This window comes from Kosakonia sp. MUSA4 (assembly GCF_013085925.1).
Lineage (GTDB): Bacteria > Pseudomonadota > Gammaproteobacteria > Enterobacterales > Enterobacteriaceae > Kosakonia > Kosakonia sacchari_B.
Genome location: NZ_CP025697.1, coordinates 1557611 through 1604865 on the forward strand (window position 1 = coordinate 1557611; position 47255 = coordinate 1604865).

A 47255-nucleotide genomic window follows, 5' to 3' on the forward strand; every position below is an offset into this window, starting at 1 on the left:
ATTTCCGTGGACTCTTCCATATTGGTCGAGAGCAGAGCGAGCAGCGTATTGAAGTTCGGCGCGCCGTAGGCCTGGCCAAACGGGAAATAACACGCTGCCACCAGAGAGATAATACCGACAAACACCTTCTGCGCGCGCGGCGCATGACGCCACAGTACAATCAGGGCACAGGTAAGGACAACGGCATACAGCACGCTAAATTCGTAACCAAGAGCAAAATTAATCAACATCGACTGGAGAAAATAGAAACCCGTCCACGGATTGACGGTCTGGCTGCGAAACGCAGCGGATTCTTTCAGAATTAGGCTCATTGATGACTATCGCGAAACCGCCATGTGCTCACCCTGGCGTAAGGGTCAAAACCTGCCGGACAGTGCGTGGAGAGGGGATGTGGTCCGCTTCTGCGAGCCGCAATTTGTGCAGGGCAGCGCAAAGATAGAGCGAGGCGCAACGAAGGTCAACACCGGCTAAGCGGTTGTTTTGAGAGGGTGATTGCAAATCCAGCAAAAATGCGCGAATTTTTAGACGAAACGTTCAGTATGACGGGGGATTGTGACAGAAAAATGAAGCGGCGTACCGCGACGCCGCATTAGTTGGAAGGTTTGTCCGGGGTCTGCTGCGGTTTGCCGTTGATGATATCGCACAGCATATTCAGCAGCATTAAACGGACTTTAAAGGGAGAGTGACTAAACACAAGCATGCACCTCTTGAACTCATTCATCGGAACCTCCTTACGCTTTCGTGGCCCTTCGTTCCATGAAGGGTGAACGCATTACATACAGATATAGCACAGGCTATATTTTATAGCTATGGCTAATACGTTAATTTTTTGTGCTGGTTCACGAATGGTTTACAATGGCGCTCTCTTATATGATGTAGCACCGCGTCACACTGTCAGAGGAAGCACAATGAACCGTCGCACAGCGAATCCAACAATAAAAAAAGTGACGCTGGTAAATGTTGAAGAGCACGTCGAAGGCTTTCGCCAGGTACGCGAAGCGCATCGTCGTGAACTGATTGACGACTACGTTGAACTGATTTCCGATTTAATTCGCGAAGTGGGCGAAGCCCGCCAGGTTGATATGGCGGCGCGTCTTGGCGTTTCGCAGCCTACCGTGGCAAAAATGCTGAAAAAGCTGGCGACCGTCGGGTTGATTGAGCAGATCCCGTGGCGCGGTGTTTTTCTGACGCCGGAAGGGGAGAAGCTGGCGCAGGAGAGCCGCGAGCGCCATCAAATCGTGGAAAGTTTTCTGCTGGTACTTGGCGTTAGCCCGGAGATTGCCCGCCGCGATGCGGAAGGGATGGAGCACCACGTCAGCCAGGAAACCCTAGACTGTTTCCGCCGTTTTACCCTGCAACACGGGCTTCCTTCCGAATGAGCATACCGCTGTTTCGCGCACTGGCGCGCGACCATTTCCTCCATCTACTATTGATCGTTGGCGTTGCGCTCTGTTTCTTCGTCCCGTTCGCGCCTGCGCGCTGGCCAGGGGCGATTGACTGGCACACCATTATCACCCTGAGCGGGCTGATGCTGCTGACCAAGGGCGTTGAGCTGAGCGGCTATTTCGATGTGCTCGGGCGACGCATGGTGCGTCGTTTTCACAATGAACGCCGCCTGGCGATGTTTATGGTGCTGGCGGCGGCGCTGCTCTCCACCTTTTTAACCAACGATGTGGCGCTGTTTATTGTGGTGCCGCTGACCATTACGCTAAAGAAGCTGTGTGAAATCCCGGTCAACCGGCTGATCATCTTCGAAGCGCTGGCGGTCAATGCTGGTTCGTTGCTGACGCCAATTGGCAACCCGCAAAACATCTTATTATGGGGGCGCTCCGGTCTCTCATTCCCGGCGTTTATCTGGCAGATGACGCCGCTGGCGCTGGCGATGATGGCAACATTGCTGGCGCTGTGCTGGTTTTGTTTTCCGAATAAAGCCCTCAACTACCACAGCGGCTCGCAGACTGCCGACTGGCAACCGCGTCTGGTATGGAGCTGCCTCGGGTTTTACCTGGTCTTTATTACTGCGCTGGAGCTAAAGCAGGAGCTGTGGGGGCTGGCGCTGATCGCGGCCGGTTTTCTGCTGCTGGCGCGTCGCGTGGTGCTGAGCGTTGACTGGACATTGCTGCTGGTCTTTATTGCCATGTTTATCGATGTGCATCTGCTGATCCAGCTTCCGGCGCTGCACAGCGTGCTGACCAGCACCAGCCAGCTTTCACCTTCGGGCCTGTGGCTTGCGGCCATTGGTTTGTCGCAATTTATCAGTAACGTACCCGCCACCATTTTGCTGCTCAACTATGTTCCGCCGGATACCTTGCTGGCCTGGGCGGTAAACGTTGGCGGTTTTGGTTTATTGCCCGGATCGCTGGCCAACCTTATTGCGCTACGCATGGCGAACAATCGCCGTATCTGGTGGCGCTTTCACCTCTATTCCCTGCCGATGTTGCTGTGGGCTGCGGCCGTCGGATACGGATTACTCTTATTCAGATAGTGCTGATTTGTCAGTTTATCCTGGAAAATGTATAGCAACCGCCTAACTTTAGGTAACGGTGCATCCCTGGCGCCGTTACCTGACAGGACCGTTGCGATACTATGGCAGAAAACACAACCTCTCCTGACGATGTTCAGGAAAATAATAATGACGACACCCGTAAACGCCCCGGAAAGAAACCGCTGATTATCCTCGCCATTGTGGTCGGCGTGATGGTGATCGTCGCGCTGGTATGGTGGTTTTTAACCCGTAACGAAGAGAGTACCGATGACGCCTTCACCGATGGCGATGCGGTTACTATTGCGCCGAAAGTCGCAGGTTACGTTACCGGGTTGCGGGTCAAAGATAACCAGCGGGTGAAGAAGGGTGACTTGCTGGTGGTGATCGATCCCCGCGATACCACCGCGCAGCGCGATCAGGCACAGGCGCAGTTAGGGCTGGCAACGGCGCAACTGCACCAGGCGCAGGCGCAACTCGAACTCTCGAAAGTGCAGTATCCCGCACAGCGCGATGAAGCGAAGGCGCAGGTACTGAAAGCGCAGGCGGATCTGGCGAATGCTGAAGCCGCTTACCGCCGTCAGCGCGGTGTCGATCCCCGTGCGACCACGCAGCAAAATATCGACAGCGCCAACGCCCAGTTACGCAGCGCGCAGGCGCAGCTTGCCAGCGCCCGCGCCCAGCTGGAAGTGGCGGAGCAGGTGCAACTGCAAATTCGTCAGCAGGAAACCAACGTTGAGGCTCGCCAGCAGCAGGTCGCGCAGGCGAAAGCGCAACTGGAAACGGCGGAACTGAATCTCTCGTGGACGGAAGTCCGCGCGCCGTTCGATGGCTTCGTCACCAAACGTAACGTCCAGAACGGTACGCTGGTGCAGGCCGGCACGGCGCTGTTCTCGTTGGTGTCGCCGGAAATCTGGGTGGTGGCTAATTTCAAAGAGTCGCAGCTTGAGCGGATGCGTCCGGGCAATAAAGTGAGCATCAAAGTCGATGCCTGGCCGGATCTGCAACTGGAAGGGCACATCGACAGTATCCAGCAGGGCAGCGGTTCGAAATTTGCCGCTTTCCCGTCAGAAAATGCCACCGGTAACTTTGTCAAAATCGTGCAGCGCGTGCCGGTGAAAATCGTCATTGATAAAGGGCTGGATGCGAATAAGCCATTGCCGCTGGGTCTCTCCGTCGAACCGAAGGTAACGCTGGAATGACCGATCACAGCCACGAAAACTGGCGACCCGCCAGCAACCCGTGGGCCGTGGCATGGGTGGTTACGCTCGCGGTGTTTATGGAGATCCTCGACACCACGATTGTTAACGTGGCGCTGCCGCACGTTGCCGGTTCGCTGTCGGCCAGCTACGACGAATCGACATGGGTTCTGACCAGCTACCTGGTGGCAAACGGGATTGTGCTGCCGATTTCGGCCTTTCTCAGCCGGACGTTTGGCCGCAAACAGTTTTTCCTTATCTGCATTGTGATGTTCACCGTCTGCTCATTTCTCTGCGGCATTGCGACTGAGCTGTGGCAAATCATCCTGTTTCGTATTTTGCAGGGCTTTTTTGGCGGCGGCCTGCAGCCGACACAGCAGTCGGTGTTACTGGATTACTTTAAGCCGGAGGATCGCGGCAAAGCGTTTGGCTTGTCGTCGATTGCCATCATTGTCGCGCCGGTAATGGGGCCGACGCTGGGCGGCTGGATCACCGATAACTACTCCTGGCGCTGGGTGTTCTTCATCAATATTCCGGTGGGCATTATCACCGTGCTGGCGATCTACCAGTTGCTGGAAGATCCGCCGTGGGAGCGGAAATCGAAGCAAAAACTGGCCATCGACTGGCCGGGGATTGGGCTGATTGCGCTGGGGTTGGGCTGCCTGCAAGTGATGCTCGATCGCGGTGAAGATGAGGACTGGTTCGCGTCAGATTTTACCCGCATTTTCGCGGTGCTTACGGCGGTGGGGATTGTCGGCGCCATCTACTGGCTGCTGTACGCCAAAAAACCGGTGGTGGATTTGCGTTGCATGGCGGACAAAAACTTTACCGTCTCCAGCCTGCTGATGGCGGGCATGGCGATGATTCTGTATGGCAGCTCGGTGGTGATCCCGCAACTGGCGCAGCAGGATCTCGGCTATACCGCCACCTGGTCCGGGCTGGTGCTGTCGCCCGGCGCGGTGCTGATTGTGATGACCATTCCGCTGGTACTGAAGCTGATGCCGATAGTGCAGACGCGCTGGATTATCGCCTTCGGCTTTTTCTGCCTAGCCGCTTCGTTCTGGTGGTCGCGTACGCTGACGCCGGATATCGATTTCGAAACGTTGGTGCTTTTTCGCAGCGCGCAATCCATCGGGCTGGGCTTCCTGTTCGTGCCGCTCACCACTATTGCTTTTATCTCCACGCCGCGCGAACTCAATGCGGATGCCGCCGCGTTGTTTACCATGTTCCGTAATGTGGCGGGCTCGATCGGCATTTCGCTCTCCACGGCGGCCATCACAGAGCGCTCGCAGGCGCATATGTCGCCTTTGGCGGAACACACCTCCCCGTTTAATGAGCAATTCCAGCTGGCGTTGCGCCAGACTGCCGAGGCGATTCGCAATTTCACCACTCTGTTGGGCGATCCGCTTTCCAGCGCCAGCGGACAGATGTACAAAGCGATGGTCGCCCAGTCGCGTTTTCTGGCGTACATCGATGTTTTCACGATTTTGAGCGTAGTTGCGCTGTTATTGATTCCATTTTGTCTGTTGCTTTCGCCGATCAAAAGCGAAGGCAGCGCAGGAGCACATTAATATGAGGTGGCGTCGTTTTCCCGTAATCCTGTTATCGCTGTGGCTGGCAGGCTGTGCCGTGGGGCCGGATTACCGGCCGCCGCAACCGCAAACGCCTGCGCGCTGGAACGACCCGGGAGACCGTGCGGTGAAGTCACAGGTTTCCACGCAGGCGCTTAACCCGCGCTGGTGGACCACGTTTCAGTCGCCGCAGCTCAACAGCCTGATTGAACGGGCGATTGCCGGTAACCTGTCGCTGCAACAAACTGTGATGCGAATTGCCGGGGCGCGCGAGCAAATCAATCAGGCTGGCGGCGCGTTTCTGCCATCGGTCAACGGTTCGCTGAAAGCCACGCGTCAGCAGCTTGGTATTGAAGGTGAGCTGAAATCCCATGATGTGTACGGGCAACTGGATAATGCCGATCCGGCCATCAGCGGTGCGCTGGGCGCGTTAACCCAGCCGGTGAATCTCTACCAGGGGAGCTTTGATGCGCAGTGGGAGCTGGATCTGTGGGGGAAAGTGCGCCGTCAGGTAGAAGCCGCCTCCGCGCAGCAACAGCAGGCAATAGAACAACGTAATGACGCGCTGGTGTCGCTGGAAGCTGAAGTGGCGCGCGCCTGGCTGCAACTGCGAGGCGCGCAGGGCATTATCGCTACGCTGAATACGCAAATCGACAGCGCGCAGCAGACTTTTACTCTGACGGAGAATCGCCAGAAAGGCGGGTTATCGCCGCAGATGGATGTGGAAAATGCCCGCGCGCAGGTCGGTAATCTTGAGGCGCAACTGCCGCAGTACCAGGCGCAGGAGCGCCAGGCGATGAACGCGCTGGCTATCCTGCTGGGGAAACCGCCGGGCGCACTCGATGGTGAACTGCGTAACGCACAGCCGCTTCCGGCTTTGCCGGAAATTGTGCCGACCGGTATTCCTTCGACGCTGGCGCGTCGTCGCCCGGACGTGCGCGAAGCCGAAGCCAGCCTGCATGCTGCCACGGCGCAGATTGGCGTTTCGGTTGCTGAGTTATTCCCGAGCTTGTCGCTGAGCGGTCAGTTCGGCCTGCGCAACAGTGAAACCAACTGGCTGACCGACTGGAGCAGCCACTTCTACAGCTTTGGCCCGCAGGTTTCGATTCCCATCTTCCAGGGCGGTCGGCTGGTGTCGAGCGTTAAGCTGGCACGTGCGCAGCAGGGCGCGGCGGTGCTCAATTATCGCCAGACGGTACTGAGCGCATTAGGCGATGTGGAAAATGCGCTGGTCAGCTATCGCGCCGATCAGCAGCGGGAAGCGGGGCTGGACAAAACAATAAGCGCCCTGCAAAGCGCTTTTGACCTTGCCAGCGACAGCTACCGCAAAGGGATCGCCAGCTTTATTGACGTGCTGGATGCGCAGCGTCAGCTGGCGCAGGCCAGCCAGCAGCGTGAGCAGGCGCGCGTGCAGAGTAGCCTTGACCTTGTGGCGCTGTACAAGGCGCTCGGCGGCGGCTGGGAACCGTATCAAAATGTGCAACTGCCTGATTACAAAGTCTTTGGTGATGCGCCTCTCGGATAATCAGAGAATTGGGCAAGAAACAGGCAGGATCCTCACATTCATCCTGCCAAAAGATTCCGTATAACTGTTGCGTCAACTAAACCGATGAGGAGACGCCATCATGCGCTATCAAAAATTGGGTAATACCGGACTGTTTGTTTCTGAGTTATGCCTCGGCACCATGACCTTCGGCGGCGAAGGCGGAATGTGGGGCAAAATCGGCCAGCTACAGCAGGCGCAGGCGGAGCAGTTGATTGGCCGCGCGCTTGATGCGGGCATTAACTTTATCGACACCGCCAATGTTTACTCGGAAGGGCGCTCGGAAGAGATCACCGGCCAGGCGCTGAAGAACCTGAAAGTCCCGCGCGAAAACGTGGTTGTCGCGACCAAAGTGTTTGGTGAAACCGGCACCGCCGGAGTGAACTCGCGCGGCAGTTCGCGCTATCACATTATCAACAGCGTGAAAGAGAGCCTGCGTCGCTTGCAGCTCGATCATATCGATCTCTATCAACTGCACGGTTTTGATCCGGCAACGCCGATCGAAGAGACGCTCTACGCGCTGGATAATCTGGTGCAGCACGGGCATGTGCGCTATATCGGCGTCTCTAACTGGGCGGCGTGGCAGATTACCAAAGCGCTGGGGATCTCCGAACGGCTTGGGCTGGCGCGTTTTGCCTCCTTGCAGGCCTACTACACCATTGCCGGTCGCGATCTGGAACGCGAACTGGTGCCGATGATGCAGAGCGAAGGCGTCGGGTTGATGGTCTGGAGCCCGTTGGCTGGCGGTTTGCTGAGTGGTAAATACGATCGCGATGGCAATGGAGAAGCGGGCGGTCGTCGGCTGGAGTTTGATTTCCCGCCGGTGAATAAAGATCGCGCCTTTGACTGCGTGGATGTGATGCGCACGATTGCCGACAGCAAAGGCGTTTCGGTAGCGCAAATCGCGCTGGCCTGGCTGCTGCATCAGCCGGTGGTGAGCAGCGTGATCATTGGCGCTAAACGGCAGGAACAGCTGGATGATAACCTTGCCGCCACCGCGATTCGCTTAAGTGAAGATGAGCTAAAACAGCTTGACGCCGTAAGCGCGCTGCCGCGCGAGTATCCTGGCTGGATGCTGGAACGTCAGGGCGAGTATCGTCGTAACCAGTTAAAACAGCAGTAATTTAAATCCTTTCACCACACCCCGTAGGCCGGATAAGCGTTAGCGTCATCCGGCAACCGTGGCGCCACTGGCCAAAAAACGCCGGATGGCGGCTGCGCCTTATTCGGCCTACTTATGCTGTTATCCGGTAAATCTTTCGAAAACCATCACAAATCTGCACATCTCTCTTTGCCCATTTTTTCGTCATTATCTATATGACTAGTCATATTCATTAAATGACTAGTCATGGAGAAAGCGCGATGAGCAAAACGTTACCGGCCGGCTTCTTGTGGGGGAATTCCGTTTCCAGCATGCAGACTGAAGGGGCATGGAATGAGGGCGGAAAAGGGATGTCGGTGTATGACATCCGTGAAGCCAGCGAATTTGCCTCAGACTGGAAAGTCGCCACCGATTCTTACCACCGCTACCGCGAAGATTTCGATCTAATGCAGGATTTGGGCATGAACTGCTACCGCTTCCAGATAGCCTGGAGCCGCGTCTGCCCGCAGGGCGACGGCGAGTTCAACGAAGAGGGGATCGCGTTTTACGACCGCTTTATTGACGATCTGCTGGCGCGCGGCATCGAACCGATGGTGTGTCTCTACCACTTTGATATGCCGCTGGCACTGGCGCAGCAGTACAACGGTTTTGCCGATCGACATGTGCAGGACGCCTTTGTGCGCTACGGCAAAAAAATGATCGATTGCTTCGGCAGCCGGGTGAAGTTCTGGCTTACCTTCAATGAGCAAAACATTTACCACATGCCGGGCGCGTTCCAGGTGGGCGGCTATCTCAACGGCGAGAAAACCCTGCGCGAGCTGTACCAGATCCAGCATCACGTGATGATGTCGCATGTGCTGCTCACCCACTATCTGCACGAGACGCAACCGGGACGCCTGATGGGCGGCATGCTGGCGCATCAACTGATTTATCCGGCGACCTGCAAGCCGCGCGATGTTTTTTACGCGACCCAGTATGACGAGTTTCTCAACCAGAATTTGCTGCGGGTGTTTGCCGGGCAGGGCTACAGCCCGGAAGTGCTGGCGGTCGTTGATCGCGAAGGTTTCCGCGATATCTATCGCGATGAGGATCTGGCACAAATCGCCCGCGTGAAAAACGACTTTATGGCGTTCAGCTATTACGCCAGTAAAACCCTCGATAGCGACGCCATCTCGCCAGAAACGCCGGTCAACTACTACCTGCAACAGGGCGATAAAACCAACCCGTACCTTGATGCCACCGAATGGGGCTGGCAGATCGACCCCCTCGGTTTTCGCGCCATTATCACCCGTTACTACAACGACTGGCGCTTGCCGGTGTTCCCGATTGAAAACGGTATTGGTGTGATTGAGGAGTGGGACGGCGTAAATCCCATCGATGACGACTACCGCATTGCCTACCACCGCGACCATATCCAGGCGATGCAGGATGCCATTTTCATTGATGGCGCGCAGGTGATGGGCTATCTCGGCTGGGGCTTAATCGACATTCTCAGTTCACAGGGCGATATGCGTAAGCGCTACGGCGTGGTGTATGTGAACCGGGAAAACCACGATCTGAAAGATATGAAACGCGTACCGAAGAAGAGTTATCGCTGGTTGCAACAGGTGATCCGCAGTAACGGGCGCGACATGTAACGCATTGATTGAGAGGACAGCGCTATGTCTGAAACTAAAATCACGCCGAATATGCAGTCATTCGTCGATAAGTTCGTCGATTTTTCCGCCCGCCTGGCAAACCAGGTGCATCTGCGTTCCCTGCGCGACGCCTTTGCGGCAGTGATGCCGATTTTTATCCTTGCCGGGTTGGCGGTGCTGATCAACAACGTCATTTTCCCCTGGGTGCTGGAAGGGGAGACACTGGCGCGTTTTAAAGTGTGGGGCGAAGCGGTGATCAACGGAACGCTGAATATTGCCGCGCTACTGATCGCGCCGATGACGGCCTGGTCACTGGCGCGCAATAAGAACTTCGGCAACCCGGTGTCGGCGGTGGTCATTGCGCTGTCCAGTTTTATTATCATGATGCCGATGCAACTTGAGGTGGTGCCGGTCGGTGCGAAAGCCACGGTCAGCGTGACGCAGATGCTGGCTTTCACTAACATCGGCTCGACCGGTATTTTTGCCGGGGTGATTATCGGGCTGCTCTCCACCGAGCTATTTATTCGTGTCGCCAGCGTGAAACGGTTTTCAATTTCGCTGGGCGAGAATGTGCCTGCGGCGGTGGGGCAATCTTTCTCCTCGCTGATCCCGGCCATTATTACCCTGTCGCTGTTTGCCATCGTTGCCGCGCTGCTGGCGAACCTGCTGCACACCGATTTGATCCACCTGATCACCACGCTTATCCAGCAACCGCTACGGCAGATCAACACCAGCCTGCCGGGCACGCTGTTTATCTATAGCTTTGGTAACTTCCTGTTTACGCTGGGCATCCACCAGACGGTGGTCAACGGCGTGATCCTCGAGACGCTTTTGCTGATCAACACCAACGAAAATATGTTGGCTTTCGCCAACGGGCAGCCGATCCCGCATATCATCAACAGCATCTTTGTACCGACTTTTGGCATGATCGGCGGCACTGGCAGTACCATTTCCTTGCTGATCGCCATCTTTCTCTTTGCGAAACAGCAATCGGCGAAGCAGGTGGCGCGCCTCGCCATTTCGCCGGGGCTGTTCAATATCAACGAGCCGGTGATTTTCGGCTTGCCGATCGTGTTCAACCTGCCGCTGATGATCCCGTTTGTGCTGCTGCCCGCGCTTGGCATCTGGTTTGCCTGGCTCTGTACAACGCTGGGCTGGATGTCGCGCTGCGTGGTGATGATCCCCTGGACAACACCGCCGATTCTCAGCGCCTGGCTGGCGACGGCAGGCGACTGGCGGGCGGTGGTGGTGCAGTTGATCATCATTGTCTTTGGTGTATTCTTTTACCTGCCTTTCCTCAAAATTGCCGAGCGAGTGGCCTTGAAAAACAATGGGATACAATAATTTCAGAGAAGGGCTATGGCGGCAAAATACATCATGATTGCGCGCGAGATTAAGCGTCGCATTCTCAGCCAGCACTACGCGGCCAGCGCACCGTTACCGGATCAGTTTGCGCTGGCGGCGGAGTTTAATTCCAGCCGGATGACGATCCAGCAGGCGATGCGCCAGCTGATTGTGGAGGGGCTGGTCTATACCCGCCAGGGTCAGGGCACGTTCATCCGCAAAAATTTTCTTCAGTTGTCGCGCTGGGATCTGCCCGGCAGCGACTATTTTGGCGCCACCAAAACCTGGGAGAGCGTTGGCGAAGTGACGAGTAAAATCATCCGCTTCGAACTGCGTTTTCCCAGTGAGAAAGAGCAGGCATCGCTGCTGGTGGGGCCGGACGATCCGGTATACGACTTTATCCGTTTGCGCATGCTGGAAGGCGAACCGGTGTCACTGGAGTTCACGCTGATGCCGGTCAATCTGGTGCCAGGGCTGAATCGCGGGCATCTGGAAAGCTCCGTTTTTCGTTATGTGCAGGAAGAGCTGGCGCTGAAGATCATGGGGTCGTATCGCATTGTGCGCGCGCTGAAACCGTGGGCGGAGGATAAACAGTATTTGAACTGTGAAGAGACCGATCCGGTGCTGGAAGTGGAGCAGGTGATTTATCTGGAAGACGGCACGCCGCTGGAGTACGCCCATTGCCATTATCGCTACGATCACGGCGGGGTAATTGTGGTCAATAACGGCTGATTTTTTGGCCGGATGGCGGCTGATGCCTTATCCGGCCTGTGGGTTTGTAAGCCCGGTAAGCGTCGCGTCACCGGGCATTAAACCGCTGATTAGTTCAGACGTACCGGCATACCGGAACGGTTCTGCACTGCCTGATCGACAACGTTCGAATCCACATCAGACTGGCTGGTGACGGCCTGTACCGCTTTGCTCAGCGCGATCGGCACAATTTCGCCGCCGGTGAACTGCGCTTCCGTGGTGGACAGCGGGTTGTGAACTTCAATGTAGCGGCTGCCATCCGGCTCGGTGGTCGCTTTTACTGGCTCATCAATGAACTGTACGCGGGTGCCGACCGGCACGTTTTCGAACAGGAATTTGATGTCGTCGTTACGCAGACGCACACAGCCGTGGCTTACGCGCAGGCCGATACCGAAGTTGGCGTTGGTGCCGTGGATCGCATACAGACGGCCGATATAGAGCGCATACAGGCCCATCGGGTTGTCCGGGCCAGCCGGAACCACTGCCGGCAGCGGTTGACCTGCTGCAATATATTCCTCGTGCATTTTCGCGGTCGGCGTCCATGTCGGGCCTGCTTTCTTACGTTCAACTTTGGTGGTCCAGGCGATCGGGGTATCTTTCCCGAGCTGGCCGATACCGATAGGCAGCACGATCACTGTGTTGGTGCCTTTCGGGTAGTAGTAGAGACGCATTTCTGCACTGTTGATGACAATGCCTTCGTGCACGGTATCCGGCAGGATCAGTTGCTGCGGAACGTTCATTACCGTGCCGCCTTTCGGCAGGTAGGCATCAATGCCCGGGTTGGCTTCCAGCATGTTGGACAGGCCCATCTGATATTCAGCGGCGTAATATTCCAGAGGCTGAGTATTGCCTTCCGGGATAGTGACAACCTGGTTCTGACCAATCAATCGGCTACCGTCTGTCGGCAGCGGATAAGTAACAGCAGACGCATTATTGCAAAATCCCACGACAGCCAAAGCCGCCGCGAAAAGGGTTTTTATTTTCATGTTCATTTTGTGCGAGATTTTTGCCACACAGGCCGTTGGGTTAGGAATGCAGGAAGCGCATTATATGTGCATTCCGGCGCTCAGGGAATTCAGATGTGTACGAAATCACACTTTTTTCCTTTTGCTTGCAGTTTAGCGTTCTGACAGCGGGCAGGAATCTAATTCGGAATTGTGGCATAATAGGGTGTTTGTCACATATTTCAGGATACCTCTGTGTTAGTCACCAGCAACGTCACCATGCAGTTCGGCAGCAAGCCGCTGTTCGAAAACATTTCCGTCAAATTCGGCGGCGGCAACCGTTATGGCCTGATCGGCGCTAACGGGAGCGGAAAATCCACCTTTATGAAGATCCTCGGCGGTGATTTAGAACCGACGCTGGGGAACGTCTCTCTCGATCCGAACGAGCGTATCGGTAAGCTGCGCCAGGATCAGTTTGCCTTTGAAGAGTTCAGCGTGCTCGACACGGTGATCATGGGCCACGCCGAACTGTGGGAAGTGAAACAGGAACGCGATCGCATCTACGGCCTGGCTGAGATGAGCGAAGAAGATGGCTATAAAGTGGCCGATCTTGAAGTGCAGTACGGCGAAATGGACGGTTACTCCGCCGAAGCGCGCGCGGGCGAACTGCTGCTCGGCGTTGGCATTCCGGTGGAACAACACTACGGCCCGATGAGCGAAGTGGCGCCAGGCTGGAAGCTGCGTGTGCTGCTGGCGCAGGCGCTGTTCGCTAACCCGGACATTCTGCTGCTCGATGAACCGACCAACAACCTGGACATCGATACCATTCGCTGGCTGGAGCAGGTGCTGAACGATCGTGACAGCACCATGATCATCATTTCGCACGACCGTCACTTCCTCAACATGGTGTGCACCCACATGGCGGATCTCGACTACGGCGAGCTGCGCGTTTACCCGGGTAACTATGATGAGTACATGACGGCGGCAACGCAGGTGCGCGAACGCCTGCTGGCGGATAACGCCAAGAAGAAAGCGCAAATCGCCGAGCTGCAATCCTTTGTCAGCCGCTTTAGCGCCAACGCCTCGAAATCTCGCCAGGCAACTTCCCGCGCCCGTCAGATTGATAAAATCAAGCTGGATGAGGTGAAAGCCTCCAGCCGTCAGAACCCGTTTATCCGCTTCGAGCAGGACAAGAAACTGTTCCGTAATGCGCTGGAAGTGGAGCAACTGACGAAAGGTTTTGATAACGGCCCGCTGTTTAAAAACTTCAACCTGCTGCTGGAAGTGGGCGAGAAGGTGGCGGTGCTCGGTACTAACGGCGTGGGTAAATCTACCCTGCTGAAAACGCTGGTCGGCGATCTGCAGCCGGATAACGGAACGGTGAAATGGTCGGAAAATGCCAGCATCGGTTATTACGCGCAGGATCATGCCGCAGACTTTGATAACGATCTGACCGTGTTCGACTGGATGAGCCAGTGGAAACAGGAAGGCGATGACGAGCAGGCGGTGCGCAGTATTCTCGGTCGTTTGCTGTTCAGTCAGGACGATATCAAGAAACCGGCGAAGGTGCTTTCCGGTGGTGAGAAGGGCCGCATGCTGTTCGGTAAGTTGATGATGGAAAAACCGAATATCCTGGTGATGGATGAACCGACCAACCACCTCGATATGGAATCCATCGAGTCGCTGAACATGGCACTGGAGATGTATCAGGGCACGCTGATCTTCGTTTCTCACGACCGTGAATTCGTCAGCTCGCTGGCAACCCGCGTGATTGAGATTACGCCGCAGCGCGTGGTGGATTTCACCGGGAACTACGAAGATTATCTGCGTAGCCAGGGTATCGAATAAATTTACCGTCGTCTTTCACGTTGCAGGTGTGTTGGCTGCACCTTCGTACCCCGGTCACTTACTTATGTAAGCTCCCGGGGATACTCAGCTTTGACGTAGGTGGAATTGTTCCGTTCACCAGATGTACGGTGGTCATATCAACGCGGTATCACGTGAACGGGAAAAGGGGAAGCCACCGCGCTTCCCCTTTTCAATCCCCCGCGGCCCCGCGGGAAATCGGTGCTACGCACTGCGCTCACCTCCCGCCCATCTGCCTGCGGTCGGCTCGACTCGTGATTACTCGTCCCATCCATGGGACTCGCCCCTTCGGGGCCAGCGCAAGCGCTGTTCAAAATTGCTCCCGGCAATTTTGTCCTGCTCGACTCGCCTCTGGCCGCCGTCCCTGGCGTCCAGACCTTGTCATCTGCGCTTCGGTTCACCGATTTCAGCGGGGAACATCACCCCATCGCGGCAAGACAGGTGTTAGCAAAAACGGTCTCATCGCTGAAAGGGCGCTGTAGGCCGGATAAGCGCCAGCGCCATCCGGCATCGGCGTTACGCAAACATCCACTCGTCTGTTTTAACACCATTGATCAGCAACTGGCGTTTATCTCCCGCAGGCAGCGTCATTTTCAGCGCCTGCCAGGCCGGGCGATAATCACCACGGGTGCGCACCTGTAAATCCACGGTGCTGCCGCTGCAAACCATTTCCCACTCCAGCCACAGCGCATTGCCGTGTTGATATCCCCAGGACTCGCCATCATCTTCGAACAGCAGACCGCGGGAACACCCCGTACCTTTTAGCGGGAAGAGTTTCAGCTCGCGGGTGTTATCCGCTTTGGCATCCACATGGCGAATGCGTTCGCTCATCGGCAATCCGGCACCGGCACGAACCAGCAGCGGCAGAGTTTCCAGCGGTGCATCCAGCGTTATCCACTGGCCTGGCGCATACCAGGCGCCACTGTAAAAGTCATACCAGCCGCTATCATTGGCCGGTAACCACACGCGGCGTTCGCGCTGGCCGGGTTCAACCACGCTGGCGACCAGAATATCGCGGCCAAGCAGGAAGTCGTCGCACTCTTCAAACGTCTGTTGGTCATGCTCGTGATCGAGGAACGTCGGGCGCAGCATCGGTTCATCGTCGGCATGCGCCTGCCACAGCAGCGTGTAGAGATAGGGCAACAGGCGGTAGCGCAACTCAATAGCGCTGCGGATCGCCGGCGTAATTGCCGGGTACATCCACGGTTCGTTGACCGTGCGATCGTCGTTCCAGGAGTGGATGGTAAAGCGCGGATGCATCACGCCGTTCTGCACCCAACGAACGAACAGTTCCGCATCCGGTTTATCGCCGGAGAAACCGCCAACATCGTGGCCGACGTTATACAACCCGGAAAGGCTCATGCCGACGCCCATCCGCGTGTTATAACGCAGCGTATCCCAGTTGGTGCGGTTATCGCCGCTCCAGGTCTGCACATAGCGCTGCATCCCGGCGCAGCCGGAACGGGAGATCAGATACGGGCGCTTCTGCGGCGCAAAACGCTGCTGTGCTTCCATTGAGGCGCGCATCATCAGCAGCGGCATCACCGGGCGAATATGTTTGATGGCAATTTCGCGGCCAAAACCCTGGCAACGCGCTTCGCCGTCCCACACTTCAAACTCGTTGTTATCGTTCCAGGTGGAATCAATCCCCATCTCCAGCAGTTGCGTAGTCACGCCTTCCTGCCACCAGGCAACGGTCTGCGGGTTGGTAAAATCGAGGTTGGAACCTTCATCATCCCAGAAGCTTGAACGCTCCGGTGCGTCACTTTCCGAATCGCGAATAAACAGCCCTTTCTCCGCCACTTCGTTATAGCGCGGGTGATCCTGCAACAGGCAGGGTTTGATATTCGCCGCCAGCTTCAGCCCGGCATCGTGAAACGCCTGGCTCATCACTTTCGGCTGCGGCACTTTGTCGTAGTTCCAGTTAAAGACGTAGCGCTTACCGTTAATCGAGGTATAGCCGGACGAGAGCTGGAACGAATCGCACGGAATCGCATGTTCGTCGCACAGGCGAATAAAGTTCATCAGCTGATTTTGCGCATCCGGCGCATCGGTGTAATGCATGGTCGAGCCGCTGTAACCGAGGCTCCATTTCGGCCCGAACAGCGTTTTCCCGGTCAGGCGGACAAACGCTTTAGTCACATCCAGTGCGCGCGCGCCGGTAAAAATGTAGTAATCGATATCACCGGCTTCGGCCTGCCAGCGGCGGTAAGCGGTGTGATAGTTGTCGATTTCATTGCCCAGATCCAGCCAGCAACTGCTGAGGTTGTCATAAAACAGGCCGTAGCTGATATCGTCCCGGCGCGTCAGGGTAAAGGGAATGTGTTTGTACAGCGGATCGGTGCTGACGGCGTTATAGCCCATCGCATCAAGGTTGCGCATTTCATAGCGTTGGCCGTTACGTTGCAGGTTGCCCGCTTTTTCACCAAGACCGTAAAAGCGCTCCTCTTTTTTACGGCTGAGGTAATGCGCCACGCCGTCACCGTGCGCGTTCACCAGATAGGCGCTGGTGGGGCGATCGCCCGCCAGCCATTGCCACTCGCCCGCCGCATTGCGGTAGTGCCACTCCAGCCACAGCGGCTGATGAACCGTCACGCGTAGCTGCGCGCTTTCCATCACCAGCGTGTCGGTCTGCTGCGTCAGCGTCCAGCCGGGCAGAGTAAAGCCCGACACATCTTCGCGTGAGCGGCCTTCCCACGGCACATCTTCACGCGGCGCGATACTCCAGGTTCTGTCCAGCGCCAGCTCGCCCTTGCGTTTTAGCAGCACGCGGAACAGATGCTCTTCCAGCACATACAGGCACAAGGTGTGTTGCCCGTCCACCAGCAACTCAACGTGATGAGCCGCCTGTTTTTGTAACGTCCAGTTCTTCAGCATTTTCATTTCAACGATCCACAATCAGGCGCGTTTAGCGCGACGTTCAGCAATAAATGCCACCAGGAACAGAGCGCCAATCAGGTCAAAGAAACCCATGGCAATAAACAGCGGATTGAAGCCAATCTTGTCGGCGGTCACGCCGATCAGCAGTGAAAAAAGGAAGCTGGCGATCCACGCTGCCGAGCCGCGCATGCCGTTTACCGTCGCCATCTGCCCTTTATCGAAAGACTCGACCACCAGCGCGCTCAACATGCAGGAGATGATCTGGTGACCAAAACCGCCAATCGAGATCAACACAATGGTGATATAGGGATCGCGAGTGATGGCGACCACGGCCAGTGAAATCATCAGGAATGCGCCGGTCACGGAGCTGGCCACCACCGAGTTAACGCGGGTGCAGCCAAACCAGCGGGTATAGAGTTTGGTCAGATAACCGCTTGCTATGCTGCCGAGGTCAGCGGCGAGGAACGGTAGCCAGGCGAACATCGCAATCTGCTTCAGATCCATGCCGTGCTCTTTCGCCAGATAGAGCGGCACCCAGAAACTCAGTACCGCCCATGCCGGTTCCGCCATAAAAGCGGGAATGGCGATACCGTAAAAGCGCTTGTTTTTCGACACGGTTTTCAGCGCAGTGAAGAAGGGGAGTCTCACCGCTGACGGTTCGTGATCCTGCTGAATAAAGGCCAGCTCGTCCTTGCTCAGGTTCGGGTGTTTATCCGGATTATGGTAAAACGCCCACCACAAAATGACCCACACCAGCGCCAGCACGCCGGTAAACATAAACGCGCCCTGCCAGCCAAACGAGGCATGCGCGAAGTAGATGATTGGCGGTGCCAGCATCGCGCCAATCGAGAAGCCGACGCCCGCCCAGCCCGCAGCAACCGGGCGCTCCGCTTTCGGGAACCACTCGCCGATGGTTTTGGCGTTGGCTGGCGTAGCAGCCGCTTCCGATGCGCCCATGGTGAAGCGCAGGATCGCCAGATGTACCCAGTTGGCGGCGCCCGCGTGGAAGATACAGGCCAGCGCCCAGATAATGGCGCATACCATAAAGCCGACTTTCAGGCCGATGACATCAATCAGCCAGCCGCACAATGGCTGGAAAATGGTGTAAGCGAGCTGAAAGGCGCCGACAATCCACGAGTACTGTTCGGTGGTGATGCCGAGGCTGCTTTTCAGTTCCGGCGCCAGAATGCCCAGCGAGTTACGGGTGATGTAGTTCACCGTCACGCCAAATAAAAACAGCACCAGCATCCACCAGCGTAATTTTTTCACTATCCGGCGGCTCTTGCTGGCCGCCATTTCATTGTTGATTCCCTGGCTCATTCTTTTCTCCGCACATCGTTTTGTAGGGAAGTCGGGGCGAGCCTTGCGGATTTGTTATACCGAAGTGGTTCGCCAGAAGATTTTTTTTCGTTTTTGCCATCAAAATGCATACAACTAGTATGGAAGTTGTACGACAGGTTTACGTTAGGTGAGAAAAATGCGCCGCCAAAGCGGATTTTGTGCAAGGATTCTCATCAGCGGCGGCAGATATGCGGCAAACTGTTATTTACGCCATGAATAACAGGGTTTATGGCTCATGAGAATTTTCCCATTCAGCAAATGGAGCGAGATCACAGAATGGATAAAAAGCTGAAAATCAGTGAAATTGCCCGTCGCACAAACCTCTCTACCAGTACCGTTTCGCGTGTGCTGGCTGGTAAAGCGAACACCAGCGAGCAAGCACGAAGCGCGGTGCTCGCCTGCGCCCGTGAGCTGGGCGTGATGGAAGGCATTGCTGCCGGGCGTCTGTTGCTGAATAACCTGGTGGTCTTTGCGCCGCAGCGCGCTTTTGATGAGCGGTCTGACATCTTTTATTACCGCGTGATCCAGAGCATTAACAAAGCGCTTGATTCTCACGAAGTACGGCTGCGCTACTGTGCACTGGAAGAGCTGGACAGCGACGCCAGCACGTTTCTTGGCAGGATGCAGGCCGCAGAAACGCAGGCCGCAATCCTGCTCGGCATTGACGATCCGCACATTCACGATCTGGCAGCGGAGAGCGGTAAACCCTGCGTGTTGATCAACTGCCGCGACAGGCGGATGCGTCTACCGTCGATCGCGCCGGATCACCGCACCATTGGCGAATTTGCCGCGCGATATCTGTTTGATATGGGCCATCGTGACGTGGTGACTGTGATGTGCTTGCGCCGCTACACCATGGATCTGCGGCTGGCGGGGATCAAAGATGCCTGGCTGCAAGAGAATTTGCGCTTTAACAGCAAGCGCAATTTGATCACGGTTCCCAGTTTCAGCGCCCGCGAAGCGCAGCAGCGGGTGGGCGAATGGCTGGATGACCCGGCGCATAATGTGCCGCCCACGGCATTTCTCGTCAGCGGGGATTTTATGGCGGAAGGCACGGTGCGCGCGTTGCAGCAGCGCGGTTTGCGGGTGCCGCAGGATGTTTCGGTGATGAGTATCGATGCCTTTAACCTGGCGGCGATTCAGGATGTCCCGCTGACGGCGGTGCATGTCCCGCGCGATGAGCTGGGCGTTGAAGCGGTGTATCTGTTACAGCAGCGGTTGATTCGTCCGCAGGCGACGGTCGGTTCGCTGCTGTTGAACGGCACGCTGGTGGTACGGGAATCGGTACGGCGGATACGTTCAGAACAGCAACGCACCGCCGTTGAATGGCAGGGGTTATACGACGCTTAAACGTCGATACCCAGCGCACGTTTACCGTGCACATTCAGATCCGCAAGCGTGAAGCGGCCTGTCCAGTCGCTTTCGTAGTTCTCGCGCGGGAAATCCCCCGGCGATGCGCCTTGCTCCAGCGCCACTTTCACTTTGCGGGCATAGGCGAGGTTCTTCTCGCACAGCGGCGCGGCTGGAATATACATCACATTCCCCCAGCCCTGCTGGTTTTCCACCGGCGCGACCGAGTGGATAACATCGCAGTGCCACCACACGGAATCGCCTGCATCCAGCGCCGGTATGCTGCTCAGCGCCTCAATCAGCAGCGGGTGCCACTTTTCTGAAACCGGCAGAACGCGGCCCGGCGCGACGCCGCACAGCTCATCCTCTGGCACATCGTCAAGCAGCGGACGCAGCAGGATATACGCCATCGCTTCCGGGATCGGTACCACGTGCAGCAATCCCTGGCCGGGGATCATGTCCGACAGCGCCGTCCAGCCCTGGAAGGTACGGAACACCGAGCATTTGGTGGTGTTATCCACCGTGTACTCTTCCACCTCGGTGCGATGCGCGGCATCCCACGGATCGTACTCGTCCAGTTTGCCGTTAAACACGTTGGCGAATACGCGCTGGTAAGCGGGCAGCAACCAGCGCTCCAGCGCGCCGGAATCGGTATGCGCGCCAAGCCCTTTTGAGGTGGTACCCGGCGGGCGGCGGCGAATGCGATCCGGGTAGATCACGCTGACATCCGGGTCGAACCACTGGCGGCCTTCGCTTTCGAAACGCCACAGGCGATTAAGGAAAGATTGCACCGCCGCCATTTCATTGCTCTGCCGCGCCTGCATCTGCGCCTGCGACCAGTAAATCGGGTAGATTTCCGGGCGCGATGCTTCCAGCGTGCCAAAGAAGCTGTCGCCCGGGCCTTTATACACATCGTCAAAATGGTTGACGTCGAGATAATCCAGCATGGCGCGATCCCAGCCCAGCGCCCGATCGCGCGGGAAGTGGCCTTTGATCACCGCACAGCCGCGCTGCTTAATCAGCGCCCGCTGCGCGTCGCTAACGCGGCCCTGCGCAATATCGGCGTAAGGGATTTGTGGCCACACCGATTCGCCGCGCGCTTGCAGCGCTTTGATCTCTGCGACGCGGGCGGCAATCTGCTCGCTCAGGCGGTTAAACACGCTTTGCACGTCGCCGATCTGCGCGCGCAGTGCCTGTTTCATCTGACGAATCGACGCTTGGTGATCGGCAGGCAAGGTCTCGCTGGTAAACGTCATGTGAACCTCTCAACTTTCATTCGAAAGAAATTAAACTTACAAGTGATAATCTAAGTTAAAAATAAGTTAATGCAAGTTTAAAAATTTGATGAGGAGCACAAAGGGAGAAAAGAGAGCAGGGCAGGAAAAAGCCGGAGCGGGCGCTCCGGCGGGAGATTAGCGGTCGAACGGTGCGGTGTTATCGAGCACGGCCTGAATCACATTCAGCGCGCCCTGATGATTGTTGTCATCGGTCTGATGGCGGGCGATGGCTTTAATGGCATCTCCGGCGTTGCCCATGGCAAAGGAGAACTCCGTCATGCGTAGCATTTCGGCGTCATTACCGCTGTCGCCAATGGTGACGCACTGCTGCGGCGACACGCCCCAGCGTTTAAGCAGGCGGGTAATGCCGTTGGCTTTATGCAGACCGGGGATAATCAAATCAACGAAACCAAAACCGCTGGTGACCGGCTTCATAATGCCATCAAGCGAGACATGCAGTTCATCGATGAGCTGCGGAATCTCGCTGTCCGGTAAGTTCAGCGAGAACTTAAACAGCGTGTCGTCAATCTTCTGGAAATCGCGCACCGGTTTTAAACGGTAGTAGTGCTTTGACATCAGATCGACAAATTCTACCGGGGCGTTCTCGCTTACGTAGGCGCTTTCCAGCCCGCAGGCGACAAAGTTCAGGCTGCTGTCTTTTAACAGTTCGCCAATGACGACCTGCGCTTCGTGACGGGTCAACTCACCGTGGAACAGTTGCTGACCATGTTCATACACCAGCGCGCCGTTTTCAGCGACGAAGCAAATCGTCTCTTTCAGTTCCGGGAAGAAGGAGATCAACTGGTAATACTGGTTGCCGCTGGCGACCACAAACTCAATACCGCGCTGCTGAAGTTGCTGGAATTGCGCCATAAACCGCGTGCGATCGTACTGCTTGGCGTCATCAAGGAAAGTTCCGTCCATATCAGTGACGATAACTTTGACGGTCATATACTGCGCTCCTGAATATTTTTGTAACGAGCAATATTCTAGAGACAATGTGAGCTGATGCACAAATTTTATTTCATATGAAAGTTTGGCCGTCGTCTTTCGTTTAACCGTCGTCTTTCGAACCGCAGGTGCGTTGGCTGCGGCGATGAAATGCCGGGTGGCGGCTGCGCCTTACCCGGCCTACACGCTGCTCTGTCGGCCTTACCCGGCCTACACGCTGCTCTCGGCCTTATCCGGCCTACACGCTCTGTAGGCCGGATAAGGCGTTTACGCCGCCATCCGGCAATCAGTCATGGCAATCAGTCATGGCAACTAGTCATGGCAATCAGTCATGGCAACTAGTCATGGCAATCAGTCATGGCAACTAGTCATGGCAATCAGTCATCCGGCAATCACATTACAAAGTGTGTTCGGTGCGGGCGATAATGTCGTCCTGCGCATCCGGCGACAGGGCGGTGAAGAACGCCGAGTAACCCGCCACGCGCACCACTAAATCGCGGTACTGATCCGGATGCTTTTTCGCTTCCAGCAGCGTCTCGCGTGAGACAATGTTGTACTGAATATGCCAGCCCTTATGCACTTCAAAGAAGGTGCGCAGCAGCACCATCAGTTTCTGCTTATCGCTCTCGTTTTCCAGCGTTGCCGGGTTCAGTTTCTGGTTCAACAGCACGCCGCCGAGGATCGCTTCGACCGGCAGTTTACCCACCGAACTGATGACCGCCGTCGGGCCGAGATGATCGGTACCGGAAGCGGGGCTTGCGCCTTCCGCCAGCGGAGTGTGCGCTTTGCGGCCATCCGGCGTCGCCATGGTGGCGGCACCAAACGGCACGTTGGCGGAAATCGACGACGTTCCGGCGTAGTAATTGCCGCCAATCGGGCCGCGGCCGTAGCGCGGATTATGGTACTGTTTCAACTCGTCGATATAGGTCTGATAGGCGCGCACCAGCAGGTTATCCACGCTGTCATCGTCGTTACCGTATTTCGGCGCGCTGTTCACCAGCCGCTGGCGCAGTTGTTCATGCGTCAGCCCGTCAAAATCCGCTGCCAGCGCTTCTGCCAGTTGCTGCTGCCCGATGACACCCTGATCAAAGACCAGTTTTTTCACCGCAGCCAGACTGTTGCCGAGGTTGGCGATGCCGACCTGCAAACCGGAGACCCAGTCATACTTCGCGCCGCCCTGTTTGATGCTTTTCGCCCGTTCGATGCAGTCGTCAACCAGCGCCGAGCAGAGAATATCCGGCACGTTCTCTTCCAGCATGGTATCGACGACATACTCGATCTCGATGGATTTACGCGTGTAATAGCGGATCTGCCGATCCCACGCCTGCATCACTTCATCAAATGCCGCAAAGTTACCGGCGGAAAGCGTTTTGCTCTGCGGCAGGAAGATCTTGCCGCTGGTGGCGTCGCGACCGCCTTCCAGCGCGGCCAGCATTACGCGGGCGAAGTTGATAAAACTCATGCCGGTGCAGCGGTAGCCCCATTTACCGCCGACCGCGGTTTCGATGCAGCCAATCGCGGCATAGTCGTAGGCATCGGCCGTTTCGACGCCCAGTTTGATAAATTCCGGGATCACAATTTCGTCGTTATTGAACGCCGGCATGCCGAAGCCGCAGCGGATCACCTGCACGCAGGCATCGAGGAAGTCATTGCTCATTCCGGCGTGGTAACGCACGCTCAGGTTTGGCTGCGTGGAGCGCAGACGACCGCAGGATTCGAGAATCGCATACGATAGCGGGTTTACCGCATCCTGCGCAGCGCCGTTAACCCACTGCTGCCCGCCGATAGTGACATTCTGGTACAGCGGGCTACCCGCCGATGCTTTCGAGTGCGAGCCGGAACGGATCTTGTTCACTTCCAGCAGCTTCAGCCAGCAACTGTGCAGCAGCTCGATGGCATCTTCCCGTTGCAGTGACTGTTGCAGTTCAACATCGCGGCGGTAGTAGGGATAGAGATACTGATCCATGCGGCCGAAAGAGACCGAGTGGCCGTTGGATTCAATCTGCAAAATCAACTGGATAAAGTAGCAAAGCTGCAAGGCCTGCCAGAAAGTTTTCGGCGGTTGATGGGCAATAATCAGGCAGTTTTCCGCCATCGCCAGCAGTTCGTCGCGACGGCTTTGGCGCGTTTCTTCCCCCGCCATTTTTCGCGCCAGATCGGCAAAACGCTCAATATGCAGGCTCACCGCCTCAAGCACGATATCGATCGCTTTCAGGAACTGGTCGCCGTGCAGATCGTCAAGCACCGTCAGGTTGATGCGCGTGCGGCGTTCGTCCACTTTATGCCGCAGACTATCCAGCCCTTTCTCCAGCAGCAGCGGGAAGTTGACGGCGAGGTGCGCATCGCCGGAGGTCATATTGCCTTCGGCTTTAATAATGCCGGTGTCGAGCAGCGCTTTTTGTTCGTCGGTAAACATGCCGTAGCAACGATCCTGCACCGTCTGGCCGCGCCACCACGGGCAGATCTCATGCAGTATGCGCTTGTTCTCTTCGCTGACGGCAAAACCGGCACCGGGGCGATCCGCCAGTTCGTCAATCTCTTTTTCAATCCACGAAACGGTGTATTCCGGGAAGATCGGCGCGGCGCGAACTTCGCTGGCCTGGTTGCCGATAATCAACTCGTCATGCTTGATCCAGATTGTGCGCTGCGCCAAGTGGTGTGCCAGTGCCAGCGCGCGACGCACCGGCAGGGGTTTATCCATATTCTGCTGATAAACCTCAGTGTAATGACGGGCGCGCTCGGTGCAGACCGGCGGTTTAACAATGTGGACCAGCGCCGTTTTATGCGCTTTGATGCGGTCAGTCAGCGTGTTCAGTTGCAGTGTGGTCATGATGTTATCCTCGTAATGTCGCCGTCAGCCCTTTCTGGCTGGCAAAATCCTCGGCAAACGCCAGCAGTTGCGGGGCGTCGAGCGGCTTTTCAGGGGCTGTGTAGGGTTCGCCAAGCAAGTGATACTTGTTCATGCCCAGCGTGTGATAAGGCAAAAAATGGATGTCGCTGACGTTCAGCTCGTCGGCGGCAAAGGTGGTAATGGCTTTGATCGACGCTTCGTCAGCGTTAAAACCGGGGATCAGCGGCACGCGGATGGTCATCTTTTTTCCCGCCTGCGCCAGCCGTTTCAGGTTGTCGAGCACGCGCCTGGCCGAGCCGCCGGTCCACTGACGAAATACAGCCTCATCAACGTGCTTCAAATCCGCCAGAAACAGATCCACATAAGGCAGAGAAGGTTCGATATAGCGCCACGGCACATGCAGGCAGGTTTCCACCGCTGTATGAATACCCTGCTGGTGGCTGCTTTGCAGCAGCGCCTGCGCCAGTTGCGGGTTCATAAACGGTTCGCCGCCGGAAAGGGTGATACCGCCACCGCTGCGCAGGTAAAAGGGTTTATCGCGCAGGACGGTGGCCATGATTTCATCAACGCTTTGCGTTTCGCCGCAGACGCTCAGCGCCTGGGTCGGGCAGCAATCGGTCAGGGCGTTAAGCTGCGCATCGTTTAGCTTTTCCCGGTGGATCAGCAAACCGTTCTGCGCACGCTCAATGATCTGCGGCGCGGCTTGCTGACACAAATCGCAGCCTGCAAGGCACAGACGCTCATCAAATAGCAGGTCGCGCGTGCGGGCGCGGCTTTCCGGGTTCTGGCACCAGCGGCAGCTCAGCGAACAGCCCTTCAGAAAGACCACCGTACGAATGCCGGGGCCATCATGGGTGGAATAGCGCTGAATATTGAAAATCATAACCTGCCTCCGTTATTTCATATGAATAGTAAATTACTTTCGAATGAAAGTTATTTTGATAAAGGTCAACTCTTCGGCAGGTTGTTGCGTGATAGCGTTAAAGCATGCGAAAACTCACACTTTCAGGTGAAAACGATGGAACTCTATCTTGATACCTCTGATGTCGCGGCAGTGAAGAAACTGGCGCGTATCTTCCCGCTGGCGGGCGTAACCACGAACCCCAGCATTGTCGCCAGCGGCGCTACGCCAATTGAGAAACTGCTGCCCGCCTTGCATGAGGCGCTGGACGGCCGCGGGCGGCTGTTTGCCCAGGTACTGGCGAATGACGCTGACGGAATGGTGGCCGAAGCACGTAAGCTGCGGGAAATGGTCGCCGATCTGGTGGTGAAAGTGCCGGTGACGGCAGAAGGCCTGGCGGCGATTAAGCGCTTAAAAGCGGAAGGTATTCCGACGCTCGGCACCGCCGTTTACGGCGCAGCGCAGGGATTGCTGGCGGCGCTGGCAGGCGTGGAGTATATCGCGCCGTATGTTAACCGCGTGGATGCGCAGGGCGGCGACGGAATTCAGACCGTGACGGAGTTGCAGCGCCTGCTCACGCTGCATGCGCCGCAGTCGAAAGTGCTGGCGGCGAGCTTTAAAACACCGCGCCAGGCGCTGGAGTGCCTGCTGGCGGGCTGCGAATCGATTACCTTGCCGCTGGATGTGGCGCAGCAGATGATTGCCGCTCCGGCGGTGAGTGCGGCAGTCGAGAAGTTTGAACAGGACTGGCTGGCGGCCTTTGGGCGCGTCACGCTCTGAGTGATAAGCCGGGTGGCGCAGCGCCATCCGGCAATGGCTTCAGCCGCCGCATACCTCACAGGCGGGATTGCGCGGCAGTTTCATTTCGCGGAACTGGCAGGTCATCGCATCATACATCACGATTTTCCCCGCCGCTGGCGTGCCATAGTGCGCCAGCACTTTTATCGCTTCCATCGCCTGCAACGAACCAATCACGCCCACTAATGGCGCCATTACCCCGGCTTCCACGCAGGTCAGCGCGTTTTCGCCAAACAGGCGGCTAAGACAGCGGTAGCAGGGGGTATTTTCTTGCCAGGTAAAGACGCTTACCTGCCCCTCCATACGAATGGCCGCGCCGGAAACCAGTGGCACTTTATGCTGAAAACAGCCCGCGTTGAGTTGATTGCGAATGGCGACATTATCGGTGCAGTCCAGCACCAGGTCGTGGGCGGCAATCTGCGCGAACAGCGCCGCTTCATCCAGCAGCGCATTGATGGCGGTGTACTGCACGTGCGGGTTAATGCGCAGCAGCGATTCGCGGGCGGAATCCACTTTCGCCACGCCGATATCCGCATCGCTGTGCAGCGTCTGGCGTTGCAGATTGGAGAGCGCCACGCTATCGAAGTCGAGCAGCGTCATCTGCCCAACGCCCGCCGCCGCCAGATACTGCGCGGCAGCGCAACCCAGACCGCCGAGGCCGACTACCAGCACGCGGGCGGCTTTTAACCGCTCCTGACCGTCAAAATCAAAACCGCGCAGAATGATCTGCCGGTTGTAGCGCATCATCTCCGCGTCGCTGAGTTCGACCATCTTTAGCCTCCAAAGAGCGGGGTAAACAGCTCAACGTCCACCCATTCGCCCGCTTCGACATTGCCGCGCTCACGCTCCAGCACCACGAAACAGTTGCCCTGGCTGAAGGAGCTGAAAATGTGCGAACCCTGATGCCCGGTGCTGCGCACTTCCAGCAAGCCATCTTCGGCCCGGCTTACAATGCCGCGCTGGAAATCGAGACGACCGGGGGTCTTTTTCAACCGTTCCACGGCGCGGGCACGAAAACGCAGCGGCTGGAAAGCGGCCGTATCGCCGCTCAGTTTCGCCAGCAGCGGCTGCACCAGTTGGTAGAAGGTGAGGACAGCGGAAACCGGATTGCCGGGCAGACCGCAGAACCAACTGTGGCTCAGCTTGCCGAAAGCGAACGGTTTGCCAGGCTTGATCGCCAGCTTCCAGAAGGCGATTTCGCCCAGTTCGTCGAGGATGGTTTTGGTGTAATCGGCTTCGCCGACCGACACGCCGCCGGAGCTGATGACCACATCGGCCTGCTGGTCTGCGGCAATAAAGGTCGCGCGCAGTTTTTCCGGATCGTCCGGAATAATGCCGAGGTTAATCACCTCGTAACCCAGTTGCGCCAGCATCAGGTGGATAGCCAGGCGGTTGGTGTCGTAAATCTGCCCGTCGGCCAGCGGTTGCCCCGGCAGTTGCAGCTCGTCACCGGTAGAGAACAGCGCCACACGCACTTTGCGCAGCACGGAAACTTCAGCAATGCCCAGCGACGCCAGCACCGGCAGCTCGGCGACAGTCAGTTTGGTACCGGCGCGAAACACCACGGCGTCTTTGGTGATATCTTCACCGGCCCTGCGGATGTTCTGATTTTCGCGTACCCCGGCGGTAAAGCGGATACCGGCGTCTGTTTGCTCGGTTTGTTCCTGCATCACGACGGCATCGCAACCAGCAGGAATTGGCGCGCCGGTCATAATGCGCACGCAGGTGCCCGCTGGCCACTCGCCTGTGAAAGGCTGCCCGGCAAAGGCTTTGCCCGCCACCGGTAAAGCGCTGCCGTTATTGACATCGGCGATCCGCACGGCATAACCGTCCATCGCCGAGTTATCAAAACCGGGGACATTTAGCGGCGAGATAATATCTTCTGCCACCACGCGGCCAAAGCAGGCGATGAGCGGCAGTGTTTCGCTTTCCGTCAGCGGCGAAATGCGTGACAACATCTGTGACAGGGCCGTCTCCAGTGAGATCAGACCATTTGATGATTCCATATTTACTGTCCTGCACAATGCGTTGAGGGGCACATTATGGCAGAAAAGGCGTGTCGCCAACACGCCTCGCGGCTACCTCGTTGTAATCACATTGCTTTACTTCGTTGTAACGAATTTCTATATTCAGAAATCGTCGGAAACGAAGAGAACGCAGGCAGCACAAATGGTGAAAGCGGTAATCGCAATACATGGCGGGGCGGGCGCGATCGCCCGTGCGCAGATGAGCCAGCAACAGGAGCTGCGTTATGTCGAGGCGCTCTCTTCGATTGTCGAAACCGGCCAGCGGATGCTGGAGGCGGGCGAAAGCGCGCTGGACGTGGTCACCGAAGCGGTGCGCCTGCTGGAAGAGTGCCCGCTGTTCAACGCCGGGATCGGCGCGGTATTTACCCGCGATGAAACCCACGAACTTGATGCCTGCGTAATGGATGGCAACACGCTGCACGCCGGAGCCGTTGCGGGCGTCAGCCGCCTGCGTAACCCGGTGCTGGCGGCGCGGCTGGTGATGGAGCAAAGTCCGCACGTATTAATGATTGGCGAAGGGGCGGAGAAGTTCGCCTTTTCGCACGGTATGGCCGAGGTTTCGCCGACGATCTTCTCCACGCCGGCGCGTTTCCAGCAACTGTTGCAGGCGCGGGAAAACGGGCAAACGGTGCTCGATCATGGCTCTGCGCCGCTCGATGAGAGCAAAAAATTCGGTACCGTTGGTGCGGTGGCGCTCGATAAACAGGGGAACCTGGCGGCCGCGACCTCTACCGGTGGTATGACCAATAAATTGCCGGGGCGCGTTGGCGACAGCCCATTGCCGGGTGCCGGGTGTTATGCCAATAACGCCAGCGTGGCGGTCTCCTGTACCGGCACCGGCGAAGTCTTTATTCGCACGCTGGCGGCGTACGATATTGCGGCGCTGATGGACTACGGCGGGTTAAGCCTGCACGAGGCCTGCGAAGCGGTGGTGATGGATAAACTCCCGGCGCTCGGCGGCAGCGGCGGGCTGATTGCTATCGATCGTGAAGGCAATGTGGCATTGCCGTTTAACAGCGAAGGGATGTACCGCGCCTGGGGCTATGCTGGCGATGCGCCGAGCGTAGGCATTTATCGTGAATAAGGAGAGTGGGGTGGCGCACGGGGTTGAGACAGATGCCGATGTGGTGCTGGATGTTCGCAATCTGAATATCGGTTTTCGTGATGAAAAAGCGCTGAACCCGGCGGTACGTCATCTCTCATTCTCCCTGAAGCGTGGCGAAACGCTGGCGATTGTCGGTGAGTCCGGCTCCGGTAAATCGGTGACGGCGCTGTCGCTGTTACGCCTGATCGAACAGGCGGGCGGTGAGGTGAGTTGCGATCACATGCGCCTGACGCGGCGCAATCGCCAGAAAGTGGATCTGACCCGCCTCTCTTCGTCGCAGATGCGCAGCGTGCGCGGCGCCGACATTGCGATGATTTTTCAGGAGCCGATGACCTCGCTCAACCCGGTGTTCCCGGTTGGCGAGCAGATTGCCGAGTCGATTCGCCTGCACCAGCGGTTGGGGCGTGAAGATGCGATGATCGAAGCGCGGCGCATGCTCGACCTGGTGCGCATTCCGGAGTCGCAAGCCATTTTATCCAGCTTCCCGCATCAGCTTTCCGGCGGCATGCGCCAGCGGGTGATGATTGCCATGGCGCTGTCGTGTCGTCCGGCGGTGCTGATCGCCGACGAGCCGACCACCGCTCTGGATGTCACGATCCAGGCGCAGATCCTGCAACTGATCGCGGTGCTGCAAAAAGAGATGTCGATGGGCGTGATTTTTATCACTCACGATATGGGCGTGGTGGCGGATGTCGCCGATCGGGTTCTGGTAATGAACGATGGCGAAGTGGTGGAGACGGGGACGGTAGATCATATTTTCAATGCGCCGTCGCATCCTTATACCAAAGCGCTGCTGGCCGCTGTGCCCAAACTCGGCGCGATGAACGGCAGCAACCTGCCGCGCCGTTTTCCGCTGATTTCCATGAAAAACCCTCAGCATCGGGAAGCGGAAACCGAACAGAATACCGTGGTGCCGGGCGAGCCGATTTTGCAGGTGCGCGATCTGGAAGCGCGCTTTCCGCTGCGCAGCGGCATTCTCAACCGCGTGACCAAAGAGGTACATGCGGTGGAAGGCGTCAGTTTTGATCTCTGGCCGGGCGAAACGCTGTCGCTGGTCGGTGAATCCGGCTGCGGAAAGTCAACCACCGGGCGGGCGCTGCTGCGGCTGGTGGAGAGTCAGGGCGGGTCGATTATCTTTAACGGCCAGCGGATCGACACATTGCCGGACAGCAAATTAAAACAGGTGCGTCGCGATATTCAGTTTATTTTCCAGGATCCTTATGCTTCGCTGGATCCCCGCCAGACGGTGGGCGATTCGATTATCGAGCCGCTGCGGGTGCACAACTTATTGGCGGAAAAAGAGGGGCATCAGCGGATTGAGTGGTTGCTGGAACGCGTCGGCCTGAAACCGGAGCACGCCTGGCGTTATCCCCATGAATTTTCCGGCGGCCAGCGGCAGCGCATCTGCATTGCCCGCGCGCTGGCGCTGAACCCGCGCGTAGTGGTGGCAGATGAGTCGGTCTCGGCGCTGGATGTCTCCATCCGCGCGCAGATCATCAATTTATTGCTCGATCTTCAGCGTGACATGGGGATCGCGTTCCTGTTTATTTCCCATGATATGGCGGTGGTGGAGCGCATCAGCCACCGGGTGGCGGTAATGTACCTTGGGCAGATTGTTGAGATTGGCCCGCGCCGCGCGGTATTCGAAAACCCGCAACACCCCTATACGCGCAAATTAATGTCGGCGGTTCCGGTGGCCGATCCTGCGCATACGCATGCGCAAAGAGTGCTGTTATCTGATGACATGCCCAGCAATATCCGCAAGCGCGGCGAGTCAATGCAACGCGTGCAGTTGCAGAACGTGGGGCCGGGGCACTATGTTGCCCGTTCCACGCCTGGCAGTACGCAGTCCCGTTTTTAACTGAGCAGTGGCAGGGTTATTCAGGAGAGCAACATGACACAAATCGTTTACCGGCACTGGCGGCTCGTTGCAGGCGTGTTGTTCGCGCTGACCGCCACGCAGGCTTTTGCCGCGAAAGACGTGGTGGTCGCGGTTGGCTCCAATTTCACCACGCTCGACCCCTATGATGCCAATGACACGCTGTCGCAGGCGGTAGCGAAATCCTTTTATCAGGGGCTGTTTGGCCTGGATAAAGATATGCAACTGGAAAACGTGCTGGCGCAAAGCTACACGGTTTCTGCCGACGGGCTGATCTACACCATTTTCCTGCGTCAGGGCGTGAAGTTTCAGGATGGAACCGATTTTGACGCCGCAGCCGTGAAGGCCAACCTCGATCGCGCCAGCGATCCGGATAACAGCCTGAAGCGCTACAACCTGTATAAAAATATCGACTTAACCGAGGTGGTGGATCGCTACACGGTAAAAATTATTCTTAAGCAGCCTTTCTCGGCGTTTATCAATATCCTGGCGCATCCGGCAACGGCGATGATCTCCCCGGCGGAGCTAAAAAAGTACGGCAAAGATATCGGTTTTCATCCGGTGGGTACCGGCCCGTATGAACTGGAAGCATGGAATCAGACCGACTTTGTGAAGGTGAAGAAGTTCGACGGTTACTGGCAGAAAGGGTTGCCGAAACTCGATTCCATCACCTGGCGCCCGGTGGTGGATAACAATACCCGTGCGGCGATGCTGCAAACCGGCGAGGCGCAGTTCGCATTTCCGATCCCTTATGAGCAGGCGGAAGTGCTGAAGAGAAACAGCAAGCTTGAACTGGTCGCCAGCCCGTCGATCATGCAGCGTTACATCAGCATGAACGTCACGCAAAAACCGTTTGATAACCCGAAAGTGCGCGAAGCGATTAACTACGCTATCAACCGACCGGCGCTGGTGAAGGTGGCGTTTGCCGGTTTCGCTACGCCCGCGACAGGGGTGTTGCCACCGGCGATCCCCTATTCGCAGGCGTATCAGCCCTGGCCTTACGATCCGGCAAAAGCCCGCGAACTGCTGAAAGAGGCGGGTTATCCGCAGGGCTTCAGCACGACGCTGTGGTCGTCGCACAACCACAGTACTGCGCAGAAGGTGTTGCAGTTTACCCAGCAGCAGCTGGCGCAGGTGGGGATTAAAGTGCAGGTGACCGCAATGGATGCCGGGCAGCGCGCGGCGCAAGTGGAAGCCAAAGGGCAGAAAGAGAGTGGCGTACGCATGTTTTATACCGGCTGGTCGGCCTCAACCGGCGACGCGGACTGGGGGCTGTCGCCGCTGTTTGCTTCATGGAACTGGCCGCCGACGCAGTTCAACACCGCGTTTTACAGCAACCCGCAGGTGGATAAAGACTTTGCCGATGCGCTAAGAACCCTCAGCACGCAAGAGAAAGAGCGTTTGTATAAGCAGGCGCAGGACATCATCTGGCAGGAGTCGCCATGGGTGCCGCTGGTGGTGGAAAAGCTGGTCTCCGCGCATAACAAGAAGCTGACCGGTTTCTATATCATGCCCGATACCGGGTTCAGTTTTGACAATGCTGATTTGGTGAAATAACTGACTCATTCCACTTTGCAGGACGGAAGGGGGCATGAGGGAACAAGCGATGCTTAATTATATTATTAAACGCCTGCTGGGCCTGATCCCGACGCTGCTGATTGTGGCCGTGCTGGTGTTTTTGTTTGTGCATTTACTGCCAGGGGATCCGGCGCGGCTGATTGCCGGGCAGGAGGCTGACGCGCAGGTGATTGAACTGGTGCGCCGCCAGCTTGGGCTGGATCAGCCGCTGTGGTTACAGTTCTGGCACTACATCACCAGCGTATTGCAGGGGGATTTCGGCATTTCAATGGCGTCCCGCCGCCCGGTAGTGGATGAGATCGCCAGCCGCTTTATGCCGACGCTGCTGCTAACCCTCACCAGCATGTTCTGGGCGATGCTGTTCGGGCTGGGCGCCGGCATTGCCGCCGCCGTGTGGCGCAACCGCTGGCCGGATCATCTGGGCATGGCGCTGGCGGTCACCGGGATCTCGTTCCCTGCTTTTGCGCTGGGGATGCTGCTGATGCAAATCTTCTCCGTTGAACTGGGCTGGTTGCCTACCGTGGGCGCTGATAGCTGGCAGCACTATATTTTGCCTTCTCTGACGCTGGGCGCGGCCGTGGCCGCCGTGATGGCGCGCTTCACCCGCGCTTCGTTTGTCGATGTGCTGAATGAAGATTATATGCGCACCGCGCGCGCCAAAGGCGTCAGCGAGCGCTGGGTGATCCTTAAGCACGGTCTGCGTAATGCGATGATCCCGGTTGTCACGATGATGGGGCTGCAATTTGGCTTCCTGCTGGGCGGCTCGATTGTGGTGGAAAAAGTCTTTAACTGGCCGGGGCTGGGGCGTTTGCTGGTGGACTCGGTGGAAATGCGCGACTACCCGGTGATCCAGGCGGAAGTGCTGCTCTTTTCGCTGGAATTTATTCTTATCAACTTGGTGGTTGATGTGCTCTATGCCGCGCTCAACCCTGCTATCAGGTACAAGTAAGGATGCGATTGTTTAACTGGCGCCGACAGGCGATTTTGAACGCCATGCCGGTGGTGAAACCGGGGCATGTCCGCACGCCGTGGCATGAGTTCTGGCGACGTTTTTGCCGCCAGCCGCTGGCTATGGCCGCCGGGCTGTTTGTGCTGCTGCTGATCCTGCTGGCGGTGATTGCGCCGTGGATTGCCCCCTACGATGCGGAAACCTACTTCGACTATGACCGGCTGAATGAAGGGCCGTCGCTGGTGCACTGGTTCGGCGTCGATTCGCTGGGCCGCGACATCTTCAGCCGCGTGCTGGTTGGCGCGCAGATCTCGCTGGCGGCCGGTCTTTTTGCCGTGCTGATTGGCGCAGCCATTGGTACGGTGCTTGGGCTATTGGCGGGCTATTACGAAGGCTGGTGGGATCGCCTGATCATGCGCATCTGCGACGTGCTGTTCGCGTTTCCCGGTATTCTGCTGGCGATTGCGGTGGTGGCGGTGATGGGCAGCGGAATGGCGAACGTGATCATCGCCGTGGCCGTGTTCTCGGTGCCCGCTTTTGCCCGTCTGGTGCGCGGCAATACGCTGGTGCTGAAGCAGCAGACATTTATCGAGTCGGCGCGCAGCATCGGCGCCAGCGATGCGGTGATTTTGTTCCACCATATTTTGCCGGGAACGGTGTCGTCGATTGTGGTCTATTTCACCATGCGTATCGGCACCTCGATTATCTCTGCGGCCAGCCTGTCGTTTCTCGGCATGGGCGCACAGCCGCCGACGCCGGAGTGGGGCGCGATGCTTAACGAAGCCCGTGCGGATATGGTGATTGCTCCGCATGTGGCGCTGTTTCCATCACTGGCGATCTTTCTGACGGTGCTGGCGTTTAACCTGTTCGGCGACGGCCTGCGTGACGCGCTGGATCCGAAGATTAAAGGGTAAGGCTGACCGGACATATTGCCGGATGGCGGCTTCGCCTTATCCGGCCTGGGGAGAATGGGTTGCAGCAGACATATTGCTGGATGGTGGAACGGTGATTTTGTAGGCCGGATAAGCGCAGCGCCATCCGGCAGAAACAAAAAACCCGGCCTGGTAGCCGGGTTTTCATGGGTTTAAACGCGGGAGCCCCACAGGTCGTACTCGTCGGCGTTTTCCACTTTCACGCGGATCACATCGCCCGGTTTGACACCGGTTTCACCGTTCAGGTACACCGCGCCGTCAATCTCCGGCGCATCCGCCATGCTGCGGCCAATCGCGCCTTCTTCATCCACTTCATCAATGATGACGAGAATTTCGCGGCCGATTTTTTCCTGCAAACGTTCCGCCGAGATCTGTTGCTGCAACTGCATAAAGCGGTTCCAGCGCTCCTCTTTGACCTCTTCCGGCACCTGATCCGCCAGCTCGTTGGCCGTTGCGCCTTCCACCGGGCTGTATTTGAAACAGCCAACGCGATCCAGACGCGCCTCTTTCAGGAAATCCAGCAGCATCTGGAAATCTTCTTCGGTTTCACCAGGGAAGCCGACAATAAAGGTGGAGCGCAGGGTCAGCTCCGGGCAAATCTCACGCCACTGTTTGATGCGCGCTAACTGACGATCGACCGAACCCGGACGCTTCATCAGCTTGAGAATGCGCGGGCTGGCGTGTTGCAGCGGGATATCCAGGTACGGCAGGATCTTGCCTTCCGCCATCAGCGGAATGACATCATCAACGTGCGGATACGGATAAACGTAATGCAGACGCGTCCAGATGCCGAGCTTCGCCAGTTGCTCGCACAGGCCGACCATACTGGTTTTTACCGGCTCGCCGTTATGGAAGCCCATGCGGTGCTTCACATCCACGCCGTAAGCGGAAGTATCCTGCGAGATCACCAGCAGCTCTTTCACACCCGCATCAGCCAGACGTTTGGCTTCGGCCAGCACATCGCCAATCGGACGGCTCACCAGATCGCCACGCATCGACGGAATGATGCAGAAGGTGCAGCGATGGTTACAGCCTTCGGAAATTTTCAGATACGCGTAGTGACGCGGCGTCAGTTTTACGCCCTGTTCCGGCACCAGGCTGATAAACGGGTTGTGCTTCGGTTTCGGCACATAGTGATGAACATGGGAAAGCACCTGCTCATAGCTGTGCGGCCCGGTGATTTCCAGCACCTTCGGATGCACTTCGCGAATTTGATCTTCTTTCGCGCCCAGGCAGCCGGTGACGATAACTTTGCCGTTTTCGTTCAGCGCTTCGCCGATGACTTCCAGCGACTCTTGCACCGCACTGTCGATAAAGCCGCAGGTATTGACGATAACCATATCGGCGTCGTCATAGCTCTGGACAACGTCATAACCTTCGGTGCGCAGCTCGGTAAGAATGCGCTCGGAATCGACCAGGTTTTTCGGACACCCTAACGATATAAAACCAATCTTAGACATTTTTTATACTGTACATTGCTCGGAATCGGGGGATTATACATATGCCTCAACGGTACAGCTATATTTGCTGGTTATCGAAAAGGCCGCATAAAAGGGTTAACCGGGCGTTTGTTTTACGCGCCGAATGGAACTTATTGAAATTGAAGATCCCCGGCGAACGCTGTTCGCGGGAAGAACACAATAAAAGATCGTCTGATGGATGCGGCAGGACGATCGTGAACGGGTGGCGCCGCAGCGACACCCGTCGTGATATTACCTTTCATGTAACGCATCTGCTCTGGCGCGCAGAAGAGGTTTTAACAGGTACTGAAGAATGGTGCGCTTACCGGTAATAATATCGACTGAAGCCACCATGCCCGGAATAATCAATAACGGTTTATTGTCAGTGCCAAGATGGTTTTTATCGGTGCGCAGACGAATAACATAGAAACTATTCCCGTCCTTATCTGTCACCGTATCCGGGCTTATCTGCACCAGTTTGGCGGGCAGACCACCGTAAATGGTGTAATCGTAAGCGGAGAATTTCACCATCGCTTCCTGCCCCGGATGGATAAAGGCAATATCCTGCGGACGAATTTTGGCCTCAATCAGCAACGTGTCATCCAGCGGTACGATTTCAACCATATCATTCCCTGGCTGAATGACGCCGCCAATGGTGTTGACCATGACTTGCTGCACAATTCCGCGTACCGGTGAGACCACCATGGTGCGATTGACCCGGTCTTCAATCGCTTTGCCGGTTGCTTCGGCTTTGCTGAGATCGGTGCGGGCCTGATTCAGTTGGGTGAGCGCGTCGCTGCGGGTATTGTCCAGCGTCTCTTTGATTTTACTCTCTATCTCTTTTACCGCGGCTACCGCACCCGGTATCGCCACTGTCGTGGTGTCCAGTTGTCCGCGCGTATCCACTTCTGTTCGCTGGAGTCGCAGCACTTCCACGCGCGAGATCGCGCCTTTGCTGATTAACGGAACAGAAAGGCTGATCTCCTGTTGCAACAATTGCAGGCTTTTCCGGTACTGCTCGGCTTTGGTCTGCATATCAAGCAGTTCCTGCTTTTTTTGCACCAGTTGTTCATTCAGCCCCGCGATAGTGCTGTTGACGCGGTTATTAATGGTGGTAAACAGTTCCATTTCGCCTTTGGCGATATCCGGTGCGCCTTTAATAATATCGGGTGACAGCGTCAGCGTTGTGTCGCCATTCGTCTGGGCTGTCAGGCGCTCTACGCGTGCCTGTAATGCCAAACGATCGGCACCTGTTTCCTCCGCATTCGAGCGAAAACGGGTGTCATCAAGCCGAATAAGCGGCGCGCCGGCATTCACAATATCGCCATCGCGCACGTAGACCTGCGCGACAATCCCGCCCTCGAGGTTTTGAATTTTTTGCAGACGAGCAGAGGGAATAGCCCGGCCTTCTCCGCGCGTCACTTCATCAATATCGGCGAGTGCCGACCATAAAAACATGCAGATAAAAAAGGCAAATATTGCCCATAGCGTGATACGCATAACGCGCGGTGAGTCATCAATTACCGCCTGATTGACTTCATTAATGGCGATTGGCGTGGATTTTCTGTCGCCGAAAATCCAGCCCATCAGGCGGCTCAGCATGTCAACGATTCGCATGGATTTGCCCCTTTTTCAGAGCACTCATCACACTCTCTTTCGGACCATCGGCAATGATTTTGCCGTTATCGAGAATGATGAGTCGTTCAACCAGTGACAGTAATGAAGCGCGGTGCGTCACCAATAACAGCGTTTTATCGGCTACCACCGGGATCAAGGCTTTTTTGATCAGTTCTTCGCTCGTGTTATCCATGGAGCTGGTCGGTTCATCCATCAACAAAATGGGGGGATTGAGCAGCAGCGCGCGCGCTAGTGCCACTGCCTGGCGCTGACCGCCGGAAAGGTTCATTCCACGCTCGCCCACGCGCATGTTATAGCCGGAAGGATGGCGACGCGCGAACTCATGCACGCCGGTGATGGTGGCCACCCGCAACATCGCTTCTTCATCCATATAGCTGGCGCCATACAGCAAGTTGTCGCGCAACGTGCCGCTAAATAAATGAATATCCTGCGGCGCATAACCAATGTTGTGGCGCAGCTCATGCACATCCAGTTGCCGTGAATCGATATCATCAATCAATATGCTGCCTGCATCCGGCTGGTAGAAGCCGACCAGCAATTTTGCCAGTGAGCTTTTGCCGGAACCGCTGCGGCCGATAATGCCGATTTTTTCGCCCGGCTTGATGGTCAGGGAGATATTATTCAGCGATGTATATTGATTGGATGGATAGTGAAAGGTGACATCGCGGAACTCAATCGCACCAGAGAGTTTCTCGCGTTTTAACGGAACCTCATCGTCGTGAACTTCCTGCTCCAGATCCATCATGCGATCCACCGTTTCTTTGGTGGTTTTTGCCCGTTGATAACGGGTAATCAGCCCGCAAAGCTGCCCGACAGGCATCATGGCGCGGCGATGCAGTAAATAGCAGGCAACCAGACCGCCCTGGGTGAGATTACCGCTGATAATGACATAAACCCCGGCGACGATAATCGCCACTCCGCTGGCCTGCTGCACCCACGAGGTAAAGTTAACCGCGACAAACGAGAGCGATTTCACCTTTAATTCCATTTTACTGAGCTGCCCAATAATCTGTTCCCACTGATACTGGCGTTCGCTTTGCGCGTTATTCACTTTGATGGCGTCAAGCCCGGTCAGGGTTTCGACCAGCATGGCCTGACGCTCGCTGGACAAGCGAAACGTTTTTTGGACTCTGGACAGCAGCGGGCGCTGGAGCAGCCAGTTACCCACCAACGCAACCGGGTAGGAGACCAGCGGAATAAAAACCAGCGGGCCGCCGATGATGCCGATGACCAGTACAATAAGCAGGGTGAAAGGAAAGTCGATCATCCCGGTCAGCGTCAGCGAAGAGAGAAAATCGCGCACTGACTGATACTCCTGGAAGTTTTGCGCGAAGCTCCCGACGCGCGGCGGGCGAAGCTTCATCTTCATACCCAGCATGCGTTCAAATAACGCCGCAGAAACGATCAGATCCGTTTTTTTACCCGCCAGATCCAGACACATTCCGCGCAATACTTTCAGAATAAAATCAAAAAAGTAGGCAATGGTAATGCCAATGGCCAGCACCCATAACGTCACCGTCGCCTGATTCGGTACGACGCGATCATAGACGTTCATAACGAACAGTGGCGCGGCCAGAGCGATGATATTAACCAGCAGACTGGCAATAACCGCATCGATATAAAGGAACTTCGAGAGCTTCAGCGTATCCTGGAACCAGTTTTTGGTGCGCGGAATCTTCGCCGTCGCTTGCGTATCGTATTCATGCTGCGGCTGGAGAAAGATCGCGACACCGCTGTAAGTCTCCTCCAGTGCTTCCCGCGTCAGGGTAATTTCCCCCCCTTCCGTTTCACTCGGTAACAGCCGCGCTTTTTCTCCGTCCCAGGCGACCAGCACGGCGGCCTGGTTGTTTTTCAGCAGCAGGATCGCCGGTAATGAGTGGGAAGAGATAGTCTGAAGCGGGCGCTGGAGAGTTCTCGCTTTCAAATCGGCCCGCGCCGCCGCGCGCGGAAAAATGCTGAGGCTCAGCGTATGGTTTTTTAGCGGCAGCCCGGACGTTAAGGCGTGACGCGACGTGGTAATGTTGTGCAGCGTGCAGACAACCATCAGACAATCCAGTAAAGGATCGTCATGCGTCTGTCGTGGATCGCTCCTGAGAATCTCATTTGACGACTCAGTGTTGTCTTGAGAATCATCATGTTGCGTCATATTCTGACCTCTCAAACCGGCGGTAAATCCGCGATGCGAAGAACCAATAAGGGAATATCCCATCAGGAACACCTGAAATACCCCAACCTGAATCCGAACTGTTATTTCAGTTCCGGCAATTCGACTTTTGAAGTTTGCAACTCGTCAACGGGCTGAGCCGAAGAGGGGGGCTGGATATTCAGTTCCTTGAGTAATGTTCCGGTACGTGCGTTGATACGGTACGTCGTAAACATCTCGATAAATTGCAGCTCAATGTAACGGCGTTGAGCGGTGAAGACTTCGTTTTCGCTGTCGAGCATATCCAGCAGTGACCGATCGCCTAAGCTGAACTGCTCCTGATAAGCGATGCGAACCGTCTTGCTTCGATCTGCATAATCTTTGGCGATAGGCACCTGTTTCTCGGCGTTCTGTAACGCGTTCCAGGAGAGGCGTAACTCTTCGTTAAGCTGGCGCAGGGCGTTATTTTTGACATCCTGCGCTTCCTTCATTTTGTAAGCGTCGGACATTAACGCCGCTTTATCACTGCCGCCGTTGTAGAGGTTGTAACTCATCCGCACCATCGCCTGCCATTCCTGGTTATGGCCCCGGGTGCCGTCAATGTTGTCATCCATTGTGCGCGCCACTTCCAGATTTACGCTGGGGTAAAAACGTGACTTCGCCGCCTCATATTGCTGTCGTGTGGCTTCCACATCTGCATCGGCTTGTTTCAGTAACGGGCTGTTTTGCAACATCACTTTCCGCGCTGCTTCCAGCGAATCAGGGATCGCAGACTTGGCGGGAAGGATGAGATCATCAGCTTCTTTACCGACCACGCTCTGATAATTCGCCAGCGAATCATCCAGGTTGGTCTGTTCCGTCAGCAGGTTATTACGAGCCTGCGCCAGTCGGGCTTCGGCTTGTTCGTAATCGGCCTGACGGCCAACGCCCTGCTCGGTACGTAAGGTAATTTGATCGAAAATACGCTCGTGGTTTTTCAGGTTTTCTTCTGCCAGTTGCACCATCTGGCGACCCCGCAGTACATCCAGATAGGACTGGATCGCTGTCAGCGCCGTCGTTTCACTGGTGTCCAGCACCGTCCAGGCGCGGGAGTTGACGGTGGCGGTCTGTCTGGCCACTTCGTTACGGGTGGCGAAACCATTAAACAGGTTCTGCGTCACCGAAATGCTGGATTCGTTGCGTTGCAGATCGAGCTGATGGTATCCCTCTGCGCGCGTGGTCGAGTTATCCGAACGCTCCCAGCCCGTTCCCGCAGAGAGTTCCACGCTGGGGTAATATCCCCCGCGCGCTGCGCGCAGATCCTGTTCCGCCGAATAGCGACGATTACTGGAAGCGCTCACATCCGGATGCCAGAGGATGGCATCTTTCACCGCTTGCTCAAGCGTCGTGGCCTCCGCGCTTTTCATGAAAAGCAGCGTGAGCCCAACTCCGAATAACAGCGTGTTGCGATATAACATATGTCACCTTGTACTGCGTTGAGGTTTATTCCGGGCAAAAGGGAGCTGAATCATGAGCTTCCGTCGCTGTCGGGTTTGGCGATCAAGTTATCCATGTCATCGTGACTGCCTCCATCACCACTTCCCGCGTCATCGCCGCCTTCAGTGGGAGGTGCGGCAGGTGCGGGATGATCGGTATCCTCCGTGGGATCCACTGGCGTGGCTGGCGCGCTGTCACCCTGGATAAGGCTTGCCAGATCCTGATGTTCGTCACCATCAAGGATGATGTCGCTGAAATTGATCGGCTGATCCTGGTCAAGGCCTGGCGAGGCGCTATCGCCGCTATCATGTGAGGCACTGTCGCTGCCTGCACCCGAAGCGCTGCTGTTGTCAGGGTGCGTTGCGTGATCCGCTGTCCCGCCCGTGTCGTTCTCAGCGTGCGCACCATCGTCTCCCAGCAGGTTATTCAGCGATCCTGCATCCGTCGTCGAGACACTCTGGCCGTCGTGCGTTTCGGCATCTTCGCTGCTGCCAAAGTCCAGACTGATCTCACTGCTATCGACCAGTAATGGCGCACTGGCGTTATCGTCAGCAGCCGTCGTGTCGGTATCGGCGGCTGTCTCTGCGTCGGCATGGGTATCTCCGGCGTCGGCATGGGTATCACCGGCATCGGAGTGGGTATCATCGGTATCCGCGTGGGTATCACCGGCATCGGCATGCGAGAGGTCATCCACTGCGGCGCTGGTGGCTTCAGTGTGCGCGCTATCCGCAGCGTCATCCGCAGGGTGATCGTCGCTGCCCGTTGTGTCGGTTCCGCTGACGAATTGCCCGCCTTCCTCACCATTGAAGTTAAAGTCAGTATCGTGATGCTCGGAAGCGGTGGAGTTCACCTCCATCGAGATATCGCCGATATCATGCTGGCCTTCCGGGAGATCGACGGAAACCTGCCCATCGTAATGGGTGGTGTGATCGTCAAAGGTCAGGGTGTACGACCCTTTGTCGCCGTCATAACTAACGCTGCTATATTCCCCGCTAAAGTGCGCGCCTTCTGGCAGGCCGTTGAGAGTCAGCGAGGTCAGGTGATCGCTGCTGTCTGAGCTATCCAGATTGACATCCAGATTCAGGGTCGCAGAGTGCGTAACCTCAGTGCTGCCGCCAAGGGTTGACGAAGGGCCATCACCAAAGACGACCCCTTCGATACCGTTCGCATTACCAATCGGGTGCGATCCATTGTCGCTGTTGGTAATTTGCAGATTATCGATGGTGTTGTTCTGGTGGTTATCCGGGTGATCGACGCCGGTTACGTTGTAATTCGCGCTGTCACCGTTAACAAAGATATAGTCTTTGCCTGCCGCGCCATCGGCCACGCCCTGATTACCGCTGATGCTGTTTACCGGTCTGAAATCATAATGATCGTTCGACCAGTCACTCTGATGGTAGTAACCGCCGGTGTGATCGCCCACGACAAAGATATCGGTATGACCGGCCGAGCTGCCGTTCACATTGCCGTTGCTGTCGTAATAGTGGATCTGGCCCGGATTACTGCATTCAGGTACATGATCGCCTTTAATCGCGCCGTCCGGGCTGTCCGGCGTCAGCCAGACCTGCACGTTGTCGCCAATCGCGATAATGACGCCATTCTGCACATCGTAGCCGTTCGGATCTTCGCTACCGCCGTTGACATGCATCACGTTGTTATCAGACGCCTCTTCCGACTGGCTACCCGGTGTAACGTCTACCGTGAGATGAACATCAACGGCTTCGATACTGGTCACGGTCGCAGTCGTGTCTGCGGCTGGTGCCGCCTGAGCGCTGCTATCGGCGGTTGCTGCCGTATCGGGCTGCGTTGCGGTTGCGTCACTGGCCGTCTCTCCAGCCGTGGTTGTGCCTGCATCATCAGCGGTTACGGCGCTGGCGTTATCCGGGGCTGTCGTGCCGGAATCATCAGCGGTTACGGCGCTGGCGTCATCCGTCGCTGTCGTGCCGGAATCATCCGTTGTGACAGCGTGTGCATCATCATGCGTGACATCATCTGTGGCCACGCTTTCTGAGACTGGATGCAGGGTATCAGCCGACGCGCTCTCCGTGCCGCTGGTCAATTGCCCGCCTTCTTCGCCGTTGAAGGTGAAGTCGTGCTCAATCTGATCGGACGCCGTGGAGCCGACATCTATAGTGATCTCGCCGAGATTGCTTTCACCTTCCGGCAGGGTAACCGTCACCTGGCCGTCGTAATGGGTGGTGCTGTCATCAAATGTCAGCGTGTAGCTGCCATGGGCGGGGTCGTAGGTTACGCTGGTATATTCGCCGCCAAATTGAGCCCCTTCCGGAAGACCATTGATCGTGATTGAGTTCAGATGATCGCTGCTGTCTGAACTTTGCAGATCCACATTGACGTTCAGCGTGACGGAGTGCGTCACATCCGTCGAGCCGCCCAGACTGGAAGAGGGACCATCGCCAAAGACAATGCCTTCGATACCGTTTGCATTACCGATCGGGTGCGTCCCATTTTCCGTATTGGAGATCTGCACGTTATCAACGGAGTTGTTCTGATGGTTATCCGGGTGATCGACACCCGAGACGTTGTAATTCGAGCTGTCACCGTTAACAAAGATATAATCTTTGCCCGCTTCACCCTCAGGCACACCCTGGTTGCCGGTAATGTTATTGACCGGACGGAAATCATAGTGATCGTTCGACCAGTCACCCTGCTGGTAGTAGCCGCCGGTGTGATCGCCCACAACAAAGATATCGGTGTGACCGGCCGAACTGCCGTTCACGTTACCGTTGCTGTCGTAATAGTGAATCTGACTCGGATCGCTGCATTCAGGAACGTGATCGCCTTTAATTGCGCCGTCCGGGCTGTCTGGCGTCAGCCAGATCTGCACGTTGTCGCCGATAGCAACAATCACGCCATTCTGTATGTCATAACCATTTGGATCACCGCTGCCGCCATTGATATGAATGACGTCATTGTCAGATGAATTATCCGTACTGTCGCCCGGCGTCACCGTTACAGTCAGATGCACATCCGAATCGTTGCCTGAATCGGAATGGTGATCGGCATCGGAGTCAGCATCGGCATCGGCGTCCGCATCGGCATCTGCATCAGAGTCTGCGTCCGAGTCGGCATCTGAATCAGCGTCGGCATCAGAATCGGCGTCTGCATCGGCATCTGCATCCGAGTCTGCATCGGCATCGGCGTCTGCATCAGAGTCTGCATCCGCATCCGCATCGGCATCTGAATCGGCGTCTGCATCGGCATCTGCATCCGNGTCTGCATCGGCATCGGCGTCTGCATCGGCGTCTGCATCGGCGTCTGCATCGGCATCTGCATCAGAGTCTGCATCCGCATCCGCATCAGCATCCGCATCAGCGTCTGCATCGGCGTCCGCATCCGCATCAGCGTCTGCATCGGCATCCGCGTCCGCATCGGCGTCAGAGTCTGCATCTGCGTCTGAATCGGCATCAGAATCCGCATCCGCATCCGCATCGGCATCGGCATCGGCATCGGCGTCCGCATCAGCATCCGCATCAGCGTCTGCATCGGCATCCGAGTCCGCATCGGCATCCGCGTCCGCATCGGCGTCCGCGTCTGNATCGGCATCGGCATCCGCATCGGAATCTGCATCGGCATCCGCATCGGCGTCCGCATCGGAGTCAGCATCCGCATCGGCATCGGCATCGGCATCGGAGTCTGCGTCCGAATCGGCATCTGCGTCTGAATCTGCATCCGCATCAGCGTCGGAATCGGCATCTGCGTCTGAATCTGCATCCGCATCAGCGTCGGAATCGGCATCCGAGTCGGCATCGGCATCCGCATCGGCATCGGCATCCGCATCGGCATCGGCATCCGCATCGGCATCGGCATCGGCGTCCGCGTCCGAATCTGCGTCTGCGTCGGCATCGGAGTCTGCGTCCGAATCGGCATCGGCATCCGCGTCCGCATCGGCGTCGGAATCCGCATCCGAATCGGCATCCGCATCCGAATCGGCATCGGAGTCAGCATCGGCATCGGCATCGGAGTCAGCATCCGCATCCGCATCGGCATCGGCATCCGAGTCCGCATCCGAATCGGAATCAGCATCCGCGTCGGAGTCTGCGTCTGAATCCGCATCTGCATCTGCATCCGCGTCGGAATCTGCATCAGCATCTGCATCGGCATCGGAGTCCGCGTCAGCATCCGCATCCGCATCCGCATCAGCGTCGGAATCGGCATCAGCATCGGCATCAGCGTCCGAATCCGCATCGGCGTCGGCATCCGCATCTGCATCAGCGTCGGAGTCTGCGTCTGCATCCGCATCGGCGTCGGAATCGGCATCGGAGTCAGCATCGGCATCGGCATCCGCGTCGGCATCGGCATCGGCGTCCGCGTCCGCATCGGCGTCCGCGTCTGCATCTGCATCTGCATCTGCATCTGCATCAGAGTCTGCGTCGGAATCGGCATCCGCGTCAGAATCCGCATCCGCATCGGCATCAGAATCCGCATCCGCATCCGCATCCGCATCCGCATCCGCATCCGCATCCGCATCAGCGTCGGCATCCGCATCAGAGTCTGCGTCGGAATCGGCATCCGCGTCAGAATCCGCATCCGCATCGGCATCAGAATCTGCGTCTGCATCCGCATCGGCGTCGGAATCGGCATCGGAGTCAGCATCGGCATCTGCATCTGCATCTGCATCTGCATCAGAGTCTGCGTCGGAATCGGCATCCGCGTCAGAATCCGCATCCGCATCGGCATCAGAATCCGCATCCGCATCCGCATCCGCATCCGCATCCGCATCCGCATCCGCATCCGCATCCGCATCCGCATCCGCATCCGCATCCGCATCAGCGTCGGCATCCGCATCAGAGTCTGCGTCGGAATCGGCATCCGCGTCAGAATCCGCATCCGCATCGGCATCAGNATCTGCATCCGCATCCGCATCAGAGTCTGCGTCGGAATCGGCATCGGAGTCAGCATCGGCATCGGCATCCGCGTCGGCATCGGCATCGGCGTCCGCGTCCGCATCGGCGTCCGCGTCTGCATCTGCATCTGCATCTGCATCAGAGTCTGCGTCGGAATCGGCATCCGCGTCAGAATCCGCATCCGCATCGGCATCAGAATCCGCATCCGCATCCGCATCCGCATCCGCATCCGCATCCGCATCCGCATCCGCATCCGCATCCGCATCCGCATCCGCATCCGCATCCGCATCCGCATCAGCGTCGGCATCCGCATCAGAGTCTGCGTCGGAATCGGCATCCGCGTCAGAATCCGCATCCGCATCGGCATCAGAATCTGCATCCGCATCCGCATCAGAGTCTGCGTCGGAATCGGCATC

General features: G+C 56.9%; 32 protein-coding genes (1 of these 32 cut by a window edge). 17 read left to right on the top strand and 15 right to left on the bottom strand.

The genetic code is table 11. From position 1 onward, the window contains the following. Positions 1-311 carry the 5' portion of a phosphoethanolamine transferase gene (locus tag C0557_RS07450; RefSeq protein WP_208658014.1) on the bottom strand. 1279 nt of this gene lie to the left of the window's left edge, so 311 of the gene's 1590 nt are visible here — the first part of the coding sequence; the start codon lies at positions 309-311; the stop codon falls past the left edge of the window. 278 nt (positions 312-589) lie between these two features. Continuing rightward, complete coding sequence (gene mntS, locus C0557_RS07455; protein WP_007374004.1) at positions 590-721, bottom strand: manganase accumulation protein MntS; 132 nt, start codon at positions 719-721, stop codon at positions 590-592. A gap of 187 nt (positions 722-908) precedes the next feature. Here mntS and mntR point away from each other — a divergent pair, with 187 nt between their 5' ends. The 9 genes from mntR to C0557_RS07500 all read left to right on the top strand — a co-directional run bounded on the left by mntR (position 909) and on the right by C0557_RS07500 (position 11610). Then, on the top strand, positions 909-1379 hold the full coding sequence (gene mntR, locus C0557_RS07460; RefSeq protein ID WP_074775423.1) for a manganese-binding transcriptional regulator MntR: 471 nt from the start codon (positions 909-911) through the stop codon (positions 1377-1379). Then, positions 1376-2485 carry an anion transporter gene (locus C0557_RS07465; protein ID WP_208658015.1) on the top strand — a complete coding sequence of 370 codons (1110 nt, stop codon included), beginning with the start codon at positions 1376-1378 and terminating at the stop codon, positions 2483-2485. Before mntR ends, C0557_RS07465 begins: the two co-directional genes overlap by 4 nt. A gap of 101 nt (positions 2486-2586) precedes the next feature. Beyond that, positions 2587-3684, top strand: a complete 1098-nt coding sequence (locus C0557_RS07470; RefSeq protein WP_208658016.1) for an HlyD family secretion protein — start codon at positions 2587-2589, stop codon at positions 3682-3684. Continuing rightward, a complete protein-coding gene (locus C0557_RS07475) occupies positions 3681-5252 on the top strand; it encodes a DHA2 family efflux MFS transporter permease subunit (protein ID WP_208658017.1) in 1572 nt (523 codons plus the stop codon). The genes C0557_RS07470 and C0557_RS07475 overlap by 4 nt, the downstream gene beginning before the upstream one ends. A gap of 1 nt (position 5253) precedes the next feature. Further along, the gene (locus tag C0557_RS07480) at positions 5254-6777 is read left to right on the top strand and encodes an efflux transporter outer membrane subunit (protein WP_208658018.1); all 1524 of its coding nucleotides are present in this window, start codon (positions 5254-5256) and stop codon (positions 6775-6777) included. A 100-nt stretch (positions 6778-6877) separates the two neighbouring features. Beyond that, positions 6878-7918, top strand: a complete 1041-nt coding sequence (locus C0557_RS07485; RefSeq protein ID WP_074775434.1) for an aldo/keto reductase — start codon at positions 6878-6880, stop codon at positions 7916-7918. A 239-nt stretch (positions 7919-8157) separates the two neighbouring features. Continuing rightward, positions 8158-9534, top strand: coding sequence for a glycoside hydrolase family 1 protein (locus C0557_RS07490; protein ID WP_208658019.1), 1377 nt, complete (start codon positions 8158-8160; stop codon positions 9532-9534). A gap of 24 nt (positions 9535-9558) precedes the next feature. Continuing rightward, positions 9559-10878 carry a PTS sugar transporter subunit IIC gene (locus C0557_RS07495; protein ID WP_208658020.1) on the top strand — a complete coding sequence of 440 codons (1320 nt, stop codon included), beginning with the start codon at positions 9559-9561 and terminating at the stop codon, positions 10876-10878. A gap of 15 nt (positions 10879-10893) precedes the next feature. Further along, a complete protein-coding gene (locus C0557_RS07500; RefSeq protein WP_208658021.1) occupies positions 10894-11610 on the top strand; it encodes a GntR family transcriptional regulator in 717 nt (238 codons plus the stop codon). An 89-nt stretch (positions 11611-11699) separates the two neighbouring features. Here C0557_RS07500 and ldtB read toward each other — a convergent pair whose 3' ends face one another. Beyond that, on the bottom strand, positions 11700-12620 hold the full coding sequence (ldtB, locus tag C0557_RS07505; protein WP_208658022.1) for a L,D-transpeptidase: 921 nt from the start codon (positions 12618-12620) through the stop codon (positions 11700-11702). A gap of 207 nt (positions 12621-12827) precedes the next feature. Here ldtB and C0557_RS07510 point away from each other — a divergent pair, with 207 nt between their 5' ends. Further along, the gene (locus tag C0557_RS07510; protein WP_208658023.1) at positions 12828-14420 is read left to right on the top strand and encodes an ABC-F family ATPase; all 1593 of its coding nucleotides are present in this window, start codon (positions 12828-12830) and stop codon (positions 14418-14420) included. A 534-nt stretch (positions 14421-14954) separates the two neighbouring features. Here the strand turns inward: C0557_RS07510 and C0557_RS07515 are convergent. Next, positions 14955-17321, bottom strand: coding sequence for a glycoside hydrolase family 31 protein (locus C0557_RS07515; protein ID WP_208658024.1), 2367 nt, complete (start codon positions 17319-17321; stop codon positions 14955-14957). Positions 17322-17336: 15 nt separating this feature from the next. Further along, on the bottom strand, positions 17337-18638 hold the full coding sequence (locus C0557_RS07520) for an MFS transporter (RefSeq protein ID WP_074775445.1): 1302 nt from the start codon (positions 18636-18638) through the stop codon (positions 17337-17339). Between the two features lie 297 nt (positions 18639-18935). On the opposite strand from C0557_RS07520, the gene C0557_RS07525 reads away from it, so the two are divergent. After that, complete coding sequence (locus tag C0557_RS07525; RefSeq protein WP_208658025.1) at positions 18936-20009, top strand: LacI family DNA-binding transcriptional regulator; 1074 nt, start codon at positions 18936-18938, stop codon at positions 20007-20009. Here C0557_RS07525 and C0557_RS07530 read toward each other — a convergent pair. The 4 genes from C0557_RS07530 to C0557_RS07545 all read right to left on the bottom strand — a co-directional run bounded on the left by C0557_RS07530 (position 20006) and on the right by C0557_RS07545 (position 25971). Further along, the gene (locus C0557_RS07530) at positions 20006-21265 is read right to left on the bottom strand and encodes a DUF1479 domain-containing protein (protein ID WP_208658026.1); all 1260 of its coding nucleotides are present in this window, start codon (positions 21263-21265) and stop codon (positions 20006-20008) included. The two genes, C0557_RS07525 and C0557_RS07530, sit on opposite strands and share 4 nt — an antisense overlap. Before the next feature lie 156 nt (positions 21266-21421). Continuing rightward, positions 21422-22237, bottom strand: a complete 816-nt coding sequence (locus tag C0557_RS07535; protein ID WP_208658027.1) for a Cof-type HAD-IIB family hydrolase — start codon at positions 22235-22237, stop codon at positions 21422-21424. A gap of 397 nt (positions 22238-22634) precedes the next feature. Then, positions 22635-25067, bottom strand: coding sequence for a formate C-acetyltransferase/glycerol dehydratase family glycyl radical enzyme (locus C0557_RS07540; protein ID WP_208658028.1), 2433 nt, complete (start codon positions 25065-25067; stop codon positions 22635-22637). 4 nt (positions 25068-25071) lie between these two features. Then, complete coding sequence (locus tag C0557_RS07545) at positions 25072-25971, bottom strand: glycyl-radical enzyme activating protein (RefSeq protein WP_208658029.1); 900 nt, start codon at positions 25969-25971, stop codon at positions 25072-25074. Positions 25972-26106: 135 nt separating this feature from the next. On the opposite strand from C0557_RS07545, the gene fsa reads away from it, so the two are divergent. Continuing rightward, positions 26107-26769 (top strand): fructose-6-phosphate aldolase, encoded by a 663-nt coding sequence (fsa, locus tag C0557_RS07550; protein ID WP_208658030.1) that lies wholly within the window; start codon positions 26107-26109, stop codon positions 26767-26769. A gap of 39 nt (positions 26770-26808) precedes the next feature. Here the strand turns inward: fsa and moeB are convergent, their stop codons facing one another. Then, the gene (gene moeB / locus C0557_RS07555; protein ID WP_074775456.1) at positions 26809-27558 is read right to left on the bottom strand and encodes a molybdopterin-synthase adenylyltransferase MoeB; all 750 of its coding nucleotides are present in this window, start codon (positions 27556-27558) and stop codon (positions 26809-26811) included. A gap of 2 nt (positions 27559-27560) precedes the next feature. Then, the gene (gene moeA, locus C0557_RS07560) at positions 27561-28793 is read right to left on the bottom strand and encodes a molybdopterin molybdotransferase MoeA (RefSeq protein WP_208658031.1); all 1233 of its coding nucleotides are present in this window, start codon (positions 28791-28793) and stop codon (positions 27561-27563) included. Positions 28794-28956: 163 nt separating this feature from the next. Between moeA and iaaA the strand changes: the two genes are divergently transcribed. The 5 genes from iaaA to gsiD are packed head-to-tail and all read left to right on the top strand — an operon-like array spanning position 28957 to position 35239. Continuing rightward, complete coding sequence (iaaA, locus tag C0557_RS07565; protein ID WP_208658032.1) at positions 28957-29898, top strand: beta-aspartyl-peptidase; 942 nt, start codon at positions 28957-28959, stop codon at positions 29896-29898. 10 nt (positions 29899-29908) lie between these two features. Then, positions 29909-31780 carry a glutathione ABC transporter ATP-binding protein GsiA gene (gsiA, locus tag C0557_RS07570; RefSeq protein ID WP_208658033.1) on the top strand — a complete coding sequence of 624 codons (1872 nt, stop codon included), beginning with the start codon at positions 29909-29911 and terminating at the stop codon, positions 31778-31780. Between the two features lie 33 nt (positions 31781-31813). Then, positions 31814-33355, top strand: a complete 1542-nt coding sequence (gsiB, locus tag C0557_RS07575) for a glutathione ABC transporter substrate-binding protein GsiB (protein ID WP_208658034.1) — start codon at positions 31814-31816, stop codon at positions 33353-33355. Positions 33356-33404: 49 nt separating this feature from the next. Further along, a complete protein-coding gene (gene gsiC / locus C0557_RS07580) occupies positions 33405-34325 on the top strand; it encodes a glutathione ABC transporter permease GsiC (RefSeq protein ID WP_007374030.1) in 921 nt (306 codons plus the stop codon). Positions 34326-34327: 2 nt separating this feature from the next. After that, positions 34328-35239, top strand: coding sequence for a glutathione ABC transporter permease GsiD (gene gsiD / locus C0557_RS07585; protein WP_074775461.1), 912 nt, complete (start codon positions 34328-34330; stop codon positions 35237-35239). A 170-nt stretch (positions 35240-35409) separates the two neighbouring features. Here gsiD and rimO read toward each other — a convergent pair whose 3' ends face one another. The 4 genes from rimO to C0557_RS07605 form a co-directional block, all read right to left on the bottom strand. Further along, positions 35410-36717, bottom strand: a complete 1308-nt coding sequence (gene rimO, locus C0557_RS07590; protein ID WP_208658035.1) for a 30S ribosomal protein S12 methylthiotransferase RimO — start codon at positions 36715-36717, stop codon at positions 35410-35412. 252 nt (positions 36718-36969) lie between these two features. Further along, positions 36970-38334 carry an HlyD family type I secretion periplasmic adaptor subunit gene (locus C0557_RS07595; protein WP_208658036.1) on the bottom strand — a complete coding sequence of 455 codons (1365 nt, stop codon included), beginning with the start codon at positions 38332-38334 and terminating at the stop codon, positions 36970-36972. After that, positions 38321-40501, bottom strand: coding sequence for a type I secretion system permease/ATPase (locus C0557_RS07600; protein WP_208662830.1), 2181 nt, complete (start codon positions 40499-40501; stop codon positions 38321-38323). The genes C0557_RS07595 and C0557_RS07600 overlap by 14 nt, the downstream gene beginning before the upstream one ends. A gap of 101 nt (positions 40502-40602) precedes the next feature. After that, the gene (locus tag C0557_RS07605; protein WP_208658037.1) at positions 40603-41955 is read right to left on the bottom strand and encodes a TolC family outer membrane protein; all 1353 of its coding nucleotides are present in this window, start codon (positions 41953-41955) and stop codon (positions 40603-40605) included. Positions 41956-47255: the final 5300 nt, after the last annotated feature.

Bases quoted from the DNA above. Each gene is read 5' to 3' on its own strand.
- C0557_RS07470 (WP_208658016.1), top strand. From the start codon at position 2,587: ATGGCAGAAAACACAACCTCTCCTGACGATGTTCAGGAAAATAATAAT.
- iaaA (WP_208658032.1), top strand. From the start codon at position 28,957: ATGGTGAAAGCGGTAATCGCAATACATGGCGGGGCGGGCGCGATCGCC.
- gsiD (WP_074775461.1), top strand. From the start codon at position 34,328: ATGCGATTGTTTAACTGGCGCCGACAGGCGATTTTGAACGCCATGCCG.
- C0557_RS07475 (WP_208658017.1), top strand. From the start codon at position 3,681: ATGACCGATCACAGCCACGAAAACTGGCGACCCGCCAGCAACCCGTGG.
- C0557_RS07540 (WP_208658028.1), bottom strand. From the start codon at position 25,067: ATGACCACACTGCAACTGAACACGCTGACTGACCGCATCAAAGCGCAT.
- rimO (WP_208658035.1), bottom strand. From the start codon at position 36,717: ATGTCTAAGATTGGTTTTATATCGTTAGGGTGTCCGAAAAACCTGGTC.
- moeB (WP_074775456.1), bottom strand. From the start codon at position 27,558: ATGGTCGAACTCAGCGACGCGGAGATGATGCGCTACAACCGGCAGATC.
- C0557_RS07490 (WP_208658019.1), top strand. From the start codon at position 8,158: ATGAGCAAAACGTTACCGGCCGGCTTCTTGTGGGGGAATTCCGTTTCC.
- C0557_RS07500 (WP_208658021.1), top strand. From the start codon at position 10,894: ATGGCGGCAAAATACATCATGATTGCGCGCGAGATTAAGCGTCGCATT.
- moeA (WP_208658031.1), bottom strand. From the start codon at position 28,793: ATGGAATCATCAAATGGTCTGATCTCACTGGAGACGGCCCTGTCACAG.
- C0557_RS07495 (WP_208658020.1), top strand. From the start codon at position 9,559: ATGTCTGAAACTAAAATCACGCCGAATATGCAGTCATTCGTCGATAAG.
- C0557_RS07595 (WP_208658036.1), bottom strand. From the start codon at position 38,334: ATGCGAATCGTTGACATGCTGAGCCGCCTGATGGGCTGGATTTTCGGC.
- C0557_RS07515 (WP_208658024.1), bottom strand. From the start codon at position 17,321: ATGAAAATGCTGAAGAACTGGACGTTACAAAAACAGGCGGCTCATCAC.
- mntS (WP_007374004.1), bottom strand. From the start codon at position 721: ATGAATGAGTTCAAGAGGTGCATGCTTGTGTTTAGTCACTCTCCCTTT.
- C0557_RS07545 (WP_208658029.1), bottom strand. From the start codon at position 25,971: ATGATTTTCAATATTCAGCGCTATTCCACCCATGATGGCCCCGGCATT.
- mntR (WP_074775423.1), top strand. From the start codon at position 909: ATGAACCGTCGCACAGCGAATCCAACAATAAAAAAAGTGACGCTGGTA.
- C0557_RS07465 (WP_208658015.1), top strand. From the start codon at position 1,376: ATGAGCATACCGCTGTTTCGCGCACTGGCGCGCGACCATTTCCTCCAT.
- C0557_RS07605 (WP_208658037.1), bottom strand. From the start codon at position 41,955: ATGTTATATCGCAACACGCTGTTATTCGGAGTTGGGCTCACGCTGCTT.
- C0557_RS07600 (WP_208662830.1), bottom strand. From the start codon at position 40,501: ATGACGCAACATGATGATTCTCAAGACAACACTGAGTCGTCAAATGAG.
- C0557_RS07520 (WP_074775445.1), bottom strand. From the start codon at position 18,638: ATGAGCCAGGGAATCAACAATGAAATGGCGGCCAGCAAGAGCCGCCGG.
- gsiB (WP_208658034.1), top strand. From the start codon at position 31,814: ATGACACAAATCGTTTACCGGCACTGGCGGCTCGTTGCAGGCGTGTTG.
- C0557_RS07535 (WP_208658027.1), bottom strand. From the start codon at position 22,237: ATGACCGTCAAAGTTATCGTCACTGATATGGACGGAACTTTCCTTGAT.
- fsa (WP_208658030.1), top strand. From the start codon at position 26,107: ATGGAACTCTATCTTGATACCTCTGATGTCGCGGCAGTGAAGAAACTG.
- C0557_RS07525 (WP_208658025.1), top strand. From the start codon at position 18,936: ATGGATAAAAAGCTGAAAATCAGTGAAATTGCCCGTCGCACAAACCTC.
- C0557_RS07480 (WP_208658018.1), top strand. From the start codon at position 5,254: ATGAGGTGGCGTCGTTTTCCCGTAATCCTGTTATCGCTGTGGCTGGCA.
- gsiC (WP_007374030.1), top strand. From the start codon at position 33,405: ATGCTTAATTATATTATTAAACGCCTGCTGGGCCTGATCCCGACGCTG.
- C0557_RS07485 (WP_074775434.1), top strand. From the start codon at position 6,878: ATGCGCTATCAAAAATTGGGTAATACCGGACTGTTTGTTTCTGAGTTA.
- ldtB (WP_208658022.1), bottom strand. From the start codon at position 12,620: ATGAACATGAAAATAAAAACCCTTTTCGCGGCGGCTTTGGCTGTCGTG.
- C0557_RS07530 (WP_208658026.1), bottom strand. From the start codon at position 21,265: ATGACGTTTACCAGCGAGACCTTGCCTGCCGATCACCAAGCGTCGATT.